We start from the raw sequence: 56,673 nt of genomic DNA, 5'->3' as shown, positions 1-56,673 counted from the left end.
AACCGATACGTTCCCGCCGCGCTTAACAGGTCGCGTTCGAGCGACCGGCTGGACGGCGACATGCGTTCGGTCGAGATGTCGGACGACAATGTCCGGTCGGGCTGCATGCCTCGGGTACCCAGCACGACGATCTCTTTACCGTCCGCCTCGCGGGTAATTTCTTCGCCGTCCGCCTCGCGGTCGGGGTCCTGCGCCGCCAGTGGAAGCGGCAGCGCAAAGCACAGGAGTGCGGAAATGTGGCCGGTACGTCGCAGGAAGGTCGACAAGACTGGTTGCCTTTTTGGTAATGATGTAACATCGCAATGACGGAGGTATGACGATGATGTCAATGACGAGAAACGCGGCGGCGGTGTCCGGCGGGGTGCAGGGACGGATCCAGCCGATTGCGGTTAAGCGTCAGCGGATCGTGTCGATCGACGCATTGCGCGGGCTCGTCATGCTGGTGATGCTGGTCGATCACACCCGCGAGTTCTTCTATCTTCACGCGCAGGTCAGCGATCCGATGACGATCGCGACGACGCCGCCCGGCTTGTTCTTTTCGCGGCTTGCGGCGCATGTGTGCGCACCGGTGTTCGTTCTGCTGACCGGGCTGGCGGCATGGTTATACGCAGAGGGCAGGGCGCTGGAGCAGCGTCGTGCGGTGGCATCGTCGTTCCTGCTCAAGCGCGGGTTGTTCCTGGTCGCGCTGGAATGGACCATCGTCAATTTCGCATGGACGTTCGATCCGACTCCGGCGATCGTCTATCTCCAGGTGATCTGGGCGATCGGGCTGTCGATGATCGCGCTCGCGGCGATCGTGCATTTGCCGCGCACCCTGGTCGTCGTGCTCGGACTGGCGATCGTGTTGGGGCATAACCTGCTCGATCCGATCGCGATCGCGCCGGGCGAGCAGGGCCACGCGATCTGGGCGGTGCTGCACGATCGCGGCCTGCTCGACCTGCCGTTCGGAGGACAGGCTCGAACATCCTATCCCGTGCTGCCGTGGATCGGCGTGATTGCGCTGGGTTGGTCAATCGGCCCCTGGTTCGCGCAGGCCGTCGATCGCGTTCAGCGCCGCAGTCGCCTGCTGGTTGCGGGGGGTGGCGCGCTCGCGCTGTTCGCGATCCTGCGGACGATCAACGGCTATGGCGAACCGCTGCCGTGGCAGGATGGCGGCGGGACGCTTGCCACGGTCATGAGCTATCTCAACCTGACGAAATATCCGCCATCGGCCGACTTCCTGCTCCTGACCTTGGGGACCGGGGTGATCCTGCTCTCCGCGATCGACCGGATGCCCGCGCGCGTGACGACGCTGTTGGCTGTGTTCGGATCGGCGCCGTTGTTCTTCTACATCCTGCATTTGTATGCCGTGCATGCGTTGAACATCGCGGCCGGACTGGTGCTGGGCATGGATGGCAAGCTGGTGAGCGTACCGAATGTGGCGGCGCTCTGGCTGGTCGCGGCGCTGGTCGCGGTGCCGTGCTGGTTCGCGTGTCGAAGCTTTGCCGCCTTCAAGCGTACGCGGACTGGCTGGTGGTGGCGGTATCTCTGACGTCGGGTTTTAACGGCGGCGCAGGATGATGCGCGCAGGATCGCTGCGCGCATCGCTCGTGGTCAGATCAGGCCTTCGTGCTGCATCGCCTTCTGGACGGACGGACGTGTCATCAACCGGTCGCGGAACGCGGCCAGATTGGTGGGGACGGCGATTTCGTTCTTTCGTGCCCACAACAGCATGACGAACAGATAAAAATCGGCGACGCTGACGTCCGCGCCGAACAGGAAATCACCCTGCATCGTGTCCGCCAGATAGGTCATCCGCTTGACGATCGTCTCGGCGGCCTTTGCCTTCTCGTCATCCCCCGCACCCGAGAAGAACGGCTTGAAGCTCTTGTGGATCTCGGTCGAGATGAACGCCAGTGCTTCGAGAAGATGCGTATGCCCCATCGCACCCGCGGGCTTCAGCGCCGTATCCTGATGCGCGATCCAGTCGAGGATGGCGATGTTCTCGCTCAGCGTCTCGCCGTAATCCAGCGTCAGGGCCGGCACATAGCCCTTGGGATTGATCGTCGTGAAATCGGCACCGCTCTCGGTCCGCTTGGCCTTCAGGTCGACCTTTTCATGCTCGAACGGCAGTCCCGCCTCGTGCAGCGCGATATGATCTGCAAGGCTGCAGGCGCCGGGCGAATAATAGAGCTTCATGATGGTCTCTCCGTGGTGAACGGCGTGAACGCGCAGGATCTCGATCGGCTGCCCGGGGCGAAGCGGACTGGAAACGGACTCGAAACGGTCGGGGCGTAGGCCGCTTATTCGAGATCGTCGTCGTCGATGACGACCACGTTCGCGTTGGGACGCTGGTCGGCGACATCGGCACAGACGTCGAGGATTTCATCGCTGAACCGTTCGAACAGTTCGAGCGCGTCGTTCTCGGGCTCGTCGCCGCTGAGTTCGCGGAGCACGGCATATTTCACTGCGAAATCGCGCTCGTCGCCATCGATCTCGGCGGTGAACTCGATCTGGTGGGCGACGTCGTTGTCGGTAAGGCTCGCTTGGTCGACGGTGATACGGCTTGGCATGGCTTTGCACTCCTGGAAAAGGACAGGCCCTGCCCAAGAGCGTTGGCGCAAGCAAGGGGTTCGCGCCGGAGAAGAAAGATTGAGCATCGTCACGGCGAATATCGCGGTGCACGCTTGGCACAGATCCATGCTACCCCTTGCGAGCGCCGGCAAACGTCGGGCAGGCGTCTCTACGTGGACGCAGACGGATGAAAGGGGCTGGGGGGAAGATGGTTTTGGCGGAGGTATCGGTGCCGTCCAATCGGCGGCTGATCCAGTTGGTTACCGACAGTCCGATTCCCTCGGTCATCAGTGATCCGCGGCTTCCCGACAACCCGATCGTTGCCTGCAATCAGCCATTTTGCGATCTGACCGGCTACCCCGCCGAGGATGTCATCGGGCGTAACTGCCGATTCCTGTCGGGACCGGCGACCGAGCCGTGGCTGTCCGAGGAGATTCGGCGCGGGGTCCGCGAGCACAAGCCCGTGCTGGTCGAGATCCTCAATTACAAGCGTAACGGGCAACCGTTTCGCAATGCCGTTCTGGTCGCCCCGCTGTATGACGAGGAGGACCGTCTGCTGTACTTTCTGGGCTCGCAGGTCGAGATCGATACCAATGCGGCGACGCCGACCAGCATGCGACGGATTCGCGCCGCCGAGATGGTCAAGGCGCTCTCGCCGCGCCAGGGTCAGGTCCTCAAGCTGGTCGCGCAGGGCCTGCTCAACAAGCAGATCGCCGGAGAACTGGGACTCGCCGAAAAGACCGTGAAGATGCACCGCGGCATCCTGATGGAGCGTCTCGGCCTCAGGACCACCGCCGACCTTATCCGATTGGCGGTCGAAGCCGGTCTTTGAGCCGCGGTTCGGGGCCGCGATCCGGACACCGCGCGGCGAGTCAGCGGCGTGCGACGTAACGACCGATATGGACCAAGTTCCGTATCGCAGGCGGGTCTGGCGGGGCGTATTCCGGACTCGGTCGTCACAGCGGCCAGGGCGCGGGGCGTATCAGCCAACGCCGTGGGTCCTGGGTGGAACTCCCTCCGATACCCTTCAAGGTCGCTGTGGCGCCATCCTCGGGTGAGACCGAACCGGCGATGATCGGCTCGCATCGCCCGCAACTAGCCCGGCATGCCACTGTAGCAAGCCCGGCGCAGCAAGGTGATGGAGATCCCGATGGACATCATAACCCCGTTCCAGTTCTCGCTGGTCTATAATGCGTTTTCGTTCACGTTCGCGACGATGGCCGCGGCGACCGCTTTTCTCTGGCTCAGTCGATCGCAGGTCGCACCGGCGTATCGTACCGCGGTCACGATCTCCGGGTTGGTGACCGCGATCGCGGCGTATCATTATCTGCGCATCTTCGAGAGCTGGAATGCGGCCTATACCTTCAAGGACGGCGTGATCGCGGCGACCGGTTTCGCCTTCAACGATGCCTATCGCTATGTCGACTGGTTGCTGACCGTGCCGCTCCTGCTGGTCGAGTTGGTGCTCGTGATGCGGCTGTCGCCGGAACAGACGTCGTCGAAGACGGTCCGGCTCGGATCCGCGGCGGCGCTGATGATCGTGCTGGGCTATCCCGGCGAGATCGCGGCCGATATTCCTACCCGTGCGCTGTGGGGGACGCTGTCGGCGATCCCGTTCGTCTACATCGTTTGGGAGCTGTTTCGCGGGCTTGGCGAGTCGATCGAACAGCAGCCTGTCGCGGCACGCGATCTGGTCCGCCGCGCGCGCCTGCTGACGTTCGCATCCTGGGGATTTTACCCAATTGTATACATGGCGCCCTACGCCAACCTAACCGGCGCCACCGCAACGACCGTGATCCAGCTTGGCTACACCATCGCAGACATCGTCGCGAAGGCCGGCGTGGGCGTCCTGATCTTCATGATCTCGGTGCGCAAGTCGCAGGTCGAGGCGCACAGCCCGCTGGTTCACGCCGAGTGATCGCGGTGCCCGGCGCCGCATGATGGGTGCTGTCAGCACGAACCACCACCGCGTCCAGATTGGGCGCGGTGGTGTCGTGTCGGCTGCGTTCTGGCTTGCCGGCGTGTATCTCGTCATCGCGTCTGCCGCGCAGCTGCCGCTCGATGGACCCACCGCGACGACAATCGCGACCCTGGTCTTCGTTGCGGGCGGATTGCCGCATGGCGCCTACGACATCGCGCTACTCGCCCGCTCGACCGGTCTTCGCAGCGGCGGGCTGGGGCTGGCTGTTATGGCGTACATCGGTGTCGCAGCCACGATGTCGGTGCTGTGGCTGGTCACCCCGGTAGTAGCGCTGATCCTGTTCCTGATCGTTGCAGCGATCCATTTCGGTGAGGACTGGACGATGATCGACGAGCCGCTGCTCAGAATGGCAGCGGGCACTGCGATCATCGCGGCGCCCGCGATCGGCCACCCAGCGACGGTCGCCCAACTCTTTGTCAGCATGGCGGGCGGCCCCGGCGGTGAGGTCGTCGCGCAAGCGATGATCGCATTGGCGCCGGTTGCGTTGCTGGTGACCGGCGTGGGGATCGGGGTGGCGTGGCACGAAGGCGCGCGCGAGTGGGCAGCGGCGACGGCGTTCGCGATTCTGGCTTTGATCGTGATGCCACCCGTCGCGGGCTTCGCGCTTTTCTTCGTGTTTCTGCATTCGCCACGCCATATCGCTGCCGCCCGTACAGTGCTGGCCGGAATGTCGCGGACAATGTGGCTGGCGACCGGAGCAGGGATGTCCGCGTTCGCGATCGGCGGGTGGTTGGTTTTTGCGACGCACGTCGAGGGCTTGCCGACCGATATAACGGCACAGGCGTTTCAGTTGTTGGCGGCCGTCGCCCTGCCGCATCTGCTGTTGTCGCGCTGGCTCGAACGGCGGCTCGAACGGCGTCTGGAACTGCCGTCTGCAGTGTTACGGCAGACCTAGCCGCCCAACATCCGATCCGCGAGCATGCGGCCCGATAGCCACGCGCTTTCGATCCGCGGCGCGAGCAGCCAATCGCCCGCGGCGCCAAGTCTTGCCTCGGCGTTCCACAGCGCGCCGTGATTGGCAGCAGTGGCGCGGGCGTAACGCCAGCGATGCCCGGCGCGGACGATCGGCTCGGGCATTGGCTCTTCGGCATGATCCGCCAATGCCGCGAGGAGCCGCCCGACAACGCTGTCCGCCGAGTCTTCGAGATGGGTCGTCGACCAATCCGGCGTGGCCTGGACCACCCACGCCTCCGGGCCGTGACGCCCCGGCTTGGCGCTGTTGCGCGCCGCCCAGCCGATGATGCCGGCGTGTCTGATTATGTCGTCGGCAATCGCCACGGGTTGGGCAAAGGCCAGCATTACAGTCCAGCTCGGCGAGGAGCGGCAGGCCTCGGCCTCGGCCGCCATTACCGGATCATGATCGGCCAATAGCGGCGCGGCCTGTTCGGCGGGAACGGCGATAACGACGGCGTCGAACGGGCCTGCTATAAGAGAATCGGTCGGGGATAGGTCGCTAGGAGCGAGATCGGTCGGAGACAGCGCGATATGCCAGCCCGCATCGCTGCGGCGAATCTCGGTCACTCGGTGCCGCCAGTGAACGTCGGCTTGGTCGGCGAGATACTTGACGATCGCGTTCATGCCCGGGGTGCCGACCCAGGCATCGTCCCCCGCCGCGGGCCAGCGGGCGATCAGCCCAGCTGCCGCCCATTCGCCGACCGCCGTGACAAAGGCCGGATCGCGCGCCGTCAGATATTGTGCGCCGTGATCGAACGCTGCCTCACCCGCAGACGTCTCGACACGTCGTGTCGACATCCGCCCGCCGGCACCGCGGCCCTTGTCGAACAGCGTGACACCGTGGCCGGCGTCCTGCAGGCGAAGCGCGCACGACAGACCGGCAATGCCCGCACCAATGATCGCGATTCTCATGACGGTCTCCGTTATACCCGTACCGCCGGGGGCGGGCACGCACCGCATGAACGGTCCGCTCCGACGCTACAATACCGGTAGGTCGCCGATACCCGGCATCCTCGTGGGAAGTTGATCTTCCTCAACCTGGCATGGCCGCGTTGACGGCGCATGCGGTTGGTCAGCGCGGTGTGGCGAGCGCGCAGACCGCATAGCCGAGCGGAGGGAGCGTGACGGTAAGGCTCCCGGGGGCTGCGATCTTGCCGCAGCCCGTGCCGGCAAGCGTCCGTGCCGACGTCGCGCCGACGCCGATCTCCACCTGCCGGGTCAGCGCAGTCGTCGCGGTGTTGAACGCCAGCAGGACTTCCGCCTTCGTGACCGGATCGAAGCGCGAGATCGCGAGCAGCCCCGGCATGTCCTCACGCGCGCGGAGCGTCTGCCGGCCGCGGGTCAGTGCGGGCGTGGCGGTGCGGAGTCGTGCCAAAATGGCCGTCTGGCGAAACAGCGGATTGTCGCCGCTGAAATGCGCGGTGGCGGTTGTGCTGTCGGTGCCGATCAGATGATTGTCGTTGTACACCGCGACCTTGCTGGCGAACATGTCCTCGCGGGCGTCCTGATCGTTACCGTCGCTCACAAAGCCTTGTTCGTCGCCAGAATAAATCGTCGGCACCCCGCGCAGCGTCAGCAGCATTGCGTTGGACAGCATCACCCGCGCCAGCACTTCGTCGTCGCCCGCTCGCGGAAATGCCTTGCGTACGAAGGTCGCGAACCTGCCGTCGTCATGATTGCCGGTAAAGGTCGGTAACGTCACCGCGGTGTCGAAGCCTCGGGCATATAGCGCGTCACCGTCGAACAGCGCCTCGAATGCGTCGGTCCCACGCGTACCCGCAACCGTCTCGACGATCGCCTGTCGGAATGAGAAGTCGAGTACCGCGGGTAGTTTGTCGACGATCGTGTGTTGCGCGAGCACGGCGGGGCGTACCTCGTGGTCCGAAACCTCGCCGAAGATGTGGAAATTGGGAATGCCCTTGGCGGCGGCACGGGCCTGCATCGCAGGGACGAACGCAGCCCAGAATTCGGGGTTCACATGACGCGCGGTGTCGATGCGGAAGCCATCTACACCGTAGCGATCGATCCAGTCGCCGAAAATGTCTATCATCCCGGACACGACCCGAGGATTCTCGGTCATCAGATCGTCGAGACCGACGAAATCGCCCATCGTCGAACTTTCGTTGCGATAGGTCGTGTCCCCACGATTGTGATAATAACGCACGTCGTTAAGCCAGGCAGGAACCTTCACGTCCCGTTCGCCGGCGGGGACGAATGGGGTATAGGCATAGTCGCTGCGGGTGAGCTTGGCGAAGTTGTCGGCGGTGTGGACATCGTCGCCGGCGAAGCCTGGATTGATCGCTGCGCCATTGGCGCCAAGCCGACGCTGGTACGGATAGTCTGCCCGGCTGCGATAGGGGCATTCGCGTTTGCCGACGCACTCGCGGTACTGGATTACGTCCGCGGTGTGGTTGATGATGATGTCCATATAGACCTTCATCCCGCGGCCATGCGCGGCTGCGACCAGCGCCGCAAAGTCCGCGTTGGTACCGAGATGCGGGTCAACCTGCGTGAAATCGGTGATCCAATAGCCGTGATAGCCGGCAGATTGCTGGCCCGGTGCGCCCTGTACAGGCTTGTTCTTGAACACCGGTCCGACCCAGATTGCGGTTGCGCCGAGGTTCTGGATATAGTCGAGGCGCCGGGTCAGGCCTTTGAGATCGCCGCCGTGGAAAAAGCCCTTGGCGGTCGGATCGAAGCCGGTGACCTGCGCGCCGCCGCTCAATCCACCACGATCATTGGTGGGGTCGCCGTTCTCGAACCGATCGGGAAGCAGGAAATAGATGACCTCGTCCTGCGGCAGCCGCGCGCGATAGTCAGCGACCTTCGCGGGCACGGTCATTGTCGGCGGGGTCCTTGCGGCCCCAGTCTGCGCGGCGACCAAAGGAGTCTGCTCGGCTACCACAGGTTTAGGGGCGGCCAACGCATGAGGCGCGGCGAAGGCCAACGCTAGCAGTATCGTGGATCTCGCGGCCAACCTCGACATGCACTTCCCCTCCATCACCGCATGCCCGATCGTGCCGACCATGTTACCGTTCGGTGTGCGGATGCTCGGTCGCGAAACCAAGCATGGCGCATACGTATTCACGCGGTCCGCAAGCGCAGGGGACTGGATAGGGAAGGCAAGTCCAAGAAAGCGGGGGAAGACGCAAACCCTCAGACCAAAGCAGCTGATGGAAGCGACTGTTGAAGATATCGAGCGTTTATGCCCGGGCGCTTTCACCCACCCTTACGCCTCTCAAACCGCGACATCTGCGGAAGGCACCGGAACACCACCGGAATAGGAATTTTCGATATTACGAAAAAATGGCGGAAAGCCTTGGTGCACCCGACTGGATTCGAACCAGTGGCCTCTGCCTTCGGAGGGCAGCGCTCTATCCAGCTGAGCTACGGGTGCCGGATGGCCCGCCTAGCAAAGCGAAACGGGGGACGCCAGACGTTTTCGCGATCAGGGCTCTTCAGACGGTGTGTGAATGACCGCTTGGGGTGACGAACTCGTAGCAGACCTGCCTTTTGGCAGCGGCGTCTTGGGTTTGTATGCGCACAGATCGCTCACGATGCAGCGCCAGCATTCGGGCGTCCGCGCCTTGCAGACATAACGGCCGTGCAGGATCAGCCAGTGATGCGCGTGGAGACGGAATGGCTGAGGAGTCGCCTTGTCGAGTTTCAGCTCGACCGCGAGCGGGGTCTTGCCGCGGGCGAGGCCGGTGCGGTTGCCGACGCGGAAGATGTGCGTGTCGACCGCGAACGTCTCGGCGCCGAACGCGACGTTGAGCACGACGTTCGCGGTCTTGCGTCCGACACCGGGCAGTCGCTCCAGTGCCGCGCGATCGTTCGGGACTTCGCCGCCATAATCGTCGATCAGCATCTGCGAGAGGGCGATGACGTTCTTCGCCTTGGTGTTGAACAGGCCGATCGTCTTGATGTGGCGCTTCAGCTCATCGAGACCGAGCGCAACCATCTTCTCCGGCGTATCGACCTCGCGGAAGAGAGCGCGCGTAGCCTTGTTGACGCCGATATCGGTGGCCTGCGCGGAGAGCGCGACGGCGACGACTAGGGTATACGGGTTGACGAATTCGAGTTCGGTTTCGGGATGCGGATCGGCTTCGGCCAGACGCGCGTAAAACTCGATGACGTCGGCTTTTTTCACCGCATCACAGCCCCAGCACGTCGCCCATCCGGTACCGGCCGGCAGGCTGACCGGCGAGCCAGATCGCCGCGCGTACTGCCCCTCGTGCGAAGATCGAGCGATCGTCGCCACGGTGGTTGAGTTCGATTCGCTCGCCTTCACCCGCGAAGATCACGCTATGGTCGCCGATCACCGATCCGCCCCGGAGCGACGCGAAGCCGATCGTGCCTTCGGTGCGTGCGCCAACAAGGCCGGCGCGGCTGTCGACCCGGAGTTCGGCGAGTGACGATCCGCGGCCCTTGGCGGCAGCGTCGCCGAGTAGGAGCGCGGTGCCCGACGGCGCGTCGACCTTGTGCTTGTGGTGCATCTCGACGATCTCGACGTCCCAGTCGGCGCCGAGCCGCGCGGCGGCCTCGCGCACGAGGATGCCGAGCAGGGTCACGCCGAGCGAAGTGTTGCCGGTCTGGAGGATCGCGATGTCCTTCGCCGCGTCGTCGATCATCGACTGGTGCTGCGGCGACAGGCCGGTGGTGCCGATCACGATAGCGGTACCAGCCGCGCGCGCTGCGGCGAGATGCGCCTCAACCGCGGAGGGCGTCGAGAAATCGACCAGTACGTCGGCAGTACGGGCGAGCGGGTTCGGGTCCTCGCGCGCGTCGACGCCACCGGCGAGGGAGGCGCCGGCCGCCTCGATCGCGTCGACGATCGCTCGGCCCATGCGGCCGGCGCTGCCGTAGATACCGATCGCAGGCGAACTGGTTACGGTCGGGGCGGGGTGGGTCGCGAGCGTCTGCATGGGCCGCGCTTTGCACCAAGCGGCGGTTCGGGGACAGGGGGGAGCGGTAGCTTGAGGCAATTTCTCCGCGAAAGACGACGCTGCCGTTCGCGGTGTACGGACCTTAGCGGCGGGCGATCAGGTCTCGGACAAGGTCGAGGTCGGCCGGCTTGTCGACATCGACCGCGGCGAGGCCGAACGGGCTGGCCACCGCTGCGGCGTTCAGGCCGGCGAGACGTCCGAGGTGCGCGAGGGCAGCGACCAATGTCAGGCGACCCGACATGTAACGGAACAGCGTGCCGATTCCGAGCCTACGGACGATCCGCCATGGCCGCTTGCGATCCGCCTCGACCTGCGCCCAGAGATCGATCGCGGCGACCGAGCGGGGCGTGGCGAAGTGGAACAGATTGCACCCGGACCACGCACCATCGGCGAAGCGGAGATAGGTGCGTTTTGTGCCGGGCGCGGCGGCTTCGATCACGTCCTGGCGCGCGAGCAGGGCGGCGACGTCGGCGTTCGCCGGTACATCGGCGAGGAACCGGGTGATCCATTCGGGCTGGAGCAGCGCATGGTCAGCGGTGGTGACGAGGAGCGGGGTGCTGAGCGCCTCGATCCCGTCGCGGACGCTGCGGCTGGGGCCGGATGCGGCGGTCAGGACAGTGAGGCCAAGCGCGGTGGCAGCGTCTCGGACCGTGTCGTCGGACACCGAGACCGCGATCTGCGTTGCGCCGGCCTCACGCAGCGCCTGCGCAACACGGGCGAGCAGGGTCTGGCCGTCGAGCACGATCAGCGCCTTGTGCGAGACGCCGCCATAGGCCGCGACCGGATCGACGCCGCCGCGTGATCCCGCGAGGATCAGCGCATTGAATCCTTTGCTCATACCGTCTTTTCACTCGTCTGCGCTCGCGCGCGCCAGACCCGCCATAATACACCGGGTGCAGCGAGGATCGGATGCTTCTCACGCCATGGGGTCAGCGGCACGGCGACGCCGGTGTGGCGCTCGACCTTCCAGATACCGTAGCGCGCGGCGCCCTCGAAGGTGAAGGCAGCGCGTACCAGGCGAGCGATGTTGAGCGGTTTGCCGGCGCGGCGGCGGCGTGCCCAGGCCTGAAGCAAAGCCCGGCGTCGCGCCGGTGACATGTCGGGTTTGAGCAAGCCGGCGTCGTCACGAAACGCGATGCCGTCCGCGGTCCAGGCGAGCGGCAGGAGTTCGCTGTACCGGCCTGGATCGAAGCTGAGGATCTGCCCCTCGCGGCCTTTGCGTTCGACGCGGAGTTCGGCAGCGTAAGTCTGTCGGAACAGCGCTCGCCAATAGCTGTCGGCAGTCCCCGTCGCGGGTCCGAGCGCCGCAGCAAAACGCGCGGCAGACTTTGCTGCGTCGCCGATCGCCGCGGCCACCTGCGACGCGGTGTCCGGATCGCGTACCCAGACCAGCGCCGAGGGTTGCACGAACCGGGTCCAGATCGTCGTGTCGAGAGTCCGCGCCGCCGCCGCCTTCGCGAAGGTTGCCAGCCGCATGGTGGCGATCTTCGCGCGCAGCGTGTCGCCGTGCAGGTCGAACTCGCGGTAGCTGACGGTCGGCCACATGCCGCGCTCGGGTGGGCCAGCGGTCAGCACGTAGAAGTCGAGCACGCCTTCGGTCGCGCCGGTGCGCAGGTTCGAGCCGTAGAACAGCACCGCCACGATGTCGTCCGATCCTTCCGCCAGCAACGCCGCAACGTCGCGTACCGCGGGGATGGTCGGGACGTGCAACTGGCGGCGGACGACGTCGCCGAGCGTGATCACGGGACGACGAAACTGAGCGCGCGCGCTTCGCGGACGGTCAGGTCGCCGCCGGGATAGACTTCGCCGTCGAGGATGAATCCCGAGTCGATCGACAGGTCGAAGCTTGGCGAATCGATCCGGTGATAGCCCGCGCGGTCGAGCCATGCGGCGGGCGAGCCAGCGACGATCAACGGCGTCGCAGCGGCGAGCCAGCGTGGCGGCGCATCGACCAGCAGCGTCTTCAGCCCGGCGCGGGGGACGCCGAACGGACGGATGCCGATCGGCATGCGCTTCAGCGTCGAGGCGAGCAGGATGTAGCGCGCGCGATCGGTGTCGGCGTGCTTGCCGGCAGCATGAACGCCCTCGTCGCCGCGAGACTGGAAGCGGATCCGCATTCGGTTGCCCGCACGCCAAGCGCTGTTAGCGCCGCCGAACAGTGTCTGCAGGATCGCCCAGCACAAGGCGAGCCCGACCGCGACGCCGTTGAAGGCGCCGGCGCGGTGCGTCCGCTGGGCCAGCGCGGTGGCGTCGACGAACGCGCCCGCGCCGAACAGGAAGCCACATAGTTTGGCGCCGCTGTCCTTGCGGATCACTTCGACGGGACTGCGCAACTTGACGCGACCATGGCGTGCCGCGGTCAGCGCCTGATCGAGCGTCCAGCTGTCGGGGATGCCGAGATCGAGCGCGAGCGCGTTGGTCTTGCCCGAGGGAACGATCGCAACGCGCGGCGCAGCACCGGTCCAGACCCGCGCGGCGGCAGTCATCACGTCGCGGATCGTGCCGTCGCCGCCGTCGATAACCAGCAGTTCGATGCCGTGACGTGCGAAATCGGTCAGAACTTCGGCGAGCTCGTCCTGCGTGCGCGGCGTGACGGCCAGAACGGTGCCCGACAGGAAGGGCTTGGTCGCCTCGACGCTGCTGCGGTTACGATGGCTCTTGGGGTTGCAGATGATCCCGGTACGGATCTTCGCAGCAGCCTCGCGCGGGTTCACGCCCGGCCGATCCAAGGCGGCGGAATCGAACATCCCCTCGGGCAGCCACGCGGGCACCACCGGAGGGGAGAGCGATTGCCCGCCAAAGGCATCAAAGTTCGAAACAGCATCGGCCACGATATAGGGATACCCGTCACGGTACAGAACCGCTACAAATTTGTGTCAGTAGGATTTCCGTTCCGCGTCGGTCGCAGTCCGGACGCAAGTTATCCGCGATACCGCATCTTCATCCGCACGACGGCGCCGGATGCGGGCAAGGCGGTGCGGACCGCGTCGAACGACGGCAGTCCGATCGAGGTTGGTGCATCGTTGGAAAAGCCGAAGCCCTCCTTTGGCATGAGCAACGTCCGGTTGAATTTATGATCGCCATTCTCGTCGTGATATTGCGCGATCGCATAATGGCCGGGCTTCATCCAGAAGCAGGCGTGCGGGTTTGCGGCAGACACGCGAGCTCGCCCTACCTTCGCACCCTTTGCCAAAAACCGGGATTTGTCGTCGGGATAGATCGCGAAGGCGACTTCGCCGGCGGTGTTGTGCAGTGTCGTCGCCTCGAGAGTCAGCTTGGCGTTGCCGTTGCCCGGTGCGCCTTCGCAGGTCTCGGCGGCGCGGGCCTGAACCGGCACGAGCGCGGTCGCCGCGCCGAGCGCGATAAGGAATGCGTAGTTCATCGCTAGACCAAGACCCGAAAATAGTGGCGATAGAGCGGCGCGCAGATGACATTTGCGACGTGAACGCGGCGTTTATCGTAAACGCCGGTCGCTCTGTGGGCTTATGCCTGGTTCGGTGCCCGCGTCATCCGTGCCGCCGCGAAGCCCAGCAGGATTGCCACCGCAACCGATCCGGAGGCGACCGCAGCGGCAATCCCTGCCGAGCCATATGTCGGCATCAACGCAAACGCCGCCACGAACAGCAACCCGACCCCGACGGCGCGAATCGCGAACACCGTGCCCGCGCGGTGCAGCGCGGTCATCACCGTGTCGAGGCTGACGGTGGCAAGGTCAAAGCACCCGGCGGCGGCGAGCCACAACAATACCGGGTAGGCGCCGACGAACGACTTGCCGCCGATGACCTTCAGGATCGGTTCGCCGACCAGCGCGACGATCGCGAGGATGACGAGCGCGGCGGCGGTGCTGGCGAGCATCGTCCGGATCAGAATGCGGCGCAGGCGCGACGGCTCGGCGGTGCGGACCGCACGGACGATCTCGGGGAAGGCGGCGCGCGACAGCATCTGCGACAGTTTCGCCAATGCCTGGGCTAGTTGCGTCGCCAGCCGGAACGCACCCGCCGCCGCCGGGCCGATCGACGCGCCGACCAGCAGCAGCGGGATCTGCTTGCTCGACAGGCCCAGCGTCGCGCTCGCGTTGGTGCTGAGCGAGAAGCGGACGATGCCGGGGTTCTCGTCGCGGACCTGCCGCCATGTCCCCCGGCCGCTCGCGAGCAGCCGCAGGTCGCCGCTTTTCGCGACCATGATCCAGTAGGTCGCGGCAGTAACGATCTCGGCGACCGCCCAGGCGAGCATGAAGCCGCGGATCGTCGGTTCGAAGAGCATCGCCGCGCCCGCGCCGACGAATCGCATGATCGGCGTCATGCTGTCCGCCACCGCCGACAGCGAGAATTTGTCGCGCAGCCGGAGGATGCCTAGCGGGGTCGAGCGGATCGTGATCAGCTGCACCACCGCGAACATCAGCGTATCGCGCATCAGGTCGGGCGGGATGCCGAACCCGTCGCTCCAGGCGAACAGGATCGCGACGGTCAGCACGGCGCCGACTAGCGCGCTGCAGATGTCGAGGATCGCCGACAACCGGAGCAGGCGTGCGAGCCGCGGCGTGTCGCCATGCTGCATCGGTTCGACGCCGTATTGGACGATGATCTGCCAGGTCTGGAAGCCGACGAACGTGGCGAGCGCCTGCGCCGCACCCGAGATCAGCGCGAACCGGCCGAAATCGACCACGCCCAGCGTGCGGGTCGCGAACCCGAGATAGAAGAGCGACAGGATCGCCAGCACGCTGCGACTGGCGAGCAGCCAGCCGAGGTTGCGCGCTGCCGCCCGGAAAATCCCGGTCGTGCCGGCGCGTGCCGGCGCATCCGCCAGGGCCGGAGAAGGAGCGGGGTCCTGAACCATCTGCGATCGGCCCCTAGAGCGCGACGGCGAGTGCGGCAAGGTGCCCGGGGGCCGTGAGGTGTGAAGAAGGGGCCGGCGCGCCCGAAGGTGACAAAGCGCTGGCCGGCTCCTAGACCGCGCGCGTTCGGGCGGCGGTGCTGCCGTCATGCGAGGGATCGTTCGTCATCTGCGGAATTGCCGGCCTTTACGCACGAGGTGGCGGTGTCGTCTTGCCCCGCCTCATTACCGCGCAGTGCGACACGATCCTGCACCGCGGACCCGATGACCAGGGCGTGATGACCGATGGCGATTTCGGCTTCGGGATGCGCCGGTTGAGCATTATCGACATCGAAGGCGGGCACCAGCCGTTCCACTCGCCCGACCATCGCTATGCGCTCGTCTTCAACGGCGAGATCTACAATTTCCGCGAATTGCGGCGCGAGTTGCAGGCGCTCGGCCGCGTGTTCGACAGCGCGGGCGATACAGAGGTCATCCTCGCCGGCTATGAACGCTGGGGCGACGATGTCTGGGCAAAGCTCGACGGCATGTTCGCGGTCGCGGTGTGGGATACGCACGCCCGACGGCTCACGCTGGCGCGCGACCCGATCGGCATCAAGCCGCTATACTATACCAACCAGGCGGCCGGGTTCGCGTTCGGCTCCGAGCTCAAGACGTTGACGTTGCTGCCGGGGATGGCGTTCGACGTCGATCGCCGCGCGCTCCACGATTATTTCAGCTTCGGTCATGTCCGCAACCCGCGCTCGATCTACGCGCAGGTCCGCACCCTGCCGCCGGGCCATGTGATGACGATCGAGGCGAGCGGTCCGCCGACGATGCGCGCCTATTGGACGCCGGCCTATCATCCCTCTGAACCCAGGTCCGAGGCGGAGTGGATCGAACGCTTCCGCGACGAATGGCTCGACACGATCGGCAAGCAGATGGTCGCGGACGTCGATGTCGGCGCGTTCCTGTCGGGCGGCGTCGACTCGTCCGCGGTGGTCGCAGCGATGGCGCAGGTCTCCGACCGCCCGGTCCGCACCTTCACGATCGGCTTCCCCGACCCGCGCTTCGACGAATCGCCGCATGCCGAGGCGATCGCGCGGCATCTCGGCTGCCACCACGTCACGCGCACGCTGGAGTTGGCGGATGCGCAGGCGATGCTGCCCGAGGTCCAGCATTGCTATGACGAGCCGTTCGCCGATCCGTCCGCGGTGCCGACCTGGTACGTCAGCCAGATCGCCGCGCAGGAGGTGAAGGTCGCGCTGTCGGGCGATGGCGGCGACGAGCTGTTCTTCGGCTACAAGCGCCACGCGACCGAGCGGCGGATCGGGTCGCTCCCGGCCCCGTTGCGCAGGCTCGCGCGGGCGCTGGATGCAGTGCCGACGCTGCCGTCGCGCCACGCCAACGCGGTGTTGCAACGCTGGCGAAAGACCACCGGCAGCGCCGCGCTCCCGAACGGGATCGCGCGATTCTTCGCCAAGACGCAGATCACGAACGAGGCCTTTCGCCGCGAGATATTCTCGGCGGAGTTCATCGCCGAGGAGGAGGGCGGGATCGCCGCGCTGGTCGCGGAATATTTCCCCGATCCCGCCGCGATCTCGACCGACACACTCGAGCAGTTCGGCCTCGCGGATCTTGCACTCAACCTCCCCGGCGCGATGCTGACCAAGGTCGACCGCGCGAGCATGGCGCATTCGCTGGAGGTGCGCGTGCCGATGCTGGGGCAGGGGATGGTCGACCTCGCTTTGTCGATGCCCGCCGACATGAAGCTGCATGGCAAGATCGGGAAATACGTCATCCGGCAGGCGATCGCGCCGTGGCTGCCGGAGGGGATTCTCGACCGGCGGAAACAGGGCTTCCAGATGCCGCTCGCCGCGTGGTTCGCGGGCGACTTCGGCGCGTATGCCGAACAGCTCTGGCGCGACAGCGGTGTGCGCGAACAGGGCATCTGGCGTGCGGGCGCGGTAGACAAGGTGTTCGCCGATCACCGCGCGGGCAAGCGCGATTACAGCCGATTCCTGTACGCGCTGGCGATCTACTGCCTGTGGTGGATCGGCCGGCCCACTTCCCTAACCGTTCGTGCTGAGTAGCGACCGAGTAGCTTCGCAGAAGCGTATCGAGGGCGCGTATCGAAGCATAGGTTCGGCGCGCCAACCTGTCCTTCGATACGCCCTCTCGATACGCTGCAAGAGCAGCTGCTCGATGGCTACTCAGGACGAACGGAAGGGAGGAAGGTCGGCGTTAGCAGGTAGCGACCCCGCGAAGCCTCAGGCCAGCCAACTCACCAGATTCTCGCCCCCGGCCTTGCGCGCCATCGCCTGCACCAGCCGTACGAGATGCACCACCAGCGAGATCGCGGTCCACGCCGCCACCCCGATGATCCCCCAATCCGGCCGCGTCACCAGCAACCCCGCGAACAAAATCACCATGTTCGGGTTCCGCCGCGCGGTGATCAGCCGGAACCAGCTATCGAACCGCTCCCAGACGTGGATGTGCATCCCGAACCGGACGATGAATGCCCCCTCGATCAGCCGCTGCGCGACGTATCCGAACAGCATCGTCCCGATCACCGCCCAGAACACGCCGTCCTCGAGCGGCCGCCCATACGGCGCGCACCCCGCCGCCCAGGCCCACCACCAGAACGGCGGGTGCACCAGGTCGACGCCGTGATCCCACGCGTTGCCAAGCTTCGACGAGGTGATCGTGCACCTGGCCAGCTTCCCGTCGACGGTGTCGAGCACCATGAAGAACAGCCCGGTCGCGAGCCCCGTCCAGAACCAGCCATACCAGAACGCCACGGTCGCCACGATGCACAGCACCGAGCCGAGCGCAGTCACCTGGTTCGGCGTGATCCCGGCGCGCGCGCAGACCCGCGTGATCGCCAGCGCCCATTCGGGCCACAGATATTTGGTCAGCAGGTCGGTGACGCCCTTGTACGCGCCGACATAGCTCGCGCGCTCGATCGCCGGCACTGCGGCGGGGGTGAGCAGTTCAGCGAACGGGCGCTCGCGCTTGCGCAGCGCCTCGTTGAGGATGCCTTCCTCGGCCTCGGCGGCGATCACGGTCAGCCCGGGCACCAGCGGTGCCTCGCCGAGCATCGCCGCGGTCATCCGCGCGCGCTCGTCGGCACCCCGGACATGCGCGAGCACGGGGACGCCGGTGCGCGTCACGACGGTGCCGGGCCGCGTCTTCAGATACGCGATCCACATCGGGTCGAACGCATAGGCGAGGTTGGCGAGGATCACCGGGCCGGTGTCGCCGTCGCCATCGGTCGGCAACCCTTGCGCGACGCCGATCCGCCGGATCCGCTCGGCATTGGTCATGCCCCAGAGCAGCGTGTCGTTCGCCCGGACGGTCCGGAGCGCTGGCGTGGGGGCTGTCGAATCTACCATCCCGCACCCGTTACCCGATCTGGTCGTGAAAGCGAGAGGGGCGTGGGATAGGTCGAGGCGCATACCTTCCCGCCCACCACGACTGCACCACACCGATTGCAACCACCCCGGCGAAGGCCGGGGCCCAATTGGAACGTCCGGAGTAATCTCGCGCAGTCCCTCGTTGGCAACGTCCCCCAATTGGGCCCCGGCCTCCGCCGGGGTGGTGGAGACTTAACGGGCCGGCGTGGCCTCCAGCAGTCGAAGAATCTCCCCCGCAGCCCGAGCCGCGCCCCCTTCGACCGCGCCGAGCGATTGCCCGGCGAACTCCACCTGAATCTTCACATACTCCGCATGCATCAACGCCGCCCGGTCCACCGCCGCCACGACGTCCGCAACCTCATCAACCACCTCGCCACACCCCCACATCACGTAATTCGTATCGCCCTCCCACACGGCCGCCCCCGCATTGAGGAACACGCAAGGCCGCGGCCGCATGAGAAACTCGATCACCTGGCTCGACGTATCGCCCAGATACACGTCCGCGACGCCGGTATAGCTCCCATCGACCATCGCGAACCCATCGATATCGCAGTGCACATGGGCAAGATCGCCAATCTCGCGCATCAGGTCCGCGACCTCCGGAGCCTTCTCGACCAGTCGCTGGTGCGGCGCGAAGATCAGATTGTAGCGCCCGTCCGCGACGATCCGCCGCACCACCTCCGCCCCCCAGCGCCACCAGGACGAGCGATGCTGCTGCCAGTGCGGCGTATACAACACCACCGGCCGCGTATCCGCGAACGGCGGCGCGGCGTGCGTGCGATGCGTGAAATCTGCCTTCACATAGCCGGTCGCGACGAACCGTTCGGGCGCGAACCCGCGGTCGAGGTACGTCCGCCGCTCCAATTCGCTCGGCACCAGCGTCAACGCCGCCGCCCGCCGGCGCGGGTCGTCGCGCGCGCTCATCGACCCAACCCCGTGCGAGGTCTTCACGAACTTCGCGCGCATCGGAAACAGCCGCGGGAGCCACAAGCTCGTCTGCTCGGCACACACCGCGACCGTCGCGCTGCGCAAATAGGGTAGCAGCCGCAACAGCATCGGTATCTTCGCAGGCAGCACCGGATTACGTCCACTGCCGTCATCCGCAACGACACGAAACCCCGGTGCCCGCCGGATACGAACGGTCGGGAAGGGCGCCGTCCAGCGCGCCAGCAACGTCTCGTGCACCGACGTGCTCACCCAGAGCTCGATCGGCACGTGCGACGTTGCGGCAAGCGCCTCGACGATCGGATAGAGATGCGGGATCAGCAGCGTCTCGCCAAGAAACAGGAACGCGACTTTTCCCTGCGCGCCGGAGCCGGTCATGGCCGGTGATCGCGTTCCCAGAGCGCGATGTCCTCGGGCCGGTCGATCTCCTGCCAGTGCACGTTCGGCGGGATACGGACGGCGCGGACGCCCGGCCCCCGCGCGACGCGGCCGACGACGGCGTGGTGATAGGCGTGGATGCCGTTCTCCTCGCCGATCACTTCGCGTAACGCCTCGGCATAGGCGGCGCCGCCATGCGACACGATCAGCCCGAGCGAACGATCCGTCGCCTCATGGCCGACGAGGTGCTTGCCGACGGCGATCACCCGGTCGCCGTCTGCCTCCACCAGCATGTCGTCGAGCCCGGCGTTGGCCAGCGGCTCGACCAGCAACGCCACGCCCCCCGTGTCGCCGCCAAGCGCGGTGCGCAGGATCGTCGGCTCGAACACCGTATCGCCGTTCATCAAGGCGAACGGCGCTTCGAGATACGCGCGTGCCGCCCAGACGCTGCCGATGCTGTTGGCGATCGCCCAGAACGGGTTGAAGACCAGCTCGGTCGGCAGGCCACCGTCTCGCGCGTCCAGATGCGCCGCGATCTGGTCGACCCGGTAGCCGCCGACCACCACCGCGCCGTCGAACCCGGCCGCGGCGACCGCGTCGAGCTGGTGGTCGAGGATCGCGCGACCGCCGACCTCGACCAGGCATTTCGGCGTGGTGAGCGTGAGCGGCAGCAACCGCGATCCGTGGCCCGCGGCAAGGATGATGGCCTTCATGGGGTACGGCTCTACGGGCGAAGTGTGGCAGGAAAATGCATGGTCGCGTGACCTTCTACCTGTTGCGTGTTCTCCCGCGGAGGCGGGAGCCCAGGGTAACGAACGCTGCGCTGCTTGATCCTGGGCCCCCGCCTTCGCGGGGGAACATCAGCGCTGCACCGCCGCCGCATCCTCCCGAGACCATCCCCCGCCCATCGCCTGGTACAACGTCACATACGCGGTCAGCCGATCCGCGCGCGCCTGCACCAGCGACAGTTCCGCGGTCAGCAACCCGCGCTGCGCATCGAGCTGGTCGATATACGCCGAATACCCCGCGCGGTACCGGTTCGAGGCATTGCGCAGCGCCCCCGCGAGCGCATCGCGCTGCCCGGCGAGCGCGACCGCCTGCTGGCCGGAGCGCTGGACGCCCGCCAGGCTGTCGTCGACCTCGCGGAACGCCTGCAGCGCGGTGCGGCGATAGGCGAACGCGGCCTGATCGCGACGCGCGGTCGCGGCATCCGCCTGTGCCCCGAGCCGCCCGCCGTCGAAGATCGGGCTGAGCACGCTCGCGCCGATCGAGAACACCACGATCGGGTTGGCGAGTGCAGTCGAGAGCACCACCCCCGCGGAGCCGGTCAGCGCAAGGTTCGGCAGCATCGCTGCGCGCGCGCTGTCTAGCGAGCGGTCGGTCGCGACCAGGGTCTGCTCGGCCTGATACAGATCGGGGCGGCGGCGGAGCAGGTCGGCGGGCAGGCCGTCCGGGATCGCCGGGGCCGCCAACTGGTCGAGCGTGCGTCCGCGCGGGATCGGGCCGGGATTGTCGCCGAGCAACACGCTGAGCGCATTTTCCTGCCGGCTGATTGCGAGTTCGGCGGCGGGAACGAGCTGTTCGGTGGCGTGGAACTCAGCCTCCGATTGGCGCAGCTCGAGGTTCGAGGTGTAGCCGGTCTCGGCGCGGCGACGTGCGATGCGCAGGCCTTCCGCACGCGCTGCCAGCGTCTGGCGCGCGACGGCGAGGCGCTGGTCGAGCGCGCGGAGCGTGATGTACCCGGTCGCGACACTGCTCGCGATGCCGAGCCGGACGGTGTCGCGCGCGGCTTCGCTGGCGAGCAGTTGCGCGCGGGCGGCTTGGCTCGCAAGGCGGAGGCGGCCGAACAGGTCGAGGTCGTAGCTGATCGACACCGCCGGCTGCGCACCGATCGCGTCGGAGGGTGTGCCGAACGGGCTGACCGTCTGGCCGGTGGTGCTTGGTGCGGAGCCGCTGACGAGTGGGGTCTGTTGCGCGCGGGCAAGACGTGCGGCGGCGCGGGCTTCGTCGATGCGCGCGGCGGCGGAGCCGAGGTCGGGGCTGTTGGCGAGCGCGCGGGCGACGAGGTCGGTGAGGACGGGGTCGCCGAACGCGTTCCACCAGTCCGCACGGATCGGCGCCCCGGGGCCGAGTGCGGTGCGCCAGGCGGGGGGCGGGGTTACGGCGGTGGTTGTGGGCGCCTCGGGGCGGGGGCCGATACAGGCGGTGGCGAGGAGGGCGAGGGTCAGGGCGGCGGTCGTTTTGCGACGTGACCGCCCAATCGCGTGCCGCCATCCCGCAACGCTACGCCACCCGGGCGAAGGCCGGGGCCCAGGTGGAAAAGTCTCAGTAATAGCGGACGGCGCTTCGTTATCACCGTCCCCCAACTGGGCCCCGGCCTTCGCCGGGGTGGGGCCGTTTGGGGTGGGACTTGCACCTCTTTTCCCGTTGCTGCGGACGGGGCCCAAGCAAGCAATGTTGCCCCGCGAAGGCGGGGATCCAGACTGGGCTCCCGCCTTTGCGGGAGAACAAGACGAGGGTGCGACGCCAGGTTCAGGCCGCATCACCGCACCCCCGGCCCGCCAGCCGTATCCACACGAGCCTGCACCGACATCCCCGGTCGCAACCGTGCGCTCAGCGGCTGCCCCGCATCCACCCGGATCCGCACCGCGATCCGCTGCGGCACCTTGGTGAAGTTGCCCGTCGCATTGTCCGCCTTCAGCACCGCGAACTCCGACCCCGCCGCGGGGGAGATCCGCTCGACATGCCCGGTCAGCCGCGCGTTCGCCAAGCCGTCGACGGTGAACGACGCCGGCTGCCCAACCACCATCTTCGCGGTCTGCGCTTCCTTGAAGTTCGCGATGACCCACGTTTCCGGCGGTACCAGGAACATCAGCTGCGACCCCGCCGTCACATATTGCCCGAGCCGCACGCCGACCTCGCTCAACCGCCCCGTCTCGGGCGCGCGGATCACGGTGTTGGCGAGATCGATCCGCGCAAGCTGCCGCGCCGCTTCCGCACCCGAGACGCCCGCTTGCTGCCCGCCGCGCCCGACCTCGACCGTACGGATATCCTGTCGCGCAATTTCCCGCGCAGCCTTGGCTTGCCGGACCTGCGCCTGGGCCTGGCGCAGTGCCGCCAGCGTCTGGTCGCGCTCGCGCAGCGACACCGAGCCGTCGGTCACGAGGTCGTTGACGCGCGCCATGTCGGCCTGCGCGCGCATCAATTGCGCCTCGGCATTGGCGACCGCCGCGTCCTGCGCCGCGAACGTCGCCTCGCGGCTGGCCGCGGTCTGCCGGCTGTTGGCGAGCGTCGCCGCCTGCGCATCGACCTGCGCCTGCGCCTGGTCGACGCGCTGGCGGTAGATGCGGTCGTCGATCTTCACCAGCGGATCGCCCTGCTTAACATCGGCGAAATCGCGCACCAGCACTTGGGTCACATACCCGCTGACCTGCGGGCTGATCACCGTCGTCCGACCGCGGACATAGGCGTTGTCGGTCGACTGATAGCTCGTCGCGAACGGGGGCAGGCGCCATGCCGCGAGCACCGCGCACACGCCGGCGATCGCGAGCAGGGCGATGATGATGATGACGTTGCGGCTGGGCGGTTGCGGACGCCAGCCAGAGCCGACCGGCGTGACCGGGCCGGCCGGTGCAGCGGCCACCTCCGCCTGCTTCTCTTCGGTCGCCGGCCCCTCGGCCACCGGGCTGCGTGCGTCGCTCATGTCATCCCCTCAAGCCGCGCCCGTTTCTCACGTCGCGCGCGTCTCGCCAGCAGGAACAGCAGATACCCGAACGTCCCGCCGGCAAGCACCGCGATCAACCGGAAGACGTCGTCATACGCAAGCACGTTCGCCTCCCGCGTCGTGGTTTGCGAGAGGATCGCGGCGCCCTCGGCATTGCGCAGCGTCGGATCGACGATCACCCGACTGACCGCGGCGCCACCGGCGGCGATGCGCTGCGTCACGATCGGGTCGGTCGGCGAGATCTGCTGCACCAGCGCGGAGCTGTTCGCCTTCTCGCGGATCACTTGGTAGCTGCCGAGCAATGCGGTGCCGCCGAGCCCGCCGAGCGAGTTGATGATCCCGAACAGCGCGATGAAGCTGATGATGTGCCCCGCGCCTTCCTTGATTGCGCGGGTCATGCCGAACAGCAGCGCTGGCCCGAGGAAGAATGTCGCGGAGAAGCCGATGATCGCCTGCGTCACGTACATCTGCGGCGCGCGCGTCAGGCTGGTCGCGTAGGAATCGAACCACGCCGCCACAGCGACCAAGCCGATCGCCAGCATGATCGGGTGGCCGAGCCGCTCGACATCCAACGTCACCGCGCTCGCGATCACGCCGGCGACCGACGCGACGAAGATGATCAGGAAGAACGGCACGAGCTGGTCGTTGTTCTGGCCGAGCACGGTCAGCAGCCCGACCGATGCATAGGTTTGCTCCGACAGCACGATCCGCGCCATCACGATGACGATCGTGAACCGGACGATGTCGGCGCTGCCGAGCCAGCGTGTGTTGAGCAGCGGGTTGGCGCGGTGATGCTCGACGACGATCGCGGCGGCGAACATCGGGATCGCGACGATCAGCGCCCAGCCGATCCACGGTGCGTTGGTCCACCACACGATCCGCCCGAGCCCGAGCACCGCGGCGAACAGCGCGGTCGAGCCGGCGAACAGCACGAACGTCAGGAAGTCGAGCGGCTCGAACGCCTTGCTCCGCGTCGTCGGCGGCAGGCGGAGCGCGGCGACCGCGGCGAGCGACAGCAAGGCAAGCCCGAGTTCGAACAGGTACAGCGTCCGCCACTGCGACATCGCCAGCAGGTCGGGCGAGAACAGCCGCGCGAGCGGCGTCGCGCATTGCGGGATGCCGATGCCGAGCACGACCGCCTTCAACCGCCATTTCGCGGGGAGCGACTGCATCACGTAATAGAGGCACAGGCTGCTCAGCGCCGCGCCCGCCATCCCGCTGATCGCGCGTACCGCGATGGCCGTCCAGAAGCCGTGGACGAACAGATGCGCGAGCGTGATCAGCACGTAGAGGATCAGGAAGATCATCGCGAACGGCCGCAGCCCGAACTGCGCGCGGAACTTGATCATCAGCAGGTTTATGCTGACGTTGGTCATGACGTAGACCGTCGGCAGCCACGCGATCTCGGCCGGATCGAGCCCGAGCGCGCCCTGAAGGGTGTAGGTGTTGGCACTGATGAGCGCGTTGCCGAAGCCTACCGTCAGCCCGAGCAGGATACCGATCAGCGCGTAGGCGATCTGGCGGTGCCTCGGGTGGAGTGGCGAACCGGGGGAGCCGGGGAGGACGGGGCGTTCGTGCTCGGCGAACTGCCAGTCCTCTTCGCTCAGGAAGTGTCTGATTCTCTGGGCGATCATGGTTGGGCGGTTCTGGCATGATCGGGGGGAGACGTCATCCAGGAACGCTGGTGACGAGGAGGCAATGCGAACCAAATCAGCAGCCCACCCCGGCGAAGGCCGGGGCCCAATTGGAAAGGTTGCAGTAACGACTGGCTGTGCTTCGTTACGGCCGTCCCCCAATTGGGCCCCGGCCTCCGCCGGGGTGGTGGTCTCTTTGACGGCCTGGCCTTCCTCAGTTCACTGCCGACCAAAATGCTGCACTGCAGCGGAACATCCCGCTTCCCCCGACCGTTGCGCTCAAATGCGCATGTTCAGATCGCTCCACATACCCCCCGAATGGGTCTGGCTGGAGAGCGTCGCCGTCGTCTCCGCGGCCGTTCTCGTCGCGCTGGTCGCGCATTGGCTGACGATGCGGATCGGCGGCCATGCGCAGCGGCGCTCGACCGCCAATACCGATGGCCTCGTCCTAGCCCGCGTCCGCCGGCCGTTGCGCGCGGTGTTCGTTTCCGTCGCCGTCGCGTTCGTCGCGCGGATCCTGCCGATGGACAACGACATCGAGGATCTGTGGAAGCAGTTGCTCGGCTTCCTCGTCCCAGCACTGCTCGGCTGGCTCGCGGTCGCGGCGCTTCGCGCGTTTCAGGACGTCATCGAGATCCGCGCCGACATCTCGGTCGAGGACAACCTCCGCGCCCGCCGCAAGCGGACGCGGGCGGCGATCCTGGGGCGGATAGGCACGTTCTTCATCATCTTCGTCAGCGTCTGCCTGATGTTGCTGAGCGTCCCCGGCATCCGCTCGATCGGCGTCACGCTGATGGCGTCGGCGGGTATCGCAGGCCTCGTCGTCGGTGCCGCCGCGCAGCCCGCGCTGAAGAACCTGATCGCCGGCGTCCAGATGGCCTTCACCGAGCCGATCCGGATCGACGACGTGCTGATCGTCGACGGCGAATGGGGGCGGGTCGAGCAGATCAACCTGACGTTCGTGGTCATCAAGATCTGGGACGAACGCCGCCTCGTCGTGCCGGTGTCGAAGTTCCTCGAGCAGAGCTTCCAGAACTGGACGCGCGAGACGAGCCAGTTGATGGGGTCGGTGTTCTGGTATCTCGATCCGTCCGCGGATGTGCCGCGGCTGCGCGAGAAACTGGGCGAGATCGTCACCTCGAACCCACGCTGGGACAAGCGGTTCTACAACCTTCAGGTGACCGACGTGAAGACGGACTGCATCGAGTTGCGCGGGTTGATGACCGCCAAGGACGCGGCGATCGCGTTCGACTTGCGCTGCGATGTGCGCGAGGCGTTGCTGACGTACATCCGCGACGAGATGCCCGAGGCTATCCCACGCAACCGCCTGCTGATGGCGCCGGACCCGGTGCCGCGGACCTAAGCGAATCCTCCCCCGCCAGGGGGAGGTGGCGCCGAAGGCGACGGAGGGGGAGGCACGCGCCACGTGCGTTCCGTGTCCTCCCCCTCCGTCTGGCGAGTGCCAGCCACCTCCCCCTGGCGGGGGAGGATCGAATTACACCGCCTCGTGCTCCGGCACCGCCTCGAGCGCGGTGATGAACAGCTCGCACCACCACATCACGTCCTCCTTCCGGACGTTGTCGATCAGCTTCTCCCAGCGCGCTTTCCGTTCGGCGAGAGGCATCTTCAGCGCCCGGTCGATCGCGTCGGACATTTCCTCGGGGCTGTATGGATTGACCAGCACCGCGTCCTTCAGCTGCGTAGCAGCGCCCGCGAAGTGCGACAGCACCAGCACGCCCGGATCCTCGGGATCCTGCGCCGCGACATATTCCTTCGCGACGAGGTTCATCCCGTCGCGCAACGGCGTCACCAACCCAACGCGAGCCGCGCGGTAGATCCCCGCCAGCACGTCACGCGGGAAGCCTTGGTTGACGTAGCGGATCGGCGTCCAGTCGATATCCGAATATTCGCCGTTGATCCGCCCCGACATCGAATCGAGGTTCGCGCGGATCTCCTGGTACGTATCGACCTTCTCGCGCGACGGCGGCGCGATCTGGAGCATGTAGACCAGCCCGCGCCGGTCCGGATGCGACCCCAGGAACCGCTCGTATCCGGCGAACCGCTCGGCGAGCCCCTTCGAATAATCGAGCCGGTCGACCCCAACGATCAGGCTGCGCCCGGTCGCAGACATGTACATCCGCTCCTTGGCATGCCGCGCGGCGTCGCTGTTTGCCGACTTTTCGAAGTCCGCCGTCTCGATCCCGATCGGCGTCGTGATCGCCTTGATCGTGCGGTCGCCGACCGTCACCCAGCCATCCTCGCCGACCACGCCGTCGAGCTGGCTCGTCACGTAATGCAGGAAGCTGTCGAGCCAATCCTGCGTCTGGAAGCCGATCACGTCGTACGCGAACATCGATTCGACCAGCGCACGGTGGCTCGGCAGCGACAACAGCATCGCCATCGGCGGCCACGGAATGTGGAGGAAGAACCCGATCTTGTTCTCGACGCCAAGCTTGCGCAGTTCCTGCCCGAGCGGGACGTGGTGGTAATCGTGGACCCACACCAGATCCTCGGGCTCGATCAACGGCAGCACCGTCTCCGCGAACCGCTTGTTCACGCGCGCGTAGCCGCTGGAGAAATCGCGTTCGAACTCGGTCAGGTCGATCCGGTAATGGAACAGCGGCCACAGCGTGCGGTTCGCATAGCCGTTGTAATATTCGTCAAAATCCTGCTCTTCCAGGTCGATCGTCGCGGTGGTGACGCCCTTGCCCTGCTGGAAATTGATGTGGCCGGTGAAGGTCTCGGTGGTCGATCCCGACCAGCCGAACCACACGCCGCCCTTTTCGCGCAACGCCGCGAGCAGCGCGACGGCTAGGCCACCCTGGTTGCCCGAAGGCGCATCGACCGACTGGACGCGGTTCGAGATGACGACGAGGCGGCTCATCGGACGGCACTCCACGGCTTGCTGAGCAGGACCGCGCAGTTGATCAGCCCCACCAGCGAATAGGTTTGCGGATAATTGCCCCACAGCTCGCCGGTATTCGGATCGATATCTTCCGACAGCAGCCCGGCCGGCGTCCGCCGCGCGACCATCTCGCAGAACAGCGCGCGCGCGTCGGCTGTCCGGCCGGTCGCGTGCAGCGCCTCGATCAGCCAGAAAGTGCAGACGTTGAACGCGGTGTGCGGCAGGCCGAAATCATCCTCGGTCGCATAGCGCAGCATATGGCTGCCGCGGCGCAGACCTTCCTCGACCGCCTTGAGCGTCGACTGGAACCGCGGATCGTCGGGCGCGAAGAAGCGCAAATCGAGCAGCTGGATCAGGCTCGCATCGAGATCGTCGCCACCGAACGTCGCCGAGATACGCTGCGTATCCTCGCGCCACGCCGATTGCTCGATCGTGGTGCGGATCGTGTTGGCGCGCTCCTCCCAGAACGTCCGGCGATCCTCCAGCCCGAGCACTTCCGCCGCGTTGGCCAGCCGATCGCACGCCGCCCAGCACATCGCCGCCGAATAGGTGTGGACGTGTGCCTTGGTACGCAGCTCCCACAGCCCCGCGTCGGGCTTGTCGTACGTTTCCCACGCGCGGTCACCGACCAGTTCGAGGCTCTTGAAGTCCTCCTCGCTCGACATCCGGAACAGCCGCTTGTCGAAGAACGCCTGGACGTCGGACAGGATGATCTGGCCGTACGCGTCGTGCTGGATCTGCTCGTACGCCTGGTTGCCGACGCGCACCGGGCCCATCCCGCGATAGCCGGGCAGGTCGCTTTCAATCCGTTCGATCAGCGTGGCCTCGCCGCCGACCCCGTAGAGCGGCTGGACGTGCCCCCCCTTGGACGCATCGACGATGTTGCGCAGATATTCGAGATAGCCTTCGAGCACGTCGAGCGCACCCAGCCGGTTGAGCGCCTGCACCGTATAATAGGCGTCGCGGATCCAGCAGTAGCGGTAATCCCAGTTGCGCTCCGACCCCTCATGCTCGGGGATCGAGGTAGTCAGCGCGGCGACGATCGCGCCGGTCTCCTCGTGCTGGCACAGCTTCAGCGTGATCGCCGCGCGGATGACGACGTCCTGCCACTCGACCGGCGTCGCGAGGCCTCGTACCCAGTGCCGCCACTCGTCCTTGGTCCGCGACAGCATCGCTTCGGCCGCCTCGTGCAGCACGCCCGCGAAGCTCTCGTCGGGGCCGAGGAACAGGTGCATCTGGCGTTCGAGCCGGAACCAGTTCTCGCCGACGATATGCCCGACCGGCGCATCGGTGGTCAGCCGCAACGTCTGGTCGTCCATCAGGAAACGGATGTGGTTCGAACCCTGCGTGTGCTCGGTCGGCTTCCCCCAGTTCGTCGCGACCCGCATCCTAACGCGAATGCGCGGCGAGCCGGCCACCGGTTTGACGATCCGCACGAAGCTGGTCGGGCGATAGGTCCGCCCCTCGCGCACGAAGCGCGGGCAGAAATCGATCACCTCGACCGCATTGCCGGCCTCGTCCTCGTGCCGCGTCACCAGGATCGGCGTGTTGCGGATATAGGCCTGCGTAGTTTTCGCACCGCCCTCGAGTTCGATCGCCCAGAACCCGGTCTTGGGCGCATCGCCGCCGAGCAGCGCGCAGAACGCCGGGTCGCCGTCGACGCGGGGCACGCAGCCCCAGGCGAACGTGCCGGTCTTGTCGATCAGCGCGGAGACCTGGCAATTGCCGATCGGCCACAGGTTCATGTCGGCTTTTTGGGTAGGTGCGGTCATCGTATTTCCAATATGGCAGCAATCCAGTCGCGAAGTGCGGCAACGTCGTTCAGGCGGTAGGTGGCGGCGGTAGGCCGTTGCTCGCCGATCAGCACGCCCGCCCCGCCAAACTCGCGCGCCGCCTCGAACCCGTCCTCGTCGGTGACGTCGTCGCCGAAGAAATACGGCATGCTGCCCGTCATCGCCGGCGCGGCGATCAGTGCGCGGAGGGCGGCGCCTTTGTCGCCGGGGGTGCGCAATTCGACCATCATCTTGCCGCGCTGGAGCGTGAGGCCGTGGGCGGCGGCGAGATCCTCGGCGAGGCGGACCGCGGCAGGTTCGAAGTCCGGCGCCATCCGGTAGTGCAGCCCCGCGCCGAGGCTTTTCGCTTCGTAGACGAGCCCGTTGGCGTCGGCGAAGTCGCGGAGCGCACCGGCGGCGGCTTCGAGCAAGGCGGGGCGCTCAGCCGCGACGTGGCCGTCGTCGGGCGTGCGCGTCTCGGCGCCGTGGCTGCCCGCGACTGCGAACAGGTGCGCGTGCCGCCCGAGCATCGCGTCGAGCTGCGCGATCGAGCGCCCGCTGATGATCGCGACGCGACCGGGGAAGCGCTCGGCGAGCGTATCGAGCGTATCGAGCAGCATCTGGCTTACCACGACCGCATCAGGCGTCGCGGCTAAGTCGACGAGCGTCCCGTCGAAATCGAAGAACAGGCTCACGGCGTCGGGCACGGCAAGGGGCGGCGCGAGGACATCAGTCGCGGGCTGGCGTTCGGCTAGCATCATCCCTGAACCCATAGCGCCACCGCTCCGTTCCGCTGCACTGCAAAATTGGAACGGGTGCGGTTCGATTTTCGGGGTGGGGGAGGGGAGGGGTCATCGCGACCACCCTCCCTGTTCTCCCGCGGAGGCGGGAGTCCAGGAGCAAACAGCGCAGCGTCTGTAATCCTGGCCCCCCGCCTCCGCGGGGGACAAGAAAGGGAGAGGCGCCAGGAAGGCTAGGAAGCGTGGCATAATTTATACCACTCACGTCACCGCGCACACCACCACCCCGGCGAAGGCCGGGGCCCAATTGGAAAGGTGGTCGTAACGGGGGACTGTCCATCATGAGCCCGGTCCGCCCAATTGGGCCCCGGCCTCCGCCGGGGTGGTGTAGATACGAGGCTGACCTTTCGTCGTCATGCCGGGCTTGTTCCGGCATCCACCGTTCCGCACTCCCAGCACCAAGTGAAAAATGCGGCCCGGTGGACCCCGGAACAAGTCCGGGGTGACGGAAGCGCCAGACAAACTTGTGTTTCCCCGCGAAGGCGGGGACCCAGACTGGGCTCCCGCCTTCGCGGGAGAACAAGCAGCGGCGGGTGACGCACATTAAACAGCGCATACACGTCCCATCGGGGTGGCGGCCGAGCAAGTCCGTATAGACGGCGCTTTTTAAAGCTCCCCACCCCCCTCCAATCCAGCCCACCTGCGACACCTCGCGACACAAAACCGCTGGACTAGCCCCAGCCGCTTGGTCATGCCTGCCGCCCATGTCCCGCGTCCGCGCCCTCCTCATCGCACCCGTCTCCGCGAGCGTCCTGCTCGCCGGCTGCACCGTCGGCCCGGACTACCACCCCAAGGCAGCGGCAGAGCTGGGCGTTCCCGACGCCTATTCGGTCACCCCCGAGACCAAGCCCGAAGACCTCACCCGCTGGTGGCAGAAGTTCGATGACCCCGTCCTCGGCCAGCTGGTCCAGCAGGCCGCCGCCGCCAATCTCGACATCGCACAGTCCGTCGCCCGCCTCCGCCAGGCCCGCGAAAGCCTGCTCCAGAACCGCGCGTCTCTGCTCCCGACGGTCAACGGCTCGGCCGGCTATCAGCGCAACGAGAACGTCCGCGGCGGTGGACGCTCGTTCACGCTGCCCGACGGCACGGTCGTCGATACCGGCGGGGGCGGCGCCAACAGCTTCACGCTCGGCGCCAGCGCGAGCTACCAGGTCGGCGTGTTCGGCGAGATCCGCCGCACCGTCGAGGCGAGCCGCGCGGAGTACGCCGCGTCGGGCTACGACTACGCCACCGTGCTGATCTCGGTCGAAAGCGAGGTCGCGCGCAACTACGTCCTCGCGCGGCTATACCAGCAACAGCTCGCCAACGCCCGCGCCTCGCTCGCGATCCAGGACGACAACCTCGAGATCGCCGGCTTCCGCGTCCAGGCAGGGCTCGTCTCCAGCGTCGACGCCGAGCAGGCGCGCGCCCAGCGTGCGCAGACCGCCGCGACGATCCCCAGCCTCGACCAGCAATATGCCGCCGCCGTCGCAAGGATCGGCGTGCTGACCGGCCAAGCCCCCGGCGCGCTCCGCACTATGATGGCACCGGCCAAGGCGATCCCGACCGGCCCCGCCGCAGTCGGCGTCGGCATCCCCGGCGACACGCTCCGCCAGCGCCCCGACATCCGCTCCGCCGAACGCGCGCTCGCCGCCGCCACCGCGCGGATCGGCGTGGCCAAGGCGCAGCTCTATCCGGCGCTCGCGATCACCGGCAATCTGAACACCAATGCGACATCGATCGGCAACATCGGTGACGCGATCACCGGCAGCCTGTTCGCCGGCCTGACCCAGGCGATCTTCAATGGCGGCCGTCTGCGAAGCCAGGTCCGCACCAGCGAAGCCGCCGCCGACGGCGCGCTCGCGCTCTACAAATCGACCGTCCTCACCGCGCTGGAGGATGTCGAGAACGCCGTCGTCGCGCTCCAGACCGCGCAGGAACGCGAGCGCCAGTTCGCGATCGCGCTCGACGCCTCGAACAATTCCGCGATCCTCAGCCGCAGCCAATACCGCACCGGCCTCACCGATTTCACCACGCTCAACCAGCAGGAAACCGCGCTCCTGTCCGCGCGCAACGGCGCGACGCAGGCACGCGCCGATGCCGCCACCGCGTTGATCGCACTCTATGCCGCACTCGGCGGCGGCTGGGACTCCACCGTGATCCCGCAAGCGCCCATATCCAATCCAGAGGCACGCTGATGGCCGACGCATCGATCGACGACTTCCTCGGCGTAAAGCCGCAGGCCCCCTGGAAACGCTACGTAAAGTGGGTCGTGATCGCGGTCGGCGTGGTCCTGCTCTGCCTGCTGCTCGCCAAGTGCTTCGGCGCGAAGGAGCAGACGCAATATTCCACGCAGGCCGCCCAGCGCGGCAACCTGACCGTCAGCGTCTCCGCCACCGGCAAGCTCGCCCCGACGACGCAGGTCACGGTCGGCTCGCAGCTGTCGGGCCTCGTCACCAAGGTCGTCGTCGACGTCAACGACCGCGTCACCGCAGGGCAACCGCTCGCGCTGATCGATCCCGAACAGCTCGACGACCAGATCCGCCAGACCAGCGCGCAGCTCGCGGCGAACCAGGCGCAGGTCGCGCAGGCACAGGCCACCGTCGCCGAATCGCGCGCGCAGCTGAACCGCCTTGAAGAGGTCTCTCGGCTCTCGGGCGGTCGCGTGCCGTCGAAGACCGAGCTCCAGACCGGCCGCGCCGATTACGCACGCGCCGTCGCGGCGCAGAAGGTCGCCGAAGCCAACGTCGTCGCCAGCCGCGCGCTCCTCGCGCAGAACCAGACGCAGCGCGCGCGCGCGATCATCCGCTCGCCGGTGACGGGGGTGGTGCTCGCACGCCAGATTGACCCGGGCCAGACCGTCGCCTCGTCGTTCAACACGCCGACGCTGTTCGTGATCGCCGAAGACCTCACCAAGATGAAGCTCGAGGTCGCGATCGACGAAGCCGATGTCGGCGAGGTCAAGATCGGCCAGAAGGCCAGCTTCACCGTCGATGCGTTCCCCGGCCAGACCTTCCCGGCGACGATCAGCCGGGTCGATCTCGGCTCGAACCTGACGGTCAGCTCGGCCACCTCGTCGACCTCGACCACCGCGACCTCGACCACCGGTCAGGTCGTCTCGTACGCGGCCGACCTGACGGTGGGTAATCAGTCGCTGACGCTGCGCCCCGGCATGACCGCGACCGCGGACATCGTCACCTCGGACAAGCGCAACGTCCTGCTCGTCCCCAACGCCGCGTTGCGTTTCAAGCCGACCGCGGCGTCCGGCGACGCAGGCGGCGGTATCGCCGGCTCGCTGACCTTCCGTCCGCGCCGTGGCGGCGGTGCGGAGCGCACCGCGACGGTCGCTCGCGGCGCGCAGCAGACGATCTACGTCAAGGGCGCGGACGGCACGCCGCAGCCGGTGCAGATCACCACTGGCGACACCAACGGCACGATGACCGAAGTCCTGTCGGGCAATCTCCAGCCCGGCGCGCAGGTCATCACCGGACAGCTGGCGAGCGGCGGCGACGACGCCAAGCGCAGTGGCGGCCCCCGCCGCTCGGGTGGCGCGAGCAAGGGTGGGGGCGGTGGCCAGTAACGCGCCGCTCACCGCCGAACCGCTCATCAGCTTGCGCGGCGTCACCAAGACGTACGGGCAGGGCGCGACGATGTTCCAGGCGCTCAAGGGCGTCGACCTCGACATCGCGGCGGGCGATTTCGTCGCGGTGATGGGGCCGTCGGGGTCGGGCAAGTCGACGACGATGAACATCCTCGGCTGTCTGGACGTGCCGAGCGCAGGGACGTTCCTGTTCCGCGGCCACCACGTCGAGACGCTCGACCGAGACCAGCGCGCGCTACTGCGGCGGAAATATCTCGGCTTCGTGTTCCAGGGCTTCAACCTCCTCTCGCGCACGTCCGCGCTGGAGAATGTCGAACTCCCCTTGCTCTACCGCGGCGACGAAAAGCGCGCACGCCGGGACGCGGCGATGGCGAGCCTCGATACGGTCGGCCTTGCGGACTGGTGGGATCACACGCCCGCCGAACTCTCCGGTGGCCAGCAACAGCGCGTCGCGATCGCCCGCGCGTTGGTCACGAGTCCCGACGTGCTGCTCGCCGACGAGCCCACCGGCAATCTCGACAGCGAACGCTCGGTCGAGATCATGCAACTCCTCACGCGGCTGAACGCGGAAAAGAACATCACGGTGCTGATGGTCACGCACGAACCCGACATGGCCGCCTTCGCCAGGACGGTGGTCCACTTCAAGGACGGCCTGGTAGAACGCATCGAAAGCCAGCACCGCCAAGGCGAAAGCGTGGAATCGTGAGCGCCCTTTCTTCCCCCCTCCCGCAAGCGGGAGGGGCCGGGGGTGGGCACGCGCTCACCTCGAACGCAACGCCAGCCGCAGCTCCGGCACGCGCTTCGACCGCTGCGCTTGCCGAACCCGCGAGCCCACCCCCCAACCCCCTCCCGCAAGCGGGCGGGGGGGAAGAAAGCTAATGTTCGGCACAACCCTCGTCCTCGCGCTTCGTTCGATCCGCCGCCACCTCCTGCGATCGTTCCTCACCATCCTCGGCATCGTCATCGGCGTCGGTGCGGTCGTGACGATGGTGACGCTCGGCAAGGCCACCACCGCCGCCGTGCAGCAGTCGATCTCCGCGCTCGGCACCAACATCCTGCAAGTCCGCCCCGGCCAGGGCTTCGGTCGCGGCGGCGGCGGCCCGCGCCCGCCCGACTTCAAGCCGGAGGACGTCGCCGCAATCGCCAACCAGATCGCCGGCGTCACCGCGGTCGCACCGCAGGCAAGCGCCACCGCCACCGCGATCTACGAAGGCGCCAACTGGTCGACCACGATCAACGGCACCACCGACGCGATCTTCCAGGTCCAGCCTTGGCCGCTCGCCTCGGGCCGCCGCTGGACGCCGGTCGAGGAAAGCGCCGGTGCCGCGGTCTGCATCATCGGCAATACCGTCTCGAAAAACCTGTTCCCCGGCGGCGATCCGGTCGGCCATCGTTTCCGTATCGGCCCGATCAGCTGCGACGTGATCGGCGTGCTGACCACGCGCGGCCAGGCCGGGTTCGGCGGCGATCAGGACGACACCGTGGTCATGCCGATCAAGGCGGTCCAGCGGCGCTTCACCGGCAACCGCGATATCCGCCTGATGCTGGTCGGCGTCGACGAGCGCTTCTCCACCAGCACCGTGCAGGCCGGGATCACCGACCTGCTCCGCGAACGCCGCACCATCACCGGCGACAAGCCCGACGACTTCAACATCTTCGACACCAAGCAGATTTCGGACACGCTAACCGGCACCACGACGCTGCTCACCGGCATCGTCGCCGCGGTCGCCGGGATCAGCCTGGTGGTCGGCGGGATCGGCATCATGAACATCATGCTGGTGTCGGTAACCGAGCGCACGCGCGAGATCGGCATCCGCCTCGCCATCGGCGCGGTCGCGCGCGAGGTGCTGTTGCAGTTCCTCGTCGAGGCGATCGCGCTGTCGTGCCTGGGCGGTGTCATCGGTCTGATCGTCGCGCAGGCCGCGATCGCGATCATCGCGCCGCTGATCAAGGTTCAGTGGCTGTTCGTGCCCGAGATCAACATCTTCGCGTTCGCGATCTCCGCGGTTATTGGCGTGGTCTTCGGTTACTTCCCGGCACGACGCGCGGCGGCGATGAACCCTATCGACGCGTTAAGGCACGAGTGATCGCGGCCTTGGGATCGCGAACCAGCGCCTGCAGCCGGTCCAGATCCTCGGGTGTGTCGATGTCGATCAGTTCGGCCGGCGCGGTCACGACATGCCGCCCCGCCTTCACCAAGTCACGTGCGCCCGCATCGCCGTCGAGCGTCAGCAGGAAATCGAACCGCTCGCGCCCGAACAGGGCAGGGGGGCTCGGCTTCTCGCCATCGCTCGATGCAACCACTGCATCCGCGCTGTCGGCAGCATCGAGCATCCGGTAGATATGCGCCGCGGTCACGCGCGGCATGTCGGCCAGCGCGATCAGTACCGCCTCCGCGCCCTCGTCCTTCGCGCACTGCACGCCGAGCTTCACCGACTGCGACATTCCCGACGACGGATCGTCGTTATGCACCACCTCGAAATGATGGCTGATGAAGTCGAGCTTGCAACCGTCTGTGACCACCAGCCGGCGCTTGAACGGAATGTTCTCGAACGCGGTGACGACGTGCATCCCGAGCGGCTTGTTGAGAAACGGTACCTCGAGCTTGTTCGGAATGCCGAACCGCTCCGAGCGCCCGGCCGCGAGGAGGATGAGGAAGACGTTTTCAGCGGCGATCATTGAACGCTCCTATCATCGCCGCCGCGACCGACAGCGCGATTTCCGACGGTCCGATCGCGCCGATGTCGAGCCCGACCGGCGCGTCGATCCGGTCGATATTCTCCGCCGTAACGCCTTCCGAGGCAAGCCGCTCGCGTCGCGCGGCGTGGCTCTTGCGGCTGCCGAGCGCACCGACATACGCGGCATCCGACGCGAGCGCCGCGATCAGCGCGGGATCGTCGATCTTGATGTCGTGGCTCAGCGTCACGACGGCGGTCGACGGCCCCGGGCGGAGCGCGGCGATCGCCTCGTCGGGCCAGCGGTCGTCGAGCGTCACGCCCGGAAACCGCTCCTCGGTCAGGAAGCGCGCACGCGGATCGATCACGATCGTCTCGATTCCGAGTTCGCGTGCCAGCCCCGCCAGAGCCTGCGCGATCTGCACCGCGCCGACGATCAGCAGCCGCCGCGGCGGATCGTAGCGGTTGACGAACACCTCGCCCGTTTCCAGCGGCCGCGCATCGCTGTGCCCGGTCACAAGGTCGGTGGTCACGGTCAGCGCATCGCCTTGGTCGCGCGCATCGGCGATCCGGTCGAACAGTTCGGGATCGAACCCCTCGGCCGAAACCGGCTGCACCATCACCGCAATCTCGCCGCCGCACGGCAATCCGACTTCCCACGCCGCGGCGTCCGCCACGCCGTAGTTGCGCACCTGGAACGGCGCCCCCGCGATCACCTCGGCGGCGGTGGCGAGGATGTCGCTCTCGACGCACCCGCCGGAGACCGATCCCTCGAACCGACCATCGGCATGGACGAGCATATGGCTTCCCTTGGGCCGCGGCGCGGATCCCCAGGTCGAGACGACCGTAGCGATCGCCATCCTCTCGCCCTTCCAGGTCTTCGCAGCAGCGAGCACGCTATCGTTTTCAGCCATTTTGTCTCTCTTCTATTCCTCCCCGCACACGGGGAGGGGGACCAGCGCAGCTGGTGGAGGGGGCCAGCCGCAGACGTTACGCTTGGGGGTCGCCCCCTCCACCACGCCAAGAGGCGCGGTCCCCCTCCCCGTGCCGGGGAGGATCAGACGGCGGGCAACCCTTCGAGCAGCTTGTCGAGCGTCACCGGAAAGTCCCGAACCCTTACCCCCGTCGCGTTGTAGATCGCATTCGCCACCGCAGCCCCCGCGCCTGAAATTCCAAGCTCCCCAACGCCCTTCGCCCCCACCGGGTTCGCGGAGTCGTCGACCTCCTCGATGAAATGCACCTCAAGCTGAGGAATGTCCGCATTCACCGCGACATGATATTCGCCGAAATCGGGATTCACGAACGCCCCCGTCCGCGTGTCGACGATGCCCTCCTCGCTCAGCGCATAGGCGATCCCCCACGCCATCCCGCCGGTGATCTGGCTCGTCGCGGTCTTGCGATTGAGCACCCGCCCGACGTCGAACACGCCCAGCATCCGCCGCACGCGCGTCTCGCCGGTCACCGCGTTCACCGCGACCTCGACGAAGTGCGCGCCGTGGCTTGCCTGGCTGGTACGCTTGCTCTCGGCACCCGGCCCGGTCTTGCCCATCGCCACGATAGCCTCGCCGCGGACAAGATCGACGAGCTTCACCGATCGCCCGCCAGCGCTCACACAGCCATCGTGCAGGCTCAGATCCTCGGGCGCCGCGTTCATCCGCAACGCCAGTTCGCCAAGGATATCCTCGCACGCGAGCACCACCGCCGAACACGCGCTGCCAGCGCCGAACGACCCGCCCGACCCCGCGCTCGGCGGGAAGTCGGTATCGCCGAGCCGCACATTCACCTCGGCCACCGGTAGCCCAAGCATCTCGCCCGCAGTCTGCGCGAGGATGGTGTACGTCCCCGTGCCGATATCGGTCATGTCGCACTCGACCGTCGCGCGGCCATCCGCCTCCAGCCGCACGCGCGCCTGCGCTTCGACGGTGAAGTTGCCGCGCAAGCTCGCCGCCATGCCGATCCCGACGAGCCACTCGCCGTCGCGCACCGACCCCGGCGCCGGCACGTTCGCCGGCCAGCCGAACCGCTCGGCGCCTTGCGTGTAGCAATCGAGCATCCGCCGCGTGGAGAACGGCTTGCCGCTCACCGGATCGGTCTCGGGCTCGTTGCGCCGCCGCAGTTCGATCGGATTGATCCCGAGCTGCTCGGCCAGCTCGTCCATCGCGCACTCGACCCCGAACGTCCCGACCGCCTCGCCCGGCGCGCGGACCGCTCCGCTCGCGGGCAGGTCGACACGCACGAGGTCGGTCTTGAACCGCCGCGCGTCGCCTCGGTACAGTGGCAGCGTCCCGAACGGCACCGGCTCGAGAAACTCGCCATCGTCGTTCTGCGCGACGACGCTCTCATGCCCCATGCCGAGGATCACGCCGTTTGCGTCGGCCGCGATCCGGATCCGCTGCGTCGTGTGCGAACGGTGATGCACCATATACGCGGTTTGGCGACGCGGCAGGGCGACCTTCACCGGCCGCCCCACGACCTCCGCCGCGATCGCCGCGAGGATCGCCTCGGGCCCGACACCGGTCTTGCCCCCGAACCCGCCGCCGACATACGGCGCGAGGACGCGCACCTTGTCCGCATCGATCTTCAGCGCCTTGGCAATGGTCTTGCGTGCGCCGCCGATCACCTGGTTGCTCGACCGTACGGTCAGCTTGTCGCCCTCCCACCACGCGGTAGTCGCGTGCGGTTCCAGCGCGGCGGGGAAGTGCACGGGCGTCGTGTAGGTGCGGTCGAACGTCACCGCCGCGTCCGCCATCACCGCGTCGAGATCGCCGTTGTCGATCGGCGGGAGGAAACCGATCTTGGGCGCGGTATCGACCGGCTGAGCCTCGACGTCGAACCGATCCTCGCCCGCCTCGGTACGAACCACGACCAGTGCCGCGGCGTCACGCGCAATCGCCTGATCCTCCGCGACGACGATCGCGACCGGCTGGCCGAGGTGGAGAATGACATCGGTATCGAACAGCGGCATCGCGCGGGAGTTGGACTCGCCGGCCGGCATCCGCGCGTCGTTATGGATGACGGCAATGACTCCAGGCAACGCCTCGGCGGCGCTGACGTCGATCCCGAGGATGCGCCCGCTGCCTACGGGCGTACCGACGATCGCGGCGTAGGCGATACCGTCGGGCGTTCCCTCATACGCATAATCCGCCACGCCGGTGACCTTGGCCGGCCCCTCGATCCGATCGAGCCCGAGCCCGAGAACGCCCTGCTTCGCGCGGTCGAGACCACCCGGCCGAAACGCCGCATTCATCACGTGTTCGTTCATTCTGCGGTCCTCGGGTGGAGGGAAGGATATGGGTAGGGCAGGGGCGTTTGACGAGGGTTGGAGCTTGGCTCACCTCAACCCTTGCCGCCACCCCGACGAAGGCCGGGGCCCAGTTGGAAAGATCTTGATAACGAAGGACGATCCTTCGTTATCTTCGTCCCTCAACTGGGCCCCGGCCTTCGCCGGGGTGGTACCTGTGTATGGTATCGTCAGCCCTCAAACAGCGGGCAACTGATCCAGCAGCTTGTCCAGCGTAATCGGGAACTCCCGCACCCGGATTCCCGTCGCATTATACACCGCGTTCGCCACCGCAGCACCCGCGCCTGAGATCCCCAGCTCGCCGATCCCCTTCGCGTGGATCGGGTTCGCATGGATGTCGCGCTCGTCGACGAAGTGGACGTCCATCTGCGGAATGTCCGCATTGGCCGGCACGTGATATTCCGCCAGATCGTGGTTCACCAGCTTGCCGGTCCGCGTATCGTGAATCAAATCCTCGGTCAGCGCCGCGCCGATCCCGAACGTCATCCCGCCAAGGCACTGCGACCGCGCGGTCTTCGCATTGAGCACGCGCCCCGCCGCGAACGACCCGAGCATCCGCCGCACCCGCGTCTCGCCGGTGACCACGTTGACCGCGACCTCGGCGAAATGCGCACCGAACCCGGCCTGCGTCGTCTCCTTCTCCTGCTTGCCCGGCTTGATATGCCCGGTAGCCTCGAGACCCTTGCCGACCAGCTCGCCGATCGGCGTCGAGCGGTTGTCACCGATCGCCTTGCCGTCCTTCAGAGTCAGCCCGTCCTCGTCGACGCCCGCCGCCTTGGCCAGCTTCCCGCGCAGCATCTCGCACGCCAGATACACGGCAGTACCCGAAGACGCCGCACCCCACGAACCGCCCGAACCCGCCGCGGGAGGATCGTTGGTATCACCCAGTGACATCGTGATGTTCTCGACCGGGATCCCCAGGATCTCCGACGCGATCTGCGCCAGGATCGTATAGCTACCCGTGCCGATGTCGGTCATCGCCGACGACACCGTCGCCGAGCCGTCCGGGTGGATCTCGACCTTGGCGGACGATTCCATCATCATGTTGCCGCGCACCGCCGAGGCGACGCCCATGCCGATCAGCCACTCGCCCTCGCGGCGCGTGCCGGCCTTCTGGCGCTTGTCCCAGCCGAACTTCTTCGCACCCTCGTCGAGCGCACGCGTCAGGTTGCGCGACGAATAGGGCACGTCCTTCTCAGGGTCGACCTTCGGATCGTTGCGCTTGCGCAGCTCGATCGGATCCATCTCGAGCTTCTCGGCCAGCTCGTCCATCGCGCCCTCCAGCGCGAGCATCCCGACAGCCTCGCCCGGCGCGCGCATCGAGCCCGACAGCACGAAGTTCACATCGACCACCTCATGCGTGATCAACCGGTTCTCACCGCCGTACAGCAGATGCGTGCCGATCCCGGCCGGCTCGAAATAATCCTCGGTCGGCTGGTTCGAGGTCAGCGTCTCGTGACCGATCGCCAGCAACTTGCCATCGGCGTCGGCCGCGAGCCGCACATGCTGCTCGGTATTAGACCGCCGCACCGTCGCCTCGAACACTTGCGGCCGCGACATCACCGCCTTGACCGGACGGCCGAGCTGCTTCGCCGCGATCGCCGCCGCGACGCTTTCGGGTGCGATGCCGAGCTTCGAGCCGAACCCGCCGCCGATATAGCGCGCGATGATCCGCACCTTCTTCTCGGACAGCCCCAGCGACTTCGCCAGCTGCTGCGCATCCGAGGTCGGCATCTGGTAGGCGCCGTACAGCGACAGCGAACCGTCCTCTTCCCATACCGCGGTCGAGGCATGCGGCTCCATCGCCGCCGAATTCTGGCTCGGCGTGACATAGGTCGACTCGATCGTCACCGCCGCCTCGGCCATCGCCTTGTCGACGTCGCCTTGCTTGAAATGCGCGGGGGTCGCGTCGTCCGGCGGCGTCCGCGTCTCGTCGCGGTGCGCAGCGAAGTCGTACTGACCCTCGGCCTCGTCATACTCGATCGGCAAGCGCGCCGCCGCATCGCGCGCGACCTCGAAGCTCTCGGCGAGCACGATCGCGACGATCTGACCGAAGAACGCGATGTCCTTCACGCCCTGTGTCGGTGCGTCGGTCGCGCCGCCCTGCGCCGAGACGCGGATGAACTGGTCGAAATCGGTGACGACGTCGATCACGCCGGAGATCGCCTTCACCGCGTCGACGTCGATCGAAACGACCTTGCCCGCCGAAATCTTCGTGCCGACCAGCACGCCATACGCCATGTTGGCGAACTGGTATTCCGCGGCATAGGTCGCCGTACCGGTGACCTTCAGCGGTCCGTCGATCCGGTCGAGCGGCTTGCCGATGACGCCCTGGACGCCCGTATCCAGAAGACTGTCCGGATGCGGCTTGTCCATCGTCAGGCTGTTCGTAGTGCCAAGACCAAACATGCTTATGCTCCCGTGACGTTGCGCAGCGTCGCGATCAGCGTGCGACGGGCGAGGGGGATCTTGAAGTCGTTCGAGCCGTAGCCCTTGGCGTCGGCCAGCAGCGCGGTGGCCGCCGCCTCGAACACGGCATCGGACGGCGCCTTGCCGACCAGAGCCGCCTCGACCGCCGGGTTGCGCCAAGGCATCGGGCCGAGCCCGCCGAACGCGAGCGAGGCCGACGCAATCACGCCGTCCTGCACGTCGACGATCGCCGCCACCGAGACGAGCGCGAACGCATACGATGCACGATCGCGCACCTTGCGGTATTCCTGCTTGCCCTTGACCGGCGCCGGCAGCTCGATGTGCGTAATCAGTTCACCCGCTTCGAGCGCATTCTCGATCTGCGGCGTATCGCCCGGCAGACGATAAAAGTCGTGGATCGAGATCCGCCGACGATCGCCGTCCGCCTTCAGCGTCACGATCGTCGCATCGAGCGCCCGCATCGCCACCGCCATGTCGCTCGGGTGAGTCGCGATGCAATGCTCGCTCGTCCCCAGCACGGCGAGGATGCGGTTGAAGCCGCCGATCGCCGAACAGCCGCTGCCCGGCTCGCGCTTGTTGCACGCCGCGGCCGTGTCATAGAAATAATAGCACCGCGTCCGCTGAAGCAGATTGCCCCCGGTCGACGCCTTGTTGCGCAACTGCCCCGAGGCACCGGCGAGCAATGCGCGGCTCAGCACCTCGTACTTCGCGACGACGCGGCGGTCGCCGGCGAGATCGCTGTTCGGCACCAGCGCACCGATCGTCAGCCCGCCATCCTCGCGCTCCTCGATCTTCGCGAGATCGAGTCTTGAGATGTCGACCAGCTTGTCCGGCGTCTCGACCTGCAACTTCATCAAATCGAGCAGGTTGGTGCCGCCCGCGATGAACTTCGCACCAACCGTATCGATGTCCTTGACCGCCGCCTCGGGCGTAGCGGGCTTCTCGTACGTGAAGGTCTTCATGCCACCAGCTCCCCGCGCGCATTGGCTTCCATCGCGGCATCCTTCTCGTCCGCGGTCCGGCCTGCGGGCTCGGCACCACCGACTTCGCGGATCGCATCGACGATGTTCGGGTACGCGGCGCAGCGGCACAGGTTGCCGCTCATCCGCTCCGAAATCTCGGCATCGTCGAACTTCGGATCGGTCAGGTCGCCCGACGCATGGCTGGCCCAGCCCTTCTTGACCTCGTCGAGCATGCCGACCGCCGAACAGATCTGCCCCGGCGTGCAGTATCCGCACTGATAGCCGTCATGCCGCACGAACGCATCCTGTAGCGCGTGCAGGTTGCCCGGCTGGCCGATACCCTCGATCGTCGTGATCTCGTCGTCCTGGTGCATCACCGCGAGCGTCAGGCAGGAATTGACCCGGCGCCCGTTGATCAACACCGTGCACGCGCCGCACTGGCCATGATCGCAACCCTTCTTCGAGCCCGTCAGCCCGAGATGCTCGCGGCACAGATCGAGCACCGACGTGCGAATATCGGGCTCGGCGTCATATGATTGACCATTGATCGTGAAATGCATGGCGGTGCCCCTGGTTGAATGTGCCGGGAATGTACGGATTTCGAGGACTCAACGCCGATGCGACCGATCGTTTCCTATTGCGACAAGCTCTCACACATCGGTGCGCTGGCGCTCGTCGCGGCAAGCGGGCAAGCTGCGGCGATGACGCCAGCTTCTCCCCGATTGTCGCCCCCGATCGTCATTGCGCATCGTGGCGCGAGCGGGCTCCGGCCCGAGCATACGCTAGCGGCCTATTCGCTCGCGATCGACCAGGGCGCCGACTTCATCGAGCCCGATCTCGTCCCGACCAAGGACGACGTCCTCGTCGCGCGCCACGAGAACAACATCGCGGAAACGACCAACGTCGCCGATCATCCCGAGTTCGCTAGCCGGAAAACCACCAAGACGATCGACGGCCAGACGATGACCGGCTGGTTCGTCGAGGACTTCACGCTCGCCGAACTGAAGACGCTGCGCGCAAAGGAGCGTCTGCCCAAGCTCCGCCCGGCCAACACCGCCTATGACGGCCAATTCGCAATTCCCACGCTCGCCGAGATCATCGCGCTCGCCAAGCGCCGCACGACCGAAACGGGCCGGACGATCGGAATCTATCCCGAGACCAAGCATCCCACCTATTTCGCCAAGATCGGCCATCCGACCGACGCGAAGCTGGTCGCCGAACTGCGCGAGGCCGGCTGGGATTCGGCGAAGGCGCCCGTCTTCATCCAGTCGTTCGAAGTCGCCAACCTCCAGCGCCTCCACAAGATGACGAAAGTCCGCCTGATCCAGCTCATGGACGGGGAGGGCGGTCCCGCCGACGGCGCACAGCCGAGCTACAAGGCGATGATCACGCCCGAAGGCCTGAAGGCGGTCGCCGCCTATGCCTACGGCATCGGCCCGAACAAGAGCATGCTCTGGTCCGATGCAACGCCCACCACGCTGGTCGCCGACGCGCACGCGGCGGGCCTGCGCGTCCACCCCTGGACCTACCGCGCCGAAAACTATTTCGAACCGACCCGCTTCCGCCGCGGCACCGACCCCGCCGCCCACGGCGACATCGCCGCCGAGATCGATGCCGGCCTTGCACAAGGTATCGACGGTTTCTTCACCGACTTTCCGCTATACGGGAGCCAGGCGCGCGATCGGTCCCGCGCAGGAGTGAAGTAAATGCGTAAAGTCCTCCCCGTACTCGCGGTCCTGCCGTTCCTCGTCAGTGGCTGCATCAGCACCGCAACGTCGATCGTGAAGGCGCCGTTCCAGGTCGCCGGCAAGGCGGTCGACTGGACCACGACCAGCCAGGAAGAATCGGACCGCAACTACGGCAAGAAGATGCGCAAGCAGGAAGCCGAAGAGGGCAAGCAGCGCAAGGAGCTCGCCAAGCGCTGCAAGCGCGACCCGAGGCGCTCGGAATGCGGCCAATACCAAGGCTACCGCGCGGGGAATTGATCAGCCTAGCGCGCCGTCCTCCCTCCACGACCACCCCGTTCCCCCTCCACTACCACCCCGGCGAAGGCCGGGGCCCAATTGGGCGAACGGAGGTAACTACGCGCCGCGCTCAATCAGCAACGTTCCCCAATTGGACCCCGGCCTCCGCCGGGGAGGTGGCCTCGGGATTTGGGATGCCGCATCCCGCCGCTTCTTGTTCTCCCGCGAAGGCGGGAGCCCAGTCTGGACTCCCGCCTTCGCGGGAGAACAAGGAAGCGAGAACAAGCTGTGGGGTTCGCGACAGCCCTCAAAACCACCCCATCACACTAACCGGAAACGGCGTCCACCAACCAACCCGAACCCCCGCAAACCGAAGCGCATCCCCCGTCCACGCATTACACGTCCGCACCGCGCTATACCGCCCGTTAGCCTCATAAAACGCATCATACCCCGCATACCCCCGATACCGCGTACCCCCGTCGCGAAAGCTCGCCCGGATATACGCCGCCAACCGCCGATACTGCGCGGGCGTCACCACGATCTCCCGAGCCCCGTCCCCCGCACGCGGCATCGGCAGATGATCGACATGCATCAACGTCCGATCACTCCCGATCGCCGAAGCAACCACGGTTCGCAGCTTCACGTCAGCCCAGGTCGGCGTCTCCAGGTAAAACGTCTTCTCCCCCCACCCGAACGCTACATAATCGAACGCGGCATAGCGCGGGTCGCGCAGATCCTCCGCCCGCGCCACCCCGCGCCAATCCACCCCCGCCGCGACCTTCGGCACGATGATCCCGGTATGCACGCCGTTGCTCTCGACGAAGATATGCACGCCCTCGGCGGGCCTCCGCCAATCGCGATTGCTCGGGATCGACCCGCCGACCAGCCCCGCCACCGCATAGCTCGCAACCACCCCGAACACCGTCGCGATCGCCCGTAAAATCCACTTAACCCAACGCGTTTCCGTCTTCATTCCGTCATGCTAGACCAGCCGCATGGCCAATGACACACACGTACTGAGCACCCCGCCCGAAGGCGCGCCCGACTGGACGATCCCGCAGAACTGGGCGGACTACACCGCGGAGGATCACGCGACCTGGGACACGCTGTTCGCGCGCCAGTCGAAGCTGCTCCCCGGCCGCGCGTCGAACGCCTGGCTGCGCGGGCTCGATGTCCTGAAGCTCTCGAAGCCCGGCATCCCCGATTTCGAGGAACTGTCCGAGCGCCTGACCAAGCTCACCGGCTGGTCGGTGGTCGCGGTGCCCGGCCTCGTCCCCGACGACGTGTTCTTCGACCACATGGCCAATCGCCGCTTCGTGGCGGGCAACTTCATCCGCCGCCCCGACCAGCTCGATTATCTGCAGGAACCCGACGTCTTCCACGACGTGTTCGGCCACGTCCCGATGCTCGCCGACCCGGTCTTCGCCGACTACCTCGCCGCCTACGGCCGCGGCGGCCAGCGCGCGCTGGGGCTAGACGCGCTGAAATATCTCGGAAGACTCTACTGGTACACGGTCGAGTTCGGCTTGATCGCGGAACCCGAAGGCCTGCGCATCTACGGCTCCGGGATCGTCTCGAGCTACGCGGAAACGCGGTTTGCCTTGGACGACCCTAGCCCCAACCGCATCGCGCTAGACCTCGCCCGAGTGATGCGGACCGAATACCGGATCGACGATTTCCAGCAGAACTACTTCGTCATTCCGAGCTTCGAGGAGTTGTTGAGACTGACGGTAGAGACGGACTTCGCGCCGCTGTACGAAGAGCTGAAGGCGCTCCCGGATATCCCCGTCGCGCGGATCGAGCCGGGGGATGCGGTGCTGACCGAAGGCACGCAGGACTACGCGAACGCGAAACTCAGCGCTTAAACCAGAAGCACCTAAACCAGAAGCACTACCCCGGCGAAGGCCGGGGCCCAATTGGGCGAACCTCCGAGATCGAACCGCACCGCTATCCCAATTGGGCCCCGGCCTACGCCGGGGTGGTGTTAGGTATGGGGTGAGCGCAACCCTCCCAACTTGTTCCCCCGCGAAGGCGGGGGCCCAGACTGGACCCCCGCCTTCGCGGGGGAACAACCTTTTACCGTAGGCTCAAATATCCAACGCCCACCCATCGCGCCCCTTAGGATCGAACGGCCCCTCCGCCACGAACCTATCCGCCCCAGCCTTCAACCGAAGCACACTCCAATCCCCCCGCCGGTCGACCGCCTCGAGCGAACACCCGCAAGCCTCATACGCCGCCACGACTCCAGCCCGCTGCGTCTCCAGCAACCCGGCAAGAACAATCGTCGCCCCCACATCCGAAATCGAAGCAATCTCCGGCGCCATCGACACCAGCGGCCCCGCCAGAATGTTCGCGATCACCAGATCATACGGCGCGCGAACCACGATCGCATCGTCCAGCGTACCATCCGCCACCACCAGATCGATCCCCTCGACCCCGTTAAGCGCCGCATTCTCCGCCGTCACATCGATCGAGACCGGATCGATATCCGTCCCCATCACCCTGGCTTCAGGCCAGAGATGCGCCGCCGCAAACGCCAGCAACCCCGTCCCCGTCCCGATATCGATCACGTTGGCAAACGAAGCATCCGCCAACCCGTCGAGCATCGCCAGACACCCGCTGGTCGTCTCGTGATGCCCCGTCCCGAATGCCCGGCTCGCCTCGATCAGGAACGCCCGCTTGTCCGCCGGCACCGCGCCCGCATGCGCACCCGTGTGCACAAAGAACCGCCCGACCGACAAAGGCTCCAGCCCAGCCTGGCTCATCGTCACCCAGTCCGCATCGCCCAACCGCTCGACCGCAATCTCGGCCCCCGCCGCGCTAGGCACCAGCGCCCGCACCGCCGCCACGATCTCCGCCGCCGGCTCATGCTCGAAATACGCATCGAGCCGCCACGACTCGACGTCGTCCTCGATCTCCTCGGTGGTCATCAACACGCCGTCGATCGTCAGGTCGTCGCTCGCATCGATCGCCTCCGCCTCCGCCCGCGTGCAGGGCAGCGTCAGCTTCCAACTATCGGACATAGCTCGCCCCGTTCACATCGATTACCGACCCCGTCATCGAAGCCGGCGCCTCCAGCGCGAGAAACTTCGCCGCCGCCGCGATCTCTTCCGGTGAAGCAACCCGCCCGAGCGGAATGTCCGCCAGCAACGCATCGCCGCCCCGGCTCGCCAAATAGTCCTCCGCCATCCCGGTCATCGTGAACCCCGGACAAACCGCAAATGCGAGGATGCCCTCCCGAGCGTACCCCCGGGCGATCGTCTTGGTCATCGCCACCATCCCCGCCTTCGACGCGGCATAATGCCAATGTGCCGGCGAATCCCCGCGATACGCCGCCCGGCTCGCGATATTCACTATCCGCCCGCCGACACCCCGAGCCTGCCAATGCAGCACGGCCAACCGGCAAAGCTCGGCCGACGCGGTGAGGTTGATCCGCATCGTCCGCTCCCACTGCACGGTCCAGTCGTCATCGCCGAGCGGTGCCGCCTCGAACACCCCCGCATTGTTGATCAAGACGTCGATCGCGCCGCCAGCCTGCTCCAGCGCCGCGTTCCACAACGCAGTCGGCCCTTCGGGATCGCTGAAGTCGGCCGGGATGCCGCTAGCGGTCCCATGCCCGATAACGGAGGCCCCCGCATCGGTCAGCGCCGTGTGAATAGCCGCGCCGATACCGCGACTGGAGCCGGTCAGAAGAATGGTCATGGGCTGCTCTTAGCGCGCGGTATCGCGCTCCGTCACCCCAATGTGATGCTCAGGCGGGCCTGCGAGTGCCTGCCCAGCGTCATTCTGGCGCGCGCTGAAGGACACCGACGCGTTGAATCCGGGTAACGGTGCCGTCCTGGCTCATCGCGACGCCCTCGCTGCGCGGGTCGGCCGCACCGACCCATTTGCCGCCTACGCGCTCGATCGCGTTCGCTTTCAGGCCGAGCGCGGCGACCTGGACGGTTTCGCCGAGCGCCTGCAACGCGGGGACCATCGCCTCGCGCTCGGTGCCCTTTTCGGCAGCAGCGACGTGGCCGGGAGCGTAGAGCAGGCCGAGCGCGATCGAATCCTGCGCGGACAGCTTCCAGTCGACCACGCCGACGATCGCCTTCGCGACCTGCGCGATGATCGTCGAGCCGCCCGCCGCGCCGACCGCGAGGCGGACTTTGCCGTCGGGGCCGTAGACGATGGTCGGCGACATCGAACTGCGCGGTCGCTTGCCGCCCTCGACACGGTTGGCGACCAGCGCGCCATTCTTCTCGGGGACGATATCGAAGTCGGTGAGCTGGTTGTTGAGGACGGTGCCGTCGACGGTGAGACCCGATCCGAAATAGCCCTCGACGGTGGTGGTGACCTCGACGACGTTGCCACGTGCGTCGACCGTCGCGATGTCGGTGGTGCCGGGGACTTCGCTGACCGGTGCGCGGACGCGCGCGGGAGCGCCGGGGGGCGAGCCGGCAGTGACGGTCGCCATCGTGGTGGTGGGGGAGATCAGCGCCGAGCGCGTGGCGAGATACTTGGCGTCGAGCATGCCTTGGACCGGCACGCGGACGAAGTCGGGATCGCCGACGTACAGGTCGCGGTCGGCATAGGCGAGGCGCGAGGACTCGGCGAACAGGTGCCAGGCTTGCGCGCTGTCCTTGCCGAGTTTGCCCATGTCGAAGCGTTCGAGTTGCTTCAGGATCATCAGCACGGTGATGCCGCCGGACGAGGGCGGGCCCATCCCGCAGACGCGGTAGACGCGGTATTTGACGCAGACCGGCGGGCGCGACTTGGCGTCGTAGCTGGCGAGGTCGCCGAGCGTCATCTTCGACGGATTGCGCGCTGCGGTGTTGACTGCGGTGACGATCTTCTGCGCCTCGGGGCCGACGTAGAAGCTGTCCGGACCGCGCGTGGCGATGCGCTGGAGGAGCGCGGCCTGCTCCGGATTCTTGATCGTGGCACCGATCGCGACCGGCGAGCCGTCGGGGGTGGAGAAGAGTTTCCTTGTCTCGGGCGTGATGTGGTCGCCATACGCCTTCATCCCGTTGACGAGGCGGGGTGAGGCCTGGAAACCGTTTGTCGCGAGCCGGATCGCGGGGGCGAACAGTTGCGCCCAGGGGAGCTTGCCCGAGGCGCGGTGCGCGAGCGCCATGCCGCGGAGTGCGCCGGGGATGCCAACGCTGCGTCCGCCGGGGACCGCGTCGCTGTGGCTCAGCGGCGTGCCGTCGGGGGCGTAGAACCAGCGTGCGTCGGCGGCGGCGGGCGCCTCTTCGCGCGCGTCGATCGTGCTGAGTGCGCCGCCGGCCGCATGGGAGATCCAGAAGCTGCCGCCGCCGATGCCCGAGCTTTGCGGCTCGACGACATTGAGCGCGAGCATGGTGGCGATCGCGGCGTCGGTGGCGCTGCCGCCGGCGCGGAGGATTTCGACGCCGGCGGCTGCGGCGCGCGGGTCGGCGGCGCTGACCATACCTTGGTCTTTGGCCGGGGCGGGGGCGGCTTGGCGCGCTTCGACAGCGGCGGTGGGGAGGAGGAGGGCGAGCGCCAGGAGAGAGGTCTTCATCGCGGGCGAGCCTAGCGCGGTTCGGATATGAGGCAAGCGGCTAGGCTGGATTCTGTTCCCCTTCCCAAGTCCGTCACCCCAGCGAAAGCTGGGGTATCCCGGTTAGGCAGGCTGCAGGAGACCCACGGGGATATCCCGGCTTTCGCTGGGATGACGGGAGGGGGGCAGGTGCGGACGGATGGGGTGACGAGTGTGATAACGGGATGGGAAGGTCAGCGCGCGTCGACGCCCACCGCATCTGCGACCGTCGCGAAGCCGTCGCGCTTCAGCAGCGCGTCCAGTTCGCGGAGGATGCGGGCGGGGAGGCCGGGGCCTTCGTAGACCAATGCGGTGTAGAGCTGGACGAGGCTCGCGCCGGCGCGGAGGCGGGCATAGGCTTCGGCGCCGCTGTCTACGCCCCCGACCGAGATCAGCGGCATAGCGTCGCCCGTCGCCTTGCGGAAATCGGCCAGGCGTTGGCGGGCCAGCGGGGCAAGCGGCGCACCGGAAAGACCACCGGTCTCCTTCGCGTTAGCCGATCGCAAGCCGGGCCGCGAGATCGTTGTGTTGTGGACGATGAGCGCGTCGATGCGGTTGTCGAGTGCGGCGCGGGCGATGTCGTCGATATCGGAGGGTTCGAGGTCGGGGGCGACCTTGAGGAAGATCGGCGTGGTGCCCTTCGCGGCGGCGCAGGCGGCGAGGAGGTCGCGCAGGGCGGCTCCGTGCTGGAGATCGCGGAGCCCCGGCGTGTTGGGGGAGCTTATGTTTATGGTGATGTAGTCGGCGTGGGGTGCGGCTCGGGTGACGCCGTGGACGTAGTCGGCGGTACGGTCGGTCGCGTCCTTGTTGGCGCCGACGTTGATGCCGAGCACCTTGTTTCCCCGCGAAGGCGGGGACCCAGACTGGGCACCCGCCTTCGCGGGTGAACATACTCGGGCGAGGGCCGCGTCCAGGCCACCATTGTTGAAGCCCAGGCGGTTGATGATTGCGCGATCTTCGGGGAGACGAAAGATGCGCGGCTTGGGGTTGCCGGGTTGCGGTACGGGCGTCAGCGTACCGATCTCGACGCTGCCAAAGCCCAGCCCGAAGAACCCGTCGATCGCACGCCCGTCCTTGTCGACACCCGCCGCGAGGCCGACCGGGTTGGGGAAGGCGATCCCCGCTACGGTCGTCGCGAGCCGCGGCACGCTGGGAGCGAGCGGCGCGCCGGCTTTCCCCCATGCGCCGAGCGCGGCGATGGTGAGGGTATGCGCGCGCTCGGCGTCGAGACGGAACAGGATCGGGTGATAGAAGGCCATGCGCGCTCTTAGGCAGAACGATCCCGCCGGCCAAATCCTTCTTCCGTCACCCCATATTCTCCGTCACCCCACGTTCCCCGTCACCCCAGCGAAAGCTGGGGTCTCCACGTTCGAGGCGCCCGACCCAAACCGGGAGACCCCAGCTTTCGCTAGGGTGACGGGTTGTAGGGGAGCGGGCCGAACTTAGGCATAAGCGGCAAGAAAAACGGCCTCCAGTTGCGAGTCGTTAGCACCCCTCGCCGGGTTGACGACGCAGTGCACAAAGCCCATTTGACCAATCGGATCATATCGGTCCGATTGGACTCCTAAGCCACCATGCGACTTTCCAGCTTAGCCGACTATGCGGTCGTGATGATGAGCGCCGCAGCGCGTCATTGCGGCGGTATCGCTCGGCTGAACGCGACGCTGCTCGCGGAAGAAACCGGCGTGCCGCTGCCGACCGTGCAGAAGCTGGTGAGCCGGCTGTCCGCCGCGGGACTGATCGAGAGCACGCGTGGCACGGGCGGCGGCTTCCGCCTGTCGCGCCCGCCCGCGATGATCTCGCTCGCCGACATCATCGAGGCCGTCGAAGGCCCGATCGCGCTGACCTCGTGCGTCGATGGTGCGTCGCAGGATTGCTGCGTCGAGCAGACGTGCAAGGTGAAGCCGCACTGGAACGCCGTCAACGGCGCGGTCCGCGGTGCGCTCGCCGGCGTGTCGCTTGCCAGCTTGTCGGCTCAGGCTCCAATTGAATCGCCCGTAACCCTGGATCCCCACCTTCGCGGGGAAACGAGAGTGAGTGTATAATGGCTACCCGGAACGCAGAGGCATACGCCGCCGCGAACAAGACGTACGAGTGGGGCTTCTCCTCGGACATCGAACAGGAATTCGCGCCGAAAGGTCTGTCGGAAGACACGGTGCGCTTCATTTCCGCCAAGAAGGGCGAGCCGCAGTGGATGCTCGACTGGCGGTTGAAGGCGTTCGCGTTGTGGCAGACGATGGAGGCGCCCGACTGGTCGAAGCTCAACGTCCCCCCGATCGATTACCAGGACGCGTATTATTACGCGGAGCCCAAGGCGAAGCCGAAGCTCGGGTCGCTCGACGAGGTCGATCCGGAGATCCTGCGCGTCTACGAGAAGCTCGGCATTCCGATCGGCGAGCAGAAGATGCTGGCGGGCGTGGTCGAGGATCCGTTGAACGAGGACGGCACGCCCAAGCGTCGCGTCGCGGTGGATGCGGTGTTCGACAGCGTCTCGGTCGCGACCACGTTCCGCAAGGAGCTCGAGGCCGCGGGCGTGATCTTCCGCTCGATCTCCGAGGCGATCAAGGAATATCCCGATCTCGTCCGGAAGTGGCTCGGCAAGGTCGTGCCGCAGCGCGATAACTATTTCGCGACGCTGAACTCGGCGGTCTTCTCCGACGGCACGTTCGTCTACATCCCGGAGGGCGTCCGCTGCCCGATGGAGCTGTCGACGTACTTCCGCATCAACGCGGAAAATACCGGGCAGTTCGAGCGCACGCTGATCGTCGCCGACAAGGGCAGTTACGTCTCGTATCTCGAAGGCTGCACCGCGCCGATGCGCGACGAGAACCAGTTGCATGCCGCGGTGGTCGAACTGGTCGTGCTCGACGATGCCGAGATCAAGTATTCGACCGTGCAGAACTGGTATCCGGGCGACGAGAACGGCGTCGGCGGGATCTACAACTTCGTCACCAAGCGCGCGCTGTGCCAGGGCAAGAACTCGAAGGTCAGCTGGACTCAGGTTGAGACCGGCAGTGCGATCACGTGGAAATACCCGTCGTGCGTGCTGCTCGGCGATGGCTCGGTCGGCGAGTTCTATTCGGTTGCGGTGACGAACAATCGCCAGCAGGCCGATACCGGCACGAAGATGATCCACCTCGGCAAGAACACGCGCTCGACGATCGTGTCGAAGGGGATTTCGGCCGGGCGTTCGGACAACACCTATCGCGGGCTGGTACGCGTCGCGCCGACTGCGGAGGGCGTGCGGAACTTCACCCAGTGCGACAGCCTGCTGCTCGGCGACCAGTGCGGCGCGCATACCGTGCCGTATATTGAGGTTCGCAACCCGTCCGCGCAGATCGAGCACGAGGCGACCACGTCGAAGATCTCCGATGACCAGCTGTTCTATGCGATGTCGCGTGGGCTGGACCAGGAGGCGGCGGTGGCGCTGATCGTGAATGGCTTTGCGCGGGAAGTGCTGCAGCAGCTGCCGATGGAGTTCGCGGTGGAGGCGCAGAAGCTTTTGGGGATTTCGTTGGAAGGCTCCGTGGGGTGATTGGCCTGATTCTATTGGCAGCCATAGGCACCGCTGATCGAGTTCCGACCCGGACGGATATTGACCAAGCTTACTCGATATGGCGCTCCGCTGATTCAGAATATCACGAATGTATACGAGAACAGTCTAGTCGGCTGGACGATGGGAAATCTGATATAGCTGTGGTTGCCAAAGCTGCCGTATTTGCCTGTAACAGCAAAAAAGACGTGTATTTAAAGTCTGGGGCGCTTTGGGCAGGATTAAACTCCGGTAATAGGGACCCGACCTTTCTAAGGGGGGTTATGATTGGTCTTTCCAAGATCGCTGACAAGCTGATTGCAGAAGTTCCGACGATGGTTCTGGAACACCGCGCTCAAATTAGAGAGAATGATGCTCAAAATTGAAAACCTCCACGCCGAGATCGACGGCAAGGAAATCCTCAAGGGCCTGTCGCTCACCGTGAACGCGGGTGAGGTGCACGCGATCATGGGGCCGAACGGCGCGGGCAAGTCGACGCTGGGTTATGTGCTCGGCGGGCGGCCCGGTTATGAGGTCACCGCGGGCTCGGTGACGTTCGACGGTGTCGATCTGCTCGAACTGGAGGCGCATGAGCGCGCCGCGGCGGGCGTATTCCTCGGCTTCCAGTATCCGGTCGAGATCCCCGGCGTGTCGAACGTCCAGTTCCTTCGCGAGGCACTCAACGCCCAGCGTGCGACGCGGGACGAGAAGCCTTTGTCGGGCGGCGAGTTCCTGAAGCTCGCGCGCGGGCAGGCGGATCTGCTCGGCATGAATTACGACATGCTCAAGCGGCCGGTGAACGTCGGCTTTTCGGGCGGCGAGAAGAAGCGCAACGAGATGGTCCAGATGGGCATCGTCAACCCGAAGTTCGCGATCCTCGACGAGACCGATTCGGGCCTCGACATCGATGCGTTGCGCGTCGTCGGCGACGGCATCAACCGCATCATGCGCGCACCCGACAAGGCGGTGCTGCTGATCACGCACTACCAGCGGTTGCTGGATTACGTGGAGCCGGACTTCGTCCACGTCCTGGCGGACGGCAAGATCGTCCGCTCGGGCGGCAAGGAACTGGCGCAACAACTCGAGAGCGAAGGCTATGTGGGGATCGCCGCATGAGCGTTCTGTCGCAAATCCTCCCCGGCACGGGGAGGGGGACCAGCGAAGCTGGTGGAGGGGGTTCTCCGCTGGACGTCACGTCTGTGGAAGCCCCCCTCCACCCCACCGCTACGCGTCGCGGTCCCCCTCCCCGTGGCGGGGAGGATTTCAGGATCGGACTTCCTTCGACGCGCGAGGAATCCTGGCGCTGGGGTGATCCGGCAGCGATCGCGGCGGCGGCCGAATTGCCGCGCGGCATTGCGCTGGATGCTGGCGAGTGGTTTCTCGACTTGCCGGGTGCGCGGGCGGTGTTCGTCGATGGCGTGCTCGACGAGGGGCGCAGCGATCTGCGGCACGTCGCGATCGTTCCGATCGACGGCGGATCGCATGCGCTTGGGCGGCGGACGACCGGTCTGGGCTGGTCCTTGCGCGTCGACGCGGATGCGACGGCCGAACTGATCCAGATCGTCCACATCGCGACGGGCGGCGACAACCAGCTTCCAGCGGAGATCGTTCTCGCCAATGGCGCGAGCGCGTCGGTGGTCGAGACGTATGTCGGGGCTGGGTGGTCGAACCGGTCGACGCAGATGATGCTTGGCAAAGGTGCGAAGCTGACGCGCGCGGTGCGGTTGCTTCAGTCCGATGGCTTCGTGTCGTTGCGCGACGAGGTCGAGGTCGGTGCCGAGGCGAGTCTTATCGTGACGGTGCTCGGCGCGGGGGACGCTGGGACGCGGATCGATGGGTCGATCACGGTGACGGGTGACGATGCGTT

At 66.6% G+C, this 56,673-nt stretch carries 50 protein-coding genes and 1 tRNA gene (2 of these 51 cut by a window edge); 18 read left to right on the top strand and 33 right to left on the bottom strand.

All coding sequences use genetic code 11. From position 1 onward, the window contains the following. Window positions 1-266, bottom strand: partial view of a TonB-dependent siderophore receptor gene (locus tag C8J40_RS10025; protein ID WP_243693308.1) — the 5' portion only. It extends 1,831 nt beyond the left edge of the window; the window shows 266 of its 2,097 coding nt (coding positions 1-266); it begins with the start codon at window positions 264-266; the stop codon falls past the left edge of the window. Between the two features lie 53 nt (window positions 267-319). Between C8J40_RS10025 and C8J40_RS10020 the strand changes: the two genes are divergently transcribed. Continuing rightward, on the top strand, window positions 320-1,531 hold the full coding sequence (locus tag C8J40_RS10020; RefSeq protein ID WP_243693307.1) for a heparan-alpha-glucosaminide N-acetyltransferase domain-containing protein: 1,212 nt from the start codon (window positions 320-322) through the stop codon (window positions 1,529-1,531). Between the two features lie 62 nt (window positions 1,532-1,593). Here the strand turns inward: C8J40_RS10020 and C8J40_RS10015 are convergent, their stop codons facing one another. Together C8J40_RS10015 and C8J40_RS20260 are read right to left on the bottom strand one after the other, a co-directional pair. Beyond that, window positions 1,594-2,178: a glutathione S-transferase N-terminal domain-containing protein gene (locus C8J40_RS10015; RefSeq protein ID WP_132896888.1), complete on the bottom strand. Its 585-nt coding sequence runs from the start codon at window positions 2,176-2,178 to the stop codon at window positions 1,594-1,596. Between the two features lie 104 nt (window positions 2,179-2,282). Continuing rightward, a complete protein-coding gene (locus C8J40_RS20260; protein ID WP_165886556.1) occupies window positions 2,283-2,552 on the bottom strand; it encodes a DUF1488 family protein in 270 nt (89 codons plus the stop codon). Between the two features lie 230 nt (window positions 2,553-2,782). Here C8J40_RS20260 and C8J40_RS10005 point away from each other — a divergent pair, with 230 nt between their 5' ends. The 3 genes from C8J40_RS10005 (at window position 2,783) to C8J40_RS09995 (ending at window position 5,429) form a co-directional block, all read left to right on the top strand. Further along, entirely contained in the window at window positions 2,783-3,385 is a 603-nt protein-coding gene (locus C8J40_RS10005) for a LuxR C-terminal-related transcriptional regulator (protein WP_332754324.1), read from the top strand. Between the two features lie 318 nt (window positions 3,386-3,703). Continuing rightward, on the top strand, window positions 3,704-4,471 hold the full coding sequence (locus C8J40_RS10000; protein ID WP_132896886.1) for a bacteriorhodopsin-like: 768 nt from the start codon (window positions 3,704-3,706) through the stop codon (window positions 4,469-4,471). Between the two features lie 19 nt (window positions 4,472-4,490). Further along, on the top strand, window positions 4,491-5,429 hold the full coding sequence (locus C8J40_RS09995; protein ID WP_243693306.1) for a Brp/Blh family beta-carotene 15,15'-dioxygenase: 939 nt from the start codon (window positions 4,491-4,493) through the stop codon (window positions 5,427-5,429). On the opposite strand, the gene C8J40_RS09990 is transcribed toward C8J40_RS09995, so the two are convergent. From C8J40_RS09990 to C8J40_RS09945, 10 genes are all read right to left on the bottom strand, one after another. Next, the gene (locus C8J40_RS09990; RefSeq protein WP_132896885.1) at window positions 5,426-6,400 is read right to left on the bottom strand and encodes an FAD-dependent oxidoreductase; all 975 of its coding nucleotides are present in this window, start codon (window positions 6,398-6,400) and stop codon (window positions 5,426-5,428) included. The two genes, C8J40_RS09995 and C8J40_RS09990, sit on opposite strands and share 4 nt — an antisense overlap. Before the next feature lie 160 nt (window positions 6,401-6,560). After that, window positions 6,561-8,330 carry an alpha-amylase family glycosyl hydrolase gene (locus C8J40_RS09985; RefSeq protein WP_243693305.1) on the bottom strand — a complete coding sequence of 590 codons (1,770 nt, stop codon included), beginning with the start codon at window positions 8,328-8,330 and terminating at the stop codon, window positions 6,561-6,563. A gap of 478 nt (window positions 8,331-8,808) precedes the next feature. Then, window positions 8,809-8,885 (bottom strand) — tRNA-Arg (locus tag C8J40_RS09980). A 51-nt stretch (window positions 8,886-8,936) separates the two neighbouring features. Continuing rightward, window positions 8,937-9,638 carry an endonuclease III gene (gene nth, locus C8J40_RS09975; protein WP_132896883.1) on the bottom strand — a complete coding sequence of 234 codons (702 nt, stop codon included), beginning with the start codon at window positions 9,636-9,638 and terminating at the stop codon, window positions 8,937-8,939. Between the two features lie 4 nt (window positions 9,639-9,642). Further along, window positions 9,643-10,413 carry a 4-hydroxy-tetrahydrodipicolinate reductase gene (gene dapB, locus C8J40_RS09970; RefSeq protein WP_132896882.1) on the bottom strand — a complete coding sequence of 257 codons (771 nt, stop codon included), beginning with the start codon at window positions 10,411-10,413 and terminating at the stop codon, window positions 9,643-9,645. Window positions 10,414-10,516: 103 nt separating this feature from the next. After that, window positions 10,517-11,272 (bottom strand): nucleotidyltransferase family protein, encoded by a 756-nt coding sequence (locus C8J40_RS09965; protein ID WP_132896881.1) that lies wholly within the window; start codon window positions 11,270-11,272, stop codon window positions 10,517-10,519. After that, window positions 11,269-12,177, bottom strand: a complete 909-nt coding sequence (locus C8J40_RS09960; RefSeq protein WP_243693304.1) for a hypothetical protein — start codon at window positions 12,175-12,177, stop codon at window positions 11,269-11,271. Before C8J40_RS09960 ends, C8J40_RS09965 begins: the two co-directional genes overlap by 4 nt. Then, window positions 12,174-13,265: a diacylglycerol kinase family protein gene (locus C8J40_RS09955; RefSeq protein ID WP_132740293.1), complete on the bottom strand. Its 1,092-nt coding sequence runs from the start codon at window positions 13,263-13,265 to the stop codon at window positions 12,174-12,176. Before C8J40_RS09955 ends, C8J40_RS09960 begins: the two co-directional genes overlap by 4 nt. Before the next feature lie 89 nt (window positions 13,266-13,354). Further along, window positions 13,355-13,816, bottom strand: coding sequence for a DUF2141 domain-containing protein (locus tag C8J40_RS09950; protein ID WP_132896880.1), 462 nt, complete (start codon window positions 13,814-13,816; stop codon window positions 13,355-13,357). Between the two features lie 101 nt (window positions 13,817-13,917). After that, window positions 13,918-15,270, bottom strand: coding sequence for a lipopolysaccharide biosynthesis protein (locus C8J40_RS09945; protein WP_132896879.1), 1,353 nt, complete (start codon window positions 15,268-15,270; stop codon window positions 13,918-13,920). Between the two features lie 134 nt (window positions 15,271-15,404). On the opposite strand from C8J40_RS09945, the gene asnB reads away from it, so the two are divergent. Next, window positions 15,405-17,339 (top strand): asparagine synthase (glutamine-hydrolyzing), encoded by a 1,935-nt coding sequence (asnB, locus tag C8J40_RS09940; protein ID WP_279432589.1) that lies wholly within the window; start codon window positions 15,405-15,407, stop codon window positions 17,337-17,339. 177 nt (window positions 17,340-17,516) lie between these two features. Here the strand turns inward: asnB and C8J40_RS09935 are convergent, their stop codons facing one another. The 6 genes from C8J40_RS09935 to C8J40_RS09910 form a co-directional block, all read right to left on the bottom strand. Further along, window positions 17,517-18,641 carry a CDP-alcohol phosphatidyltransferase family protein gene (locus C8J40_RS09935; RefSeq protein ID WP_132896878.1) on the bottom strand — a complete coding sequence of 375 codons (1,125 nt, stop codon included), beginning with the start codon at window positions 18,639-18,641 and terminating at the stop codon, window positions 17,517-17,519. Between the two features lie 213 nt (window positions 18,642-18,854). After that, window positions 18,855-19,985, bottom strand: a complete 1,131-nt coding sequence (locus tag C8J40_RS09930) for a hypothetical protein (RefSeq protein ID WP_132896877.1) — start codon at window positions 19,983-19,985, stop codon at window positions 18,855-18,857. Beyond that, window positions 19,982-20,698, bottom strand: a complete 717-nt coding sequence (locus tag C8J40_RS20565; RefSeq protein WP_132896876.1) for a phosphocholine cytidylyltransferase family protein — start codon at window positions 20,696-20,698, stop codon at window positions 19,982-19,984. Before C8J40_RS20565 ends, C8J40_RS09930 begins: the two co-directional genes overlap by 4 nt. Window positions 20,699-20,845: 147 nt before the next feature. Beyond that, the gene (locus C8J40_RS09920) at window positions 20,846-22,213 is read right to left on the bottom strand and encodes an efflux transporter outer membrane subunit (RefSeq protein ID WP_132896995.1); all 1,368 of its coding nucleotides are present in this window, start codon (window positions 22,211-22,213) and stop codon (window positions 20,846-20,848) included. Between the two features lie 314 nt (window positions 22,214-22,527). After that, a complete protein-coding gene (locus tag C8J40_RS09915) occupies window positions 22,528-23,688 on the bottom strand; it encodes an HlyD family secretion protein (RefSeq protein WP_132896875.1) in 1,161 nt (386 codons plus the stop codon). After that, window positions 23,685-25,343 carry an MFS transporter gene (locus C8J40_RS09910; RefSeq protein ID WP_132896874.1) on the bottom strand — a complete coding sequence of 553 codons (1,659 nt, stop codon included), beginning with the start codon at window positions 25,341-25,343 and terminating at the stop codon, window positions 23,685-23,687. Before C8J40_RS09910 ends, C8J40_RS09915 begins: the two co-directional genes overlap by 4 nt. Window positions 25,344-25,632: 289 nt before the next feature. On the opposite strand from C8J40_RS09910, the gene C8J40_RS09905 reads away from it, so the two are divergent. Beyond that, window positions 25,633-26,706 (top strand): mechanosensitive ion channel domain-containing protein, encoded by a 1,074-nt coding sequence (locus tag C8J40_RS09905; RefSeq protein WP_165911412.1) that lies wholly within the window; start codon window positions 25,633-25,635, stop codon window positions 26,704-26,706. A gap of 132 nt (window positions 26,707-26,838) precedes the next feature. On the opposite strand, the gene C8J40_RS09900 is transcribed toward C8J40_RS09905, so the two are convergent. Genes C8J40_RS09900 through otsB form a run of 3 tightly spaced genes read right to left on the bottom strand, consistent with a single transcriptional unit; the run spans window position 26,839 to window position 30,781 of the window. Then, window positions 26,839-28,227, bottom strand: coding sequence for a trehalose-6-phosphate synthase (locus C8J40_RS09900; RefSeq protein ID WP_132896872.1), 1,389 nt, complete (start codon window positions 28,225-28,227; stop codon window positions 26,839-26,841). Next, window positions 28,224-30,020 carry a glycoside hydrolase family 15 protein gene (locus tag C8J40_RS09895; protein WP_132896871.1) on the bottom strand — a complete coding sequence of 599 codons (1,797 nt, stop codon included), beginning with the start codon at window positions 30,018-30,020 and terminating at the stop codon, window positions 28,224-28,226. Before C8J40_RS09895 ends, C8J40_RS09900 begins: the two co-directional genes overlap by 4 nt. Beyond that, the gene (gene otsB / locus C8J40_RS09890) at window positions 30,017-30,781 is read right to left on the bottom strand and encodes a trehalose-phosphatase (RefSeq protein WP_243693302.1); all 765 of its coding nucleotides are present in this window, start codon (window positions 30,779-30,781) and stop codon (window positions 30,017-30,019) included. The genes C8J40_RS09895 and otsB overlap by 4 nt, the downstream gene beginning before the upstream one ends. 743 nt (window positions 30,782-31,524) lie before the next feature. Here otsB and C8J40_RS09885 point away from each other — a divergent pair. The 4 genes from C8J40_RS09885 to C8J40_RS09870 all read left to right on the top strand — a co-directional run bounded on the left by C8J40_RS09885 (window position 31,525) and on the right by C8J40_RS09870 (window position 36,487). Then, window positions 31,525-32,997 (top strand): efflux transporter outer membrane subunit, encoded by a 1,473-nt coding sequence (locus C8J40_RS09885; RefSeq protein WP_132896870.1) that lies wholly within the window; start codon window positions 31,525-31,527, stop codon window positions 32,995-32,997. After that, the gene (locus tag C8J40_RS09880; RefSeq protein WP_132896869.1) at window positions 32,997-34,379 is read left to right on the top strand and encodes an efflux RND transporter periplasmic adaptor subunit; all 1,383 of its coding nucleotides are present in this window, start codon (window positions 32,997-32,999) and stop codon (window positions 34,377-34,379) included. Before C8J40_RS09885 ends, C8J40_RS09880 begins: the two co-directional genes overlap by 1 nt. A 70-nt stretch (window positions 34,380-34,449) precedes the next feature. Beyond that, window positions 34,450-35,106 carry an ABC transporter ATP-binding protein gene (locus C8J40_RS09875; RefSeq protein ID WP_132896993.1) on the top strand — a complete coding sequence of 219 codons (657 nt, stop codon included), beginning with the start codon at window positions 34,450-34,452 and terminating at the stop codon, window positions 35,104-35,106. 172 nt (window positions 35,107-35,278) lie between these two features. Beyond that, window positions 35,279-36,487, top strand: a complete 1,209-nt coding sequence (locus tag C8J40_RS09870; RefSeq protein ID WP_056060727.1) for an ABC transporter permease — start codon at window positions 35,279-35,281, stop codon at window positions 36,485-36,487. Here the strand turns inward: C8J40_RS09870 and C8J40_RS09865 are convergent. From C8J40_RS09865 to C8J40_RS09840, 6 genes are all read right to left on the bottom strand, one after another. Beyond that, window positions 36,462-37,079: a nucleotidyltransferase family protein gene (locus C8J40_RS09865; RefSeq protein WP_093396750.1), complete on the bottom strand. Its 618-nt coding sequence runs from the start codon at window positions 37,077-37,079 to the stop codon at window positions 36,462-36,464. The two genes, C8J40_RS09870 and C8J40_RS09865, sit on opposite strands and share 26 nt — an antisense overlap. Then, window positions 37,066-37,989, bottom strand: a complete 924-nt coding sequence (locus C8J40_RS09860; RefSeq protein WP_132896868.1) for an XdhC family protein — start codon at window positions 37,987-37,989, stop codon at window positions 37,066-37,068. The genes C8J40_RS09865 and C8J40_RS09860 overlap by 14 nt, the downstream gene beginning before the upstream one ends. A 143-nt stretch (window positions 37,990-38,132) precedes the next feature. Then, window positions 38,133-40,337, bottom strand: coding sequence for a xanthine dehydrogenase family protein molybdopterin-binding subunit (locus C8J40_RS09855; RefSeq protein WP_132896867.1), 2,205 nt, complete (start codon window positions 40,335-40,337; stop codon window positions 38,133-38,135). Between the two features lie 216 nt (window positions 40,338-40,553). Further along, on the bottom strand, window positions 40,554-42,785 hold the full coding sequence (locus C8J40_RS09850) for a xanthine dehydrogenase family protein molybdopterin-binding subunit (RefSeq protein WP_132896866.1): 2,232 nt from the start codon (window positions 42,783-42,785) through the stop codon (window positions 40,554-40,556). Window positions 42,786-42,787: 2 nt separating this feature from the next. After that, window positions 42,788-43,768 (bottom strand): xanthine dehydrogenase family protein subunit M, encoded by a 981-nt coding sequence (locus C8J40_RS09845; protein WP_132896865.1) that lies wholly within the window; start codon window positions 43,766-43,768, stop codon window positions 42,788-42,790. Then, complete coding sequence (locus C8J40_RS09840) at window positions 43,765-44,328, bottom strand: 2Fe-2S iron-sulfur cluster-binding protein (RefSeq protein ID WP_082441359.1); 564 nt, start codon at window positions 44,326-44,328, stop codon at window positions 43,765-43,767. Before C8J40_RS09840 ends, C8J40_RS09845 begins: the two co-directional genes overlap by 4 nt. A gap of 141 nt (window positions 44,329-44,469) precedes the next feature. Here C8J40_RS09840 and C8J40_RS09835 point away from each other — a divergent pair, with 141 nt between their 5' ends. Further along, window positions 44,470-45,474, top strand: coding sequence for a glycerophosphodiester phosphodiesterase (locus tag C8J40_RS09835; protein ID WP_132896992.1), 1,005 nt, complete (start codon window positions 44,470-44,472; stop codon window positions 45,472-45,474). After that, the gene (locus C8J40_RS09830) at window positions 45,475-45,753 is read left to right on the top strand and encodes a hypothetical protein (RefSeq protein WP_132896864.1); all 279 of its coding nucleotides are present in this window, start codon (window positions 45,475-45,477) and stop codon (window positions 45,751-45,753) included. Between the two features lie 286 nt (window positions 45,754-46,039). Here C8J40_RS09830 and C8J40_RS09825 read toward each other — a convergent pair whose 3' ends face one another. Beyond that, window positions 46,040-46,705, bottom strand: a complete 666-nt coding sequence (locus tag C8J40_RS09825) for a TIGR02117 family protein (protein WP_132896863.1) — start codon at window positions 46,703-46,705, stop codon at window positions 46,040-46,042. 22 nt (window positions 46,706-46,727) lie between these two features. Here C8J40_RS09825 and phhA point away from each other — a divergent pair, with 22 nt between their 5' ends. Further along, window positions 46,728-47,597, top strand: coding sequence for a phenylalanine 4-monooxygenase (gene phhA / locus C8J40_RS09820; protein ID WP_132896862.1), 870 nt, complete (start codon window positions 46,728-46,730; stop codon window positions 47,595-47,597). A gap of 222 nt (window positions 47,598-47,819) precedes the next feature. On the opposite strand, the gene C8J40_RS09815 is transcribed toward phhA, so the two are convergent. The 4 genes from C8J40_RS09815 to C8J40_RS09800 all read right to left on the bottom strand — a co-directional run bounded on the left by C8J40_RS09815 (window position 47,820) and on the right by C8J40_RS09800 (window position 52,533). Further along, window positions 47,820-48,755 (bottom strand): 50S ribosomal protein L11 methyltransferase, encoded by a 936-nt coding sequence (locus tag C8J40_RS09815; protein WP_132896861.1) that lies wholly within the window; start codon window positions 48,753-48,755, stop codon window positions 47,820-47,822. Then, complete coding sequence (locus C8J40_RS09810) at window positions 48,745-49,434, bottom strand: SDR family oxidoreductase (RefSeq protein ID WP_132896860.1); 690 nt, start codon at window positions 49,432-49,434, stop codon at window positions 48,745-48,747. The genes C8J40_RS09815 and C8J40_RS09810 overlap by 11 nt, the downstream gene beginning before the upstream one ends. A 79-nt stretch (window positions 49,435-49,513) precedes the next feature. After that, on the bottom strand, window positions 49,514-51,256 hold the full coding sequence (ggt, locus tag C8J40_RS09805; protein ID WP_132896859.1) for a gamma-glutamyltransferase: 1,743 nt from the start codon (window positions 51,254-51,256) through the stop codon (window positions 49,514-49,516). Window positions 51,257-51,468: 212 nt separating this feature from the next. Continuing rightward, window positions 51,469-52,533: a quinone-dependent dihydroorotate dehydrogenase gene (locus tag C8J40_RS09800; RefSeq protein ID WP_132896858.1), complete on the bottom strand. Its 1,065-nt coding sequence runs from the start codon at window positions 52,531-52,533 to the stop codon at window positions 51,469-51,471. 315 nt (window positions 52,534-52,848) lie between these two features. On the opposite strand from C8J40_RS09800, the gene C8J40_RS09795 reads away from it, so the two are divergent. The 5 genes in view from C8J40_RS09795 to C8J40_RS09775 are tightly spaced (each overlapping or abutting the next) and all read left to right on the top strand, a layout consistent with a single transcriptional unit that may run on beyond the window. Beyond that, on the top strand, window positions 52,849-53,319 hold the full coding sequence (locus C8J40_RS09795) for an SUF system Fe-S cluster assembly regulator (protein ID WP_132896857.1): 471 nt from the start codon (window positions 52,849-52,851) through the stop codon (window positions 53,317-53,319). Continuing rightward, a complete protein-coding gene (sufB, locus tag C8J40_RS09790; RefSeq protein WP_132896856.1) occupies window positions 53,319-54,809 on the top strand; it encodes a Fe-S cluster assembly protein SufB in 1,491 nt (496 codons plus the stop codon). The genes C8J40_RS09795 and sufB overlap by 1 nt, the downstream gene beginning before the upstream one ends. Further along, window positions 54,806-55,192 (top strand): hypothetical protein, encoded by a 387-nt coding sequence (locus C8J40_RS09785; RefSeq protein WP_132896855.1) that lies wholly within the window; start codon window positions 54,806-54,808, stop codon window positions 55,190-55,192. Before sufB ends, C8J40_RS09785 begins: the two co-directional genes overlap by 4 nt. Then, window positions 55,179-55,922 (top strand): Fe-S cluster assembly ATPase SufC, encoded by a 744-nt coding sequence (gene sufC, locus C8J40_RS09780; RefSeq protein ID WP_132896854.1) that lies wholly within the window; start codon window positions 55,179-55,181, stop codon window positions 55,920-55,922. Before C8J40_RS09785 ends, sufC begins: the two co-directional genes overlap by 14 nt. Next, window positions 55,919-56,673: the 5' portion of a SufD family Fe-S cluster assembly protein gene (locus C8J40_RS09775; RefSeq protein WP_132896853.1), read on the top strand. The gene runs 517 nt beyond the window's last position; only the first 755 of its 1,272 coding nucleotides appear in the window; its start codon is at window positions 55,919-55,921; its stop codon lies beyond the right edge, outside the window. The genes sufC and C8J40_RS09775 overlap by 4 nt, the downstream gene beginning before the upstream one ends.

This window comes from Sphingomonas sp. PP-CC-3A-396 (assembly GCF_004343105.1).
Classification (GTDB): Bacteria; Pseudomonadota; Alphaproteobacteria; order Sphingomonadales; family Sphingomonadaceae; genus Sphingomonas.
This window is presented reverse-complemented; position numbering and strand designations above follow the sequence as displayed.

Excerpts from the sequence above, each read along its gene's own strand:
- sufB (WP_132896856.1), top strand. The coding sequence starts at position 53,319 with ATGGCTACCCGGAACGCAGAGGCATACGCCGCCGCGAACAAGACGTAC.
- C8J40_RS10000 (WP_132896886.1), top strand. The coding sequence starts at position 3,704 with ATGGACATCATAACCCCGTTCCAGTTCTCGCTGGTCTATAATGCGTTT.
- C8J40_RS09930 (WP_132896877.1), bottom strand. The coding sequence starts at position 19,985 with ATGACCGGCTCCGGCGCGCAGGGAAAAGTCGCGTTCCTGTTTCTTGGC.
- C8J40_RS09840 (WP_082441359.1), bottom strand. The coding sequence starts at position 44,328 with ATGCATTTCACGATCAATGGTCAATCATATGACGCCGAGCCCGATATT.
- C8J40_RS09945 (WP_132896879.1), bottom strand. The coding sequence starts at position 15,270 with ATGGTTCAGGACCCCGCTCCTTCTCCGGCCCTGGCGGATGCGCCGGCA.
- C8J40_RS09910 (WP_132896874.1), bottom strand. The coding sequence starts at position 25,343 with ATGATCGCCCAGAGAATCAGACACTTCCTGAGCGAAGAGGACTGGCAG.
- C8J40_RS09950 (WP_132896880.1), bottom strand. The coding sequence starts at position 13,816 with ATGAACTACGCATTCCTTATCGCGCTCGGCGCGGCGACCGCGCTCGTG.
- dapB (WP_132896882.1), bottom strand. The coding sequence starts at position 10,413 with ATGCAGACGCTCGCGACCCACCCCGCCCCGACCGTAACCAGTTCGCCT.
- ggt (WP_132896859.1), bottom strand. The coding sequence starts at position 51,256 with ATGAAGACCTCTCTCCTGGCGCTCGCCCTCCTCCTCCCCACCGCCGCT.
- C8J40_RS09900 (WP_132896872.1), bottom strand. The coding sequence starts at position 28,227 with ATGAGCCGCCTCGTCGTCATCTCGAACCGCGTCCAGTCGGTCGATGCG.
- phhA (WP_132896862.1), top strand. The coding sequence starts at position 46,728 with ATGGCCAATGACACACACGTACTGAGCACCCCGCCCGAAGGCGCGCCC.
- C8J40_RS09915 (WP_132896875.1), bottom strand. The coding sequence starts at position 23,688 with ATGAGCGACGCACGCAGCCCGGTGGCCGAGGGGCCGGCGACCGAAGAG.
- C8J40_RS10015 (WP_132896888.1), bottom strand. The coding sequence starts at position 2,178 with ATGAAGCTCTATTATTCGCCCGGCGCCTGCAGCCTTGCAGATCATATC.
- C8J40_RS09965 (WP_132896881.1), bottom strand. The coding sequence starts at position 11,272 with ATGAGCAAAGGATTCAATGCGCTGATCCTCGCGGGATCACGCGGCGGC.
- C8J40_RS09795 (WP_132896857.1), top strand. The coding sequence starts at position 52,849 with ATGCGACTTTCCAGCTTAGCCGACTATGCGGTCGTGATGATGAGCGCC.
- C8J40_RS09835 (WP_132896992.1), top strand. The coding sequence starts at position 44,470 with ATGACGCCAGCTTCTCCCCGATTGTCGCCCCCGATCGTCATTGCGCAT.
- C8J40_RS09935 (WP_132896878.1), bottom strand. The coding sequence starts at position 18,641 with ATGGTAGATTCGACAGCCCCCACGCCAGCGCTCCGGACCGTCCGGGCG.
- C8J40_RS09850 (WP_132896866.1), bottom strand. The coding sequence starts at position 42,785 with ATGTTTGGTCTTGGCACTACGAACAGCCTGACGATGGACAAGCCGCAT.
- C8J40_RS20260 (WP_165886556.1), bottom strand. The coding sequence starts at position 2,552 with ATGCCAAGCCGTATCACCGTCGACCAAGCGAGCCTTACCGACAACGAC.
- C8J40_RS09875 (WP_132896993.1), top strand. The coding sequence starts at position 34,450 with ATGTTCCAGGCGCTCAAGGGCGTCGACCTCGACATCGCGGCGGGCGAT.
- C8J40_RS09985 (WP_243693305.1), bottom strand. The coding sequence starts at position 8,330 with ATGACCGTGCCCGCGAAGGTCGCTGACTATCGCGCGCGGCTGCCGCAG.
- C8J40_RS09905 (WP_165911412.1), top strand. The coding sequence starts at position 25,633 with ATGTTCAGATCGCTCCACATACCCCCCGAATGGGTCTGGCTGGAGAGC.
- otsB (WP_243693302.1), bottom strand. The coding sequence starts at position 30,781 with ATGATGCTAGCCGAACGCCAGCCCGCGACTGATGTCCTCGCGCCGCCC.
- C8J40_RS09995 (WP_243693306.1), top strand. The coding sequence starts at position 4,491 with ATGATGGGTGCTGTCAGCACGAACCACCACCGCGTCCAGATTGGGCGC.
- C8J40_RS09800 (WP_132896858.1), bottom strand. The coding sequence starts at position 52,533 with ATGGCCTTCTATCACCCGATCCTGTTCCGTCTCGACGCCGAGCGCGCG.
- C8J40_RS09895 (WP_132896871.1), bottom strand. The coding sequence starts at position 30,020 with ATGACCGCACCTACCCAAAAAGCCGACATGAACCTGTGGCCGATCGGC.
- C8J40_RS09880 (WP_132896869.1), top strand. The coding sequence starts at position 32,997 with ATGGCCGACGCATCGATCGACGACTTCCTCGGCGTAAAGCCGCAGGCC.
- C8J40_RS09865 (WP_093396750.1), bottom strand. The coding sequence starts at position 37,079 with ATGATCGCCGCTGAAAACGTCTTCCTCATCCTCCTCGCGGCCGGGCGC.
- C8J40_RS09845 (WP_132896865.1), bottom strand. The coding sequence starts at position 43,768 with ATGAAGACCTTCACGTACGAGAAGCCCGCTACGCCCGAGGCGGCGGTC.
- sufC (WP_132896854.1), top strand. The coding sequence starts at position 55,179 with ATGCTCAAAATTGAAAACCTCCACGCCGAGATCGACGGCAAGGAAATC.
- C8J40_RS09810 (WP_132896860.1), bottom strand. The coding sequence starts at position 49,434 with ATGACCATTCTTCTGACCGGCTCCAGTCGCGGTATCGGCGCGGCTATT.
- C8J40_RS09990 (WP_132896885.1), bottom strand. The coding sequence starts at position 6,400 with ATGAGAATCGCGATCATTGGTGCGGGCATTGCCGGTCTGTCGTGCGCG.
- C8J40_RS09870 (WP_056060727.1), top strand. The coding sequence starts at position 35,279 with ATGTTCGGCACAACCCTCGTCCTCGCGCTTCGTTCGATCCGCCGCCAC.
- C8J40_RS09885 (WP_132896870.1), top strand. The coding sequence starts at position 31,525 with ATGTCCCGCGTCCGCGCCCTCCTCATCGCACCCGTCTCCGCGAGCGTC.
- C8J40_RS09825 (WP_132896863.1), bottom strand. The coding sequence starts at position 46,705 with ATGAAGACGGAAACGCGTTGGGTTAAGTGGATTTTACGGGCGATCGCG.
- C8J40_RS09830 (WP_132896864.1), top strand. The coding sequence starts at position 45,475 with ATGCGTAAAGTCCTCCCCGTACTCGCGGTCCTGCCGTTCCTCGTCAGT.
- C8J40_RS09860 (WP_132896868.1), bottom strand. The coding sequence starts at position 37,989 with ATGGCTGAAAACGATAGCGTGCTCGCTGCTGCGAAGACCTGGAAGGGC.
- C8J40_RS09855 (WP_132896867.1), bottom strand. The coding sequence starts at position 40,337 with ATGAACGAACACGTGATGAATGCGGCGTTTCGGCCGGGTGGTCTCGAC.
- C8J40_RS09815 (WP_132896861.1), bottom strand. The coding sequence starts at position 48,755 with ATGTCCGATAGTTGGAAGCTGACGCTGCCCTGCACGCGGGCGGAGGCG.
- C8J40_RS10020 (WP_243693307.1), top strand. The coding sequence starts at position 320 with ATGATGTCAATGACGAGAAACGCGGCGGCGGTGTCCGGCGGGGTGCAG.
- C8J40_RS20565 (WP_132896876.1), bottom strand. The coding sequence starts at position 20,698 with ATGAAGGCCATCATCCTTGCCGCGGGCCACGGATCGCGGTTGCTGCCG.